The following is a 57,671-nucleotide window of genomic DNA, read 5'->3' as shown; positions in this document are numbered from 1 at the left end:
CCGCAAAAACTGGCCGGCCTGATGTGTTTGTCCGGTTACCTGCCGCTGAGCGACAAAATCGCCGCCGAACGCCACGCCGCCAACCAGCACACGCCGATTTTCCAGGCCCATGGCCGCGCCGACCCGGTGGTGTTGGTCGACCGCGCAGAAAAATCGCGCGACCTGCTGCAGCAACTGGGCTATCAGGTCGAATGGCATGAATACATGATGCAGCATTCAGTCTGCGCGGAAGAAGTCGCAGACATCGGCAATTGGCTACGCCGCGTCCTCGCTTAAACCGGCAAACCGGCTTACCTGCCGGACAAAGGAGCAAAGCCAGCGTGCGTTCGCTCTATTCAAGCTGGCAATCTGTCACTACCCCGCCCAACCTGCAGGGTATTTTTTTGATAATTGCACTTTAGAAACAATAGACATATCATGACGCCATCATTGAAGTAGTTGAATGAGGTGGATATGAATATATTGTCCTGGCCCCGGAATAGGAACAAAAGCGGAATCCTGCTAGGCGTGGCCTTGGCAGCATGCGCATCTTTTACCCACGCAGCCGACGCCGTCAAGCGCGTCGACCAATACCGCCAGCTAGGCTATTCGGTGAAATCAATTACGCCGATTTTCAGCCAGCTGCTAGTACTGCCCTATCCGGCAGGCTTCAAGATCGCATTTGAAAACACCCAAGGCCCGCGCTATATTCGCGAAGCTGTGCTGGACAAAGAGAATGTCGACGAGTGGAGCCAGATGATCACGCTCACCGGCATGAAAGATCTCGCCCTGAAACCGGAGGTCACCCCGAAATCATTCGCAGAAAACATGGCGGCCGGCTTCCAGCGCGCCTGCCCCGCGTCGTTCAGTGCGCAAGGAATCGCCGCCGGAAAGCTCAGCGGCTATGACTCTTTCGTGATGGTGGCCTCATGTGGCACCTCTCCGACCACCGGCGGCAAAACCAGTGAAGCCGCAATAATCGCCGTAATCAAAGGGCAAAGCGACTATTACACGATTCAATGGGCTGAAAGAGCCGCGCCGTCGGCGACGCCGATTGCCGTCGATGTGAATAAATGGACGGAGAAATTCAGGCAGCTGAATCCGATCAAGCTTTGTCCGATTGTGGCTGGCGAGGCTGCGCCGTATCCGAGTTGCGTCAATTAAATTACGGAAATTAGCGGGCCGGGGCAGCGGAATTCGGCCCAATCGTGACGCACGATTTTCCAGAGGTGCTGGCAACTCTCAAGAAATTGGCCGAGCAGCCTTAAAGCAGCACTTCACACTTCCGCATACAATCGTACGGTACATTAGAACGCGATAGCGGCCATTCCCTCTGTATCGTAAGCGGGCGTTCCTGAAAATCAGCGCAGAAATTTCGTTGGCATCATTTACACACTCGCGATATAGCCGAAATTGCATAAATTCTTTTACCCCTGCAATAAAAAGGATTCCATGATCGATACGCCTCAAACCTTTTCCCGTCGCCGCCGCGATGTGCTGCTCACCGCACTGTCCGCTGCCGCCGTCACCGCCCTGCCTGGCCTGGCCCATGCACAGGCCAAAGAAACCAGTCCGACAGACCAGAAATTCAGCGGCATGCTGGCCGATTTTTCGGAAGAAATCCTGCGCCTGTCGCCGACCTCTGCGACCTCACTGGGACTCGATTCGGGCACTCGCTCTGCGCTCAAGTCGCGGCTGCAAGACGGCTCGCCAGCTGGCGATGCCGCATGGGCCAGCCAAGTCAAATCGATGCTGAGCCGGATGGATACGCTGGATCGCGCCAAGCTCGGTCCGGATGCGCAAATCCGCTACGACAGCGTGCATTATGCGGCGACTGAAGGGGTAGACGGTTTGCGGTTTTCCTATGGCGGCGCGGCTAGCGGCTTCTATGGCGGCACCTCTCCATTCCCGGTTACGCAGCAGGATGGCGCGCTGACCGCCGTACCTGAATTTCTCGACTCGCAACACCAGATCGCCAATGCTGCCGACGCCGAAGCCTATCTGGAGCGCGTGGCGGCAATGGCCCGTCTGCTCGATCAGGAAAGTGCGCGTATCGTTGAGCAGGCCGCTAAAGGCATCATGCCGCCGGACTTTATTGTGCACACTGCGCTCAAACAATTGAATGCTTATCGCAAGAAACCGGCAGCGGAGCAGAAACTGGTCACGTCGATCACCCGGCGCACCAGGCAGTTGGATATCGCAGGCGATTGGGAGGCACGCGCGACGGCATTGGTGAACACGAAGGTGTATCCGGCGCTCGAGCGCCAGATCGCCACTTTCGCTAAAGCGACCGGGAAGGCGACCGATGTCGCCGGCGTGTATCGCTTGCCCGATGGCGCGGCGTATTACGAATGGGCGCTGAAACTGGGAACCACCACTACCCGCAGCGCCGATGAAATCCACGCTATCGGCGTCGAACAAAACAAGATGCTGCAGGCGCGTATCGACACCATCCTCAAGGCGCAGGGCATCACGCAGGGTACGGTTGGCGAGCGTTTGCTGGCGCTATCGAGAGATCCCAAACGCTTCTATGCCGATAATGACCAGGGCCGCGAGCAACTGATCGCCTATTGCAATGAGCGGGTTGCGGCCGTGCGCAAGCTGATGCCGCAAATCTCGCATCTGGACCTGAAAGCGCCGCTGGTGATCAAGCGCGTGCCGCCCGATATTGAAGCAGGCGCGCCGCTGGGTTATATGAACTTCGCAGCGCTGGACGGATCGCGGCCGGCGATTTACTACATCAACCTGAAATCGACCACGCTGTGGCCGAAGTCCGAAATCGCCACCCTCACTGCGCATGAAGGCATTCCCGGCCACACCTGGCAAGGAGCGTATCTGGCCGAACACCACGCAGAGATGCCGCTGATTGCTTCGATGATGGGGTTCAACGCCTTTATCGAGGGATGGGCCTTGTATGCCGAACAGCTGGTGGACGAGTTCGGCGTGTACGCGAATGATCCGTTCAGCCAGATCGGTTATCTGCAGGCGCAAATGTTCCGCGCCTGCCGGCTGGTGGTCGATACCGGCTTGCATGCCAAGAAATGGACGCGTCAGCAGGCGATCCAGTTCATGGTTGAAAACAGCGGGCGCGGCGTCGCCGCCATGACCAGCGAAGTCGACCGCTACTGTGTGTCGCCGGGGCAGGCTTGCGGCTACAAGATGGGCCACAACGAAATCCTGCACCAGCGCGAACGGGCGAAGCTGGCGCTGGGCGGCCACTTCGACCTGGCGGGCTTCAATGACGCACTGGTCAAATGCGGCGGCGTACCGTTGACGGTGCTGCCGACAGTGATCGATCGCTACATCGCCAGCGTCAAAGTGACGACATGAAATTCGGCTACACCATTGTCTACGTAACGTCGGTTCCTGATGCGCTGGCGTTTTACAAAGATGCCTTCGGCTTCGAAACGCGCTTTCTGCATGAGTCCGGAGAGTACGGTGAATTGCAGACAGGAGAAACCACGCTGGCGTTTGCATCGCACGCGATGGGAGAAATGAATCTGGGTGGCCATTATCAAAAAGCCGACCCGGCTACAGCGCCGCTTGGCGTCGAGCTGGCGTTCGTGAGCGACGACGTCGGTGCAGCCTATGCAAAAGCCATCGCGGCAGGCGCGGTCGCCATCAAGGAACCTGTCGAAAAACCTTGGGGTCAGGTGGTTGCCTATGTACGCGCTAAAGACGGATCGCTGATCGAACTTTGTTCTCCTGTCAGCGGCTGAGCAATGCATGCAGCGGCGTCTGGCGACGCCGCTGCATCAATTCAGACTACGACAGCAATTGCGGTGTGTAGCCTGCATCCTTGATGGCCTCGGCCAGTTCATCGGCGCTAGCGTTGCTTTGGATCGACACGCTGTGGCCGTCGATCTTGATTTCCACCTTGGCGCTCGCATCGACATCGCTGATGGCTTTGGTGATACGGCCGGCACAGTGGCCGCAAGTCATGTCTTGCACGTTGAATTCAATCATGTATTGCTCCGTGGGTTGGTTCTGCATCTATCTGCAGCCACTATAAACCTTCCCACGGCAGGAAGGTCAAGCCTGAATTCAAGGCACACGAATTGCGCAGCGATTGCCGGTCAGTTGAGGCCGTTCTTGCCCTCGATTTCATTGGCTTTCAAGCCCCCCAGGCGCGCATGCAGGCGGCCGCGGGTAGCTACCGCAAACGCCACCACGACTTCGTCGGCGTTGGGCGCATCGAAGAACTGGCTGGTGACAGTATCGTAGTGCGATGGCACGTACAGGGCATTCTTGTGGGCCAGCGGAATATCCAGTTCCGTGCCGGGTACGCCGCGCTTTCCGGCCGACGGGATCCATGCCTTGCCGCCGCCAATCGCTTCGCGGATCGGCATGACCATGGCGGGCGTCAGGAAGGCATTGCCGTGCTCGTATTCGCCGGCGATGCCGACGATACATGCCTTGCCATAGCTTTCCAGCTGGTCTTGCCCCAGGGCGGCGGCGATGCGACGGCCGAATTCATGTCCCAGAGCGGGAGAATTGGCCAGGATCAGATCCAGGTTTTCGCTGAAACGACCAGCGTAGGGATTATGGATGGCAGCAGCGATGACGATCTTGCGCAACGGCTTGCCATCGGCCAGCACGCCGTTTTCATTGGCCAGCGTATCGTCGATCTGGGTGTACCACTTGCGAATATGATAATTTTCGAAATTTGCTGGTTTGGACATGGTGTGTTCCTGGCAAGTTATCTGGTGAATGGCGCTTTGGACAGGAATCGTAACTTGCCCGGCCCCTCTCCTATATAGCCTGTTGCGTATAAGCGGTAGAGCTTTTGACAGCAAAAAACAGTTAAAAACGCGTACTGCTAAAATGATGCTTGACCTTCCCATCATGGGAAGCATCATCATTAAGACGTCCCCACTCCTGAGTTGAGCCCATCATGAGCAGCAGCATCCCGGCATTGACCGAATTCCAGTTAGCGATAGATGGCATGAGCTGCGCCTCCTGCGTTTCCCATGTCGAAAAGGCCTTGCGCAAAGTCGCCGGCGTACAGGATGTCAGCGTCAACCTGGCGACTGAATTGGCCACCGTGAAGGGCGACAGCGCTACGGCCATCGGCCCGCTAGTGGCGGCAGTGGAAAAAGCCGGCTATCTGGTCAGGCAGCAGGAAGTGACGCTGGATATCGCCGGCATGAGTTGCGCTTCCTGCGTCAGCCGGGTTGAGAAGGCCTTGTTCAAAGTCCCCGGCGTGCAAAACGTAGCGGTCAATCTGGCCAGCGAAAAGGCGACCGTGAATACCGCCGGCACGGTAGCAATCGAACTCCTGATCGCTGCCGTTAAAGCGGCGGGCTATGACGCGTCAATTCCCGCAAGCGAGCCGAAGACAGGCACAGCCGCAAAAACAACATTGCCAAGCTGGTGGCCGGTAGCCGCTGCCGCCGTACTGACGCTGCCGTTGATCCTGCCAATGCTGCTGATGCCGTTTGGCGGCGACCACGCCTTGCCCGGCTGGTGGCAACTGATGCTGGCGACGCCGGTGCAGTTCTGGCTTGGCGCCCGCTTCTATCGGGCCGGCTGGCGCGCGTTGAAGGCTGGCAGCGGCAACATGGATTTGCTGGTCGCGCTCGGCACCAGCGCGGCTTATGGTTTGTCGCTGTATCTGTTGTTAGCCGCTCCCCATGGCGCGATGGCGCATCTGTATTTCGAAGCATCGGCGGCGGTGATCACGCTGGTGCTGCTGGGAAAATGGCTGGAAACCCGCGCCAAGCGCCAGACCGCCGACGCCATCCGGGCCTTGAATGCCTTGCGCCCGGAACGGGCGACGGTGCGGCGCGACGGCGTCGACCATGAGATCGCCATCGCCGCATTGCAGCTAAGCGATGTGGTGGTGGTCCGCGCCGGCGAACGTATCGCGGTGGACGGTGTGGTGCTGGAGGGCCAAAGCCAGGTCGACGAATCCTTGCTGACCGGCGAGAGCCTGCCGGTAGAAAAACAAAATGGCGACAGGGTTACCGCAGGCGCCATCAATGGCAGCGGCCTGTTGCTCGTTACCACCACCGCCATCGGCGCCGAGACCACGCTGGCGCGCATCATCCGCATGGTGGAGCATGCGCAGGCGGCCAAGGCGCCGATCCAGCGCCTGGTCGACCAGGTCAGCGCAGTGTTCGTGCCGGTGGTATTGCTGATTGCCTTGCTGACCTTGCTCGGTTGGGGTTTCAGCACAGGCGACTGGCAACAGGCGTTACTCAATGCAGTGGCGGTGCTGGTGATCGCCTGCCCTTGCGCCTTGGGGCTGGCCACGCCTACCGCGATCATGGCCGGCACCGGCATCGCGGCACGCTACGGCATCCTGATCAAGGATGCTGAAGCGCTGGAAATCGCCCATCGCATCAGCGTCGTCGCTTTCGACAAGACCGGCACCCTGACCATCGGCCGGCCAACGCTGCACAACTATCTTCCGGTGGCCGCGAATGCAGCCGAGGATGCTGCCGATAACGCATCCAACGATCTGCTGGCGCTGGCCGCTGCCGTGCAACGCAATAGCGAACATCCTTTGGCGCGCGCCGTGGTCGCCGCCGCCGACCGGGCAGGTATCAAGCAAACAGCTGACGCGTCCGGCGTGCAGACGGTCGCAGGACGTGGCGTGCAAGCCAGCGTCGGCGACAAGCAATGTTATCTGGGCAGTAGCCGCTGGATGCAGGAACTGGGCGTAGACACTTGCGCTCTGGCGAACGAAGCTAAAAACATGGAGGCCGATGGCCGCACCATTTCCTGGCTGGCTACCGAGCAAGACGGCAAGCGCAGCGTGGCCGGTTTACTGGCCTTCGGCGACGACATCAAACCCACCGCCAAGGCCGCCATCCGGCAATTACAGCAACGCGACATCCGGGTTGCGATGCTGAGCGGCGATAACTGGGGCAGCGCCAATGCGGTCGGCCGCCAGCTCGGCATCAGCGAGATCCATGCAGAGATCCTGCCTGCCGACAAAGCCAAGACAGTGGTCGATCTGAAGGCCAGCGCAACCGTAGTGGCGATGGTTGGCGATGGCATCAACGACGCCCCGGCGCTGGCCGCTGCCGATGTCGGCATCGCCATGTCGACCGGCACCGACGTCGCCATGCAGGCCGCCGGGATAACACTGATGCGTGGCGATCCGGGGCTGGTGGCAGACGCCATTGACATCTCGCGCCGCACCTATAGCAAGATCCGCCAGAACCTGTTCTGGGCCTTTATTTATAACCTGATCGGCATTCCGCTGGCAGCGCTGGGCTATCTGAATCCGGTGCTGGCCGGCGCCGCCATGGCGTTCAGCAGCGTCAGCGTGGTGAGCAACGCCCTGCTGCTGCGCCGCTGGCGGCCAGCTACGCTTTTATCTGCCAAGGAGAATCCAGATGTCCAATAAAGCCATGAATATCGGCGACGCCGCCAGCGCTTCGGGCGTCTCGGCCAAGATGATCCGGCACTACGAAGAAATCGGCCTGATTCCAGCCGCCAGCCGCAGCGATTCCGGTTACCGCACCTATGCCGAGCGCGATATCCATTTGCTGCGCTTTATCCGCCAGGGCCGTTTGCTGGGCTTCTCGATGAAGCAGATCGCCGAGCTGATCGGCCTGTGGCTGGACCAGTCGCGTCCCAGCAGCAAGGTCAAGCAGCTGGCGCTCTCGCACATCGCCGAACTGGACGACAAGATCAAGGAACTGCAGGCGATGAAAGGCACGCTGGAACAACTGGCTTGCCATTGCCATGGCGATGCACGGCCTGAATGCCCGATTCTCGACGGACTTGCCAAGTTGTAGATCAATGCTAGAATCGCATCCATGTTTTCCATCACCCGCCTGAAGAACCTGTTGATCTTGCTGCTGGCGCTAGTACTCCCGTTACAGGGATATGCGGCGGCGGCGATGGTTTTTTGCGGCTCGGAAAATGTAGTTGCATCAAATGTGGTTGCATCGCCAGTTACCGCGAACCATGTCAGCCATGCCGGCATGGCGCATCATCAAGCTGATGCGCAAACTGCCGACCAGCCTGCCCATGACGACCACGATCATGCTTCGCATGACAAGTCTTCAAGCTCCTGCAGTTCTTGCGCAGCGTGCTGCGTTGGCGCGCCGCCGATGCATTCACCCGTAGCGACGGCTCGGCCGCTGCCAATCACCCATCCGCTTCCTTTCCCGCTGTCGGGTTTTGTCGGCTACACGCCGGAAAATCCGGAACGCCCCCCTTCTCTGTTCGCATAACGTCATCATTCAAACGCCTTGCCCCCGCTACAGGGAGGCGAGTTTTGACCGATCGCCGATGCATTAGCTGCGCTCTAAACAACGCTGGCGCATTGCGCTGTCATTGATCCGTTATCGAGGATTTCATGTTCATTTTTTTACGCGGGCGCCTGTTGCCTGCAGCGCTGCTGGCCGCCCTCGCCGGTTGCGCCAGCCTGAGCCAAGACCAGGGCTTTAGCGACGTCGCGGCGCTCGCAAAACCTGGCCTGGGGCTGACGCCGCAAAGAGCCAACTCTGAAACGGAACGCACGGCCAGCCAGAAATTGGTGCGAAAGTTGCTGCAAAAACCCCTGTCGGTTGACGATGCGGTACAGATCGCCTTGCTCAACAATCGCGGCCTGCAGGCCGATTACGAAGAACTGGGGATCGCCGAAGCAAGCTGGGTGCAAGCCGGCCGTTTGCCGAATCCCGGCTTCAGTTTCGGTCGCACCCGCAACGGCGACGACATCAAGATAGATCGCAGCTTTTCCATGGCGGTAATGGGCTTGCTGACCTTGCCTGTGACTTCCCGCATCGAAGCGCAGCAGTTCCAGGTTCGCAAGCTGACGACCGCCAACCGTATCCTGCAAGTCGCTGCCGCTTGCCGCGACGCCTACTACCAGAGCGTGGCGGCGAACCAAAGCGTGCGCTATCAGGAGCAAGTCGAAAGCGCCGCTGCGGCAGGCAGTGAATTGGCGGCGAAGATGGCGCAGGCTGGAAATTTCAACCAGTTGGAACTGGCGCGAGAACAGGCGTTTCATGCCGATGCTGTGGTACAACTGGCGCGCTCGCGGCAATTGGCGGTGGCAGCCAGGGAACAGCTTATCCGCTTGCTGGGCCTCAGCGCAGAACAAGCCGGATTCAAGCTGCCGCAGCAGTTGCCCGAGCTCCCCAGGCAGCGTCCGTCATTGCAGGATAGCGAACAACTGGCAATGACCCAGCGCCTGGATATTGCGGCGTCGAAGCTGGAAGTGGACGGTCTGCAAAAAACGCTGGGATTGAATCGCGCCACACGCTTTATCAACGTGCTGGAACTGGCCTATCTGCACAATTCCGAACCTGGTGCGTCGCGCGAAACCGGCTATCAGGTCAGCCTTGAAATCCCTTTGTTCGACTGGGGCGGCGCCCGTGTAGCCAGGTCGGAATCGATCTATATGCAAGCTGCGCACCGGCTTGCCGAAACCGCCCTGGATGCGCAATCGCAAGTGCGCGTCTCTTACGCCAACTATCAGACCGCTTACGACCTGGCGCGCCATTATCGCGATCAGGTGCTGCCGCTGCGCAAACGCGTCTCGGATGAATATCTGCTGCGCTACAACGGCATGCTGTCGAGCGTGTTCGAACTGCTGGCCGACTCCCGCGAACAAGCCAATGCGGTCAACGCCGCCATCGACGCCAGCCGCGATTTCTGGATGGCGGAGAGCGCCATGCAACTGGCGTTGGGCGGCCCCGTGAGCCCGCCATCAGTCGCCGCCAAACCATCCGTGCAAGGAAAACAGCCATGAGTCATTTATCGAGACGCGCTTTTTTACAAGGTTCCGCCTTGGCAGTCAGCGCAGGCGCGGTCAGCCGCATCGCCGCCGCCAGCCTGCCGGAAGCCGTATTGCAAACCCAGGCCGGTACCCAGCCGCCGCTCGCCCCAGCCAATGGCCGGCCTTATCAGCCGGTAGTCACCCTGAACGGCTGGACGCTGCCATGGCGCATGAACAACGGTGTCAAGGAATTCCATCTGGTGGCGGAGCCGGTGGTGCGCGAGATAGCCCCCGGCATGAAAGCCAATCTGTGGGGCTATAACGGCCAGAGCCCGGGGCCGACGATTGAGGTGGTGGAAGGCGACCGGGTGCGGATTTTCGTTACCAACAAATTGCCCGAACATACCTCGGTCCACTGGCACGGCCAGCGCCTGCCGAACGGCATGGACGGCGTGACGGGCCTGACCCAGCCAGGCATCAAACCCGGCAAGACCTTCGTCTACGAGTTTGTGGCGAGACGCGCCGGCACTTTCATGTATCACCCGCATGCGGATGAAATGGTGCAGATGGCGATGGGCATGATGGGCTTCTGGATCACCCATCCGAAGGATCCGGCGCTGATGCGGGTCGACCGCGATTTCGTGTTCCTGCTGAATGCCTACGACATCGAACCCGGCGCCGCCACGCCGCGCGTCAACGAGATGACCGACTTCAACCTGTGGACCTGGAACAGCCGCGCTTTTCCAGGCATCGATCCGCTGGTGGTGCGGCAGCATGACCGGGTACGGATCCGGGTCGGCAACCTGACCATGACCAACCACCCTATCCATCTTCACGGCCATGAGTTTGTAGTGACCGGCACCGATGGCGGCTGGGTCCCGCCAGCCGCACGCTGGCCGGAGGTGACCACAGATATTGCCGTGGGCCAGATGCGCGCCATCGAATTCGACGCCAACGAGCCGGGCGACTGGGCGTTTCATTGCCATAAATCGCATCACACCATGAATGCGATGGGCCACAGCGTGCCGACCATGATCGGCGTTGACCAGAAGTCGGTACTCAAGAAAATCAACCAGCTGATTCCGGACTATATGGTAATGGGCGACAAAGGCGGCTCTATGGGCGACATGGAAATGCCTATCCCGGACAACACGCTGCCGATGATGGGCGGCCAAGGGCCTTATGGTTCCGTCGAGATGGGCGGCATGTTCAGCACGGTCAAGGTGAGGGCCGGACTGGCGCGCAACGATTACCGCGATCCCGGCTGGTACAAGGCGCCTGCCGGGACTGTCGCCTATGAATGGCAAGGCCCTGCCGCCAGCCTGCCCGATACCGGCCAGCCCCCCGCTTCGGTCGCCAACGCCGGTACGGGCAAGGAGCCCGTCGTCAATGTAGTCAAGCCAGGTATGACAGGCATGTCTGGCATGCATCAGCAGTAACAAGATTCAAATCATTCAATATTCAAGGAGCATCAAATGAAAACTTCCCTCGTTATTTCCTCCCTCCTGTCTGCCCTGCTGGTGGTCGGCAACGCAGCCTACGCCGATGCCGGACATCGCCACAGCGAGGCAGGCCCGGCTCAATTCGGCGAGCCCGGCAAGACAGCCGAAGCGACGCGCACCGTCAAGGTCGACATGAACGACAGCATGCGATTCACACCAGCCAATATCACCGTCAGGGAAGGCGAAACCATCAGGTTCGAGGTCACCAACAGCGGCGGGTTGAAACACGAGATGGTGATGGGAAGCGCAGCGGAACTGGCTGAACACGCTGCCTTGATGCGCAAGATGCCGGAAATGGAACATGCCGACGAAAACCAGGTAACCGTCGCCCCCGGGAAAAGCGCTGAACTGATCTGGAAGTTCAACAGCGCCGGCAAGATCGATTTCGCCTGCCTGGAACCCGGGCATTACGAAGCCGGAATGAAAGAACAGATTGTGGTGACGCCTGCCAAAACCGGTGCGTAATGAACCGAAACGACAAACAACGACGCATCCGGAAAGCCTGTCATTAGATGATGGCAAGCAAAATATTCCGAAATGGTGTCATTTTTGCATTTCGTAACGAGCTGTAAAAAGCCGGTACTTTTTGCTCGCAGTCCCCGAGTATCAATACTTCAGAGCGGCGCTTGATATGCATCCGAGCGCCCGCATATCTAAGTAATCATCTGGGAACAACCCTATGCAATCCCCGTAAAGCGATACTGAATCGCCAGTTTGAAAGGACTCTCACCATGCAATACCTGCAGATAATCGTCATCTTCGCCACACTCCTCATTGGCCTGCCCCTGAGCAGCATGGCGGCCAGCGCCAGCGATCCCACTGATGTGCAAACAACACCGGCTGGCCAGGGCAACTTGCCGATGGTGGCCGGTGAAATCCGTAAAGTCGATCCGGCTACCGGCAAGATCACCATCAAGCACGATGAAATCCCCAATTTCGGCATGCCAGCCATGACCATGCTGTTCAAGGCAGGCGATCCGGCCATGCTGGAACAGTTCAAGGCGGGCGACAAGATCAAGTTTGCGGTCGACAAAGTGGATGGTGCATTGACCATCGTCAGCCTGGAACTCGCTGAAGAATAAGTCCTACGCCGTCACTGATGACGGCTGACTACCCTGACATCCGGCGTCTCGTTAGCCGGATCGACCAATTCCAGCGTGACTACCGGTCCTTTGCGCTGATCATGCAAAAACGTGATCCGGACTTTTTGCGCGGTCTCTATCCCTGCAAAATCCTTGGTCAAGATCCTTGTCACTGTGGGCAACTCTTCCGAACCGAGCGCAAAGGCGTCGCTTTCGTTCTGCTGCTCGGAAGGAATATGACCATTTTTATAAACGCAGGCGATGGCTTGCTCGGTGGCTATACCATTGCTCATCAAGAATGAATCGTTGACCAGAAACAGGGCTGGCGGGATTCTTGAGAGCTCCAGCTGGCTGACATCCGGCCAGTCGTTCTTGGTGATCACTTTGCCGCCGGCATAATATTTGGCGACAAACTGGTCACCCATGCAAGGCAGATGTTCGGTCGCCGCCTCGGCGTGTTGCAAAAGCTGTTGCACGTCGGCCGGTTCAAATTCCACTGAAATCGTATTTATCATGGGCGAATTATCGCATTGCGGGGCGCTACACGGGCCTGCACGTTAAGGTAAAGCTGTAATTTCGTGGCTACCCGAAAGCCCCCAACCAGCTGTAATATCCGTTAGCTTGTCGCCCCATAGCTACGCCTGCGATAAAACCACCCGCAAATCGCTGATTCCCTGCAGCCAATACGGCGTCCTGTATATAATCCTAAATTCGGCAGTTGACCGCTCACTTAGTTTTGGAAAGCCGCATGAGCACTGATTTTCTTTCATTCGATAATATTTACCGCTTAGGTAAGAGCGCTACAGACGCGATTGCACCTGTCCAACTCCCGAATCTAGGATAATGTCCGGCATGGAAAACCCCAATGAATTCGTAGAATGGCTGCGCTCTGTCGCGCCGTATATCCATGCCTTTCGCGGCAAGACCTTTGTGGTCGCCTTTCCGGGCGAACTGGTGACAGCCGGCGCGTTGCCGGTGCTGGCCCAGGATCTGTCGCTATTGCATGCGCTTGGCATCAAAGTGGTCATTGTGCACGGCTCGCGACCGCAGGTGGAAGAACAGCTGACGCTGCGTAATGTAGAAGCGCGCTTCCACAATGGTTTGCGGATTACCGATATCACCGCGCTGGAGTGCGCCAAGGAAGCCGCCGGCGAACTGCGGCTCGATATCGAAGCCGCTTTCAGCCAGGGCTTGCCCAACACGCCGATGGCGCATGCGGCGATTCGTATCATTTCCGGCAACTTCGTCACCGCCCGCCCTCTCGGCGTGATCGACGGCGCCGACCTGCAACTGACCGGCTTAGTGCGCAAGATCGACTACGACACCATCCATCCGATCCTGAATGCCGGCGGCCTGGTGCTGCTATCGCCGCTGGGTTTCTCGCCCACCGGGGAAGCATTCAACCTGACCATGGAAGACGTCGCAGTCTCGGCGGCGATCTCGCTGCGCGCCGAAAAACTGATCTTCATCAGCGAAACGCCGTTGATGAAGGATGCCGGCGAGACTGAAATCCGCGAACTGTCTTCGCACCAGGCGCAAGCCGTGCTGGATAGCGGCTGCCTGCCGGCCGACTCTGCCTTCTATCTGCAACACGCCATCAAGGCCTGTAACGCCGGCGTGCCACGGGCCCACGTGGTGCCGTTCGCCACCGACGGCTCGGTCTTGCTGGAACTGTTCACCCACGATGGCGTGGGCACCATGATTTCCTATGAAAACCTGGAAAGCCTGCGCGAAGCCACGATTGAAGACGTCGGCGGCATCCTCAAACTGATCGAGCCGCTGGAAGCGGACGGCACGCTGGTCAAGCGCGGCCGCGAACTGATCGAGCGCGAGATCCATTACTTCTCGGTGATCGAGCATGACGGCGTGATCTTCGGCTGCGCCGCGCTGTATCCTTTCCCTTCGGAAAAAATGGCGGAAATGGCTTGCCTCACCGTCAATCCGGAAGTCCAGGCGCAAGGCGACGGCGAACGTATCCTCAAACATATGGAAAGCCGCGCACGCGCCGCCGGCTTCAGCAAACTGTTCGTGCTGACCACCCGTACTTCGCACTGGTTCCTGCGGCGCGGCTTCGTCCACGCTACCGTGGACGATTTGCCGAAAGATCGCCAGCACATGTATAACTGGCAACGAAAATCGCTGGTATTGATCAAGAACCTATAAAATCACGCCTGACCCCGGTCGGACTACCTCCGTACCCTTATTTATAAGCGCCCCGACAAGACGGGGCGCGCAACACTGACAAGGAAAAACCATGGCACGCACCATTCATTGCATCAAACTGGACAAAGAAGCCGAAGGCCTCGACTTCCCTCCGTACCCGGGCGAACTGGGCAAGCGCATCTATGAAAGCGTTTCCAAAGAAGCCTGGGCCGGCTGGCTCAAACACCAGACCATGCTGGTCAACGAAAACCGCCTGAACCTGGCTGACGTTCGCGCCCGTAAATACCTGGCGGCGCAAATGGAAAAGCATTTCTTCGGCGACGGCGCCGACGCTGCGACCGGCTACGTGCCCCCAACCGAATAAACCGGCAGCGCAGGACAACCTCCCTTCCCTCTCATCTGCTACAAACAGGCACAGCTTGTTTGTAGCAGAGGCAGCATCTCCCGCCTTCCCTCATTCAGATTTCAGATTCAAGCCTCCTGCTTTGCTTCGGTTCCGCTCACACTGGAACAATGCTGCTCACCACGCCATTCACACTGACCTTCACCGCAGACTTATTCGGCGCCATGTCGGCGATGACGCTGTACGACGTTACCGTGCCGTTGCTCCAGGCGCAGCTGACCTTGTAGCCGCCCCTAGCGCGCAAGCCTGTAAACGAACCCGAAGGCTGCCAGGCTGCGGGACATGCGGGCAGCAATACAATGACGCCCTCATGGCTTTGCAGCAGCATCTCGGTCATCGCCCCCGGCATGCCGAGGTCGCCGTCGATCTGGAAGGTTTCCGGCATCATGGCGGTGAACAGATTGGGCATAGTGCTGTCCTTCAGGCTGCCCCGGATCATGGTCAGTGCATTCTCTGCATCTGCCAGGCGTGCGAACAAGGCGCAACGCCAGGTCCAGGTCCACGACTCGACGCTGTCGCCGCTGATGTTTGCCAGCGATACATTACCGGACGCAGTGCCCAGCGGTAGGCCGCAACGCGCCAGCAGCGCGACCTTGGCGGCTTGCGCAAATGACGGCGTGGCGGCAGGCGTAATCTGGCGGCCCGGATACACGGCGATCAGATGCGAGGTGTGCCGGTGCGTCAGGCTGAGCCCTTTGCTTTGCATCAGGGCGGGGCTGGATTCATAGTCTTCCTGGAACTCCTGCAACTGTCCTTTGGCGCCGATCAGGTTGGGTGCGAGCTTGGCCTGCATCGATTTCACCGTAGCCAACAAGCCGCTGTCGCCAGAGGGAGCCAAGCCTGCGGCGGTCAAAGCTGCTGTAGCGCTTTGGTAGTTCTGGAACACATCCCACACCAGTTCCTGGCCGAACATCACGCCATCCTCCGCCGGCCCCTGTTCAGGCGAGCCGGCGTTTGTGCTGGGAACCACATACAGATTGCTGGCGTTCAGCTTGAGCTGCCCGGTCCAGAATTGCGCCACCTCTTTCAGCATTGGGTAAGCCGTCGTCTGCAGGTAGTTCATGTCCTGGCTGAAGGCATAGTGTTCCCACATGTGTTGCATGTACCAGGCATTGACGGGGGTATAGTAATTCCAGCTGCTGCCGCCGAAGATGCTTTGGCTGGTGCGCGCGGTCCAGCCTGTGCTGCCAGGGAAATTCGCCTGCGTTGCGACGCGCATGGCCGGTGCTTGCGCCACGATGAAATCGGACATGGGCAGATGGCAGTCCGGCAAGGCGGTCGACTCCGCCGACCAGTAACACATCTGGATGTTGATATCGTTGTGGTAATCGCTGGCCCATGGCGGGCTGTTGGAGTTGTTCCACAAGCCTTGCAGGTTGGCCGGCAAGCCACCCTTTCTTGAACAGCTGGCGAGCAGATAACGGCCGAGATGGAAGCGCGACTGCTCCAGTGTAGGATCGGTGCTGCCGGCGGCGCTCTGGTAAGCGCTCAGGCGCACATCGGTCGGCAAGCTGGTCAATGCGGCCGTGCTGCTGCCCCAGTTGGCATCCACCGCTGTCATCAACGGCTGGAAATCCGAATAGTGCGAGGCATACATCGTGGCGAACGATTGGGCCGCAGCTGCGCTCAGCGTCGTGTTCACTACGCTAAGCGGATCGCTGCTGCTGCGCCAGCCGGCGCTATAGCTTGGTGCGTAATTGGTGCGCGCGTCCAGCAACAGCAGAATACTGTCGCAGCCGCTGAATTTGATATTTGTACCACTTTGCGTAGCGCTGCCATTGGTGCGGATCAAACGCGCCTTGGCCGCGTACTTGAGGCCGTTGTTAGCCAGGCTGCTGCTGAACGAGAGACTTTCTTCGTTAGCGGAAACCAGTGCGGTGACGGCATCGCCGGCTTGTGCGGACGTTAGTTGCAGCAGGCCGGACAAACCGCCCGGTGTTTCCGATCGCAGCTGCATGACGATCACATTGTCTACCTTGCTGGCAAAAGTTTCACGGATGAAGTAATTGCCGCCGTACAGGTAGCTGGTGGTCTGCAAGCCGTTTTGCAGATTCAGACGGCGTTGGTATTCGCAAGTGACAGCCTTGCCCGCCGTGGTGAATCCAGAGCCGTTCAGCACAATTTCTGCAACCTGGAAATGTCCCGTCCTGGGATCGCCGGATCCTGCATCGGCCGGGCACTTGGAAGTATCAAAGCTGAAGCGCCAGTAGCGATAGCCGGTGGAGCCGCTTAGCGCAAAGGTTTGCTGCAAGCCGCGCGAGGCGAATGGCGCGACCGATTTGCTATCCAGCTGGGTCCAGTTCAAGGCGTCGTTGGAACCCGCCAGCGTCCAGATCTGCGGGTCCCGTGCGGGAACGTCGTTGGCGCTGGTCAGGGCATAGCTCGACATAACCTGCGCCGCGCCCAGATCCATCTGCCATTGCACAATCTCGCCCGGATTCACGAAGACGCACCATTTGGTATTCGCCTTGCCGTCGACCGAACTGTCGATGCGCTGGCTGCTGGAGCTGCTCAACGCCCCCATTCCGTGGCCGGATGGCGAGAAGGCATAGAGCATTTGGGCCGACGGATTTTGCAGCAGGCTGACGCCGTTTAATCCTATTTCAGCAATCTGGAAATGGCCGTCGCTGAGCGCTGCTGCCGAGACGCTGAAATCGATCTTGTAATAGCTGTAGGCTGTGGCGTTTGAAAACGTGTAGCTATTGGTTTGACCCCGGCTGGCAAACGGCGTCGCGGTGAAATTCTGGCTATCGAGCACAGTCCAGCTGCTGCCGTTATTGGAACCGGACACCACCCATTTCAGCGGATCTCGCGCGGGAACATCGTTGGCAGAGGTCAGCGTATAAGTGGCAACCACGGCCGCGCCGGAGAGCGCTGCCTGCCAAGTGACCAGGTTCGGCGGACTGACGATGCACCACTTGGTACTGAGATTGCCGTCAACCGTCGACAAGATCCCTTCGCCTGAACTGGAAGCGCCGACGCTGACGTTCGGTGAAGTGATCGCAGGTGGCGCGCTGGCGCCCATGTTCAGCGACAGGCTGCCGAAGTTCTGGTAGGCGCCGAAGCCGGATATATCGTAGGCCATGCCATCGAAATTATTGACCCCCGCCCATAAGCTTTGTTCATTGAATTCCATCTGTTCCAGCAATACGCCGCCCGCCAGCATGGCGCCTTCGCGACCATTGCCGATCGGCAGCCAGGTCCTGGCCCAGTCGTCGCCGGCAGTCTGGTAAAACAGGTTCTGGCTGGTGATGCCCGCCACTGGCGCGGTTCTGGCGATACCGGGCAAGTCGGCTTTACTACTGGCTCTGGGAGCGGCAGATGCCACTGCCGCGGTCGGACTGTCAGTGCTGCCGCCACCACAGGCGGCCACCAGCGGCGATGCCGCCAAAGCGGTCATCTGGCCCAGTAACTTGCGCCGCGCAGGGCTGGCCGGTACGCCTCTTTCCGCCTTGATTGTTCCGGCGACAGCAGGAAGAAATTCCGTATCTTTGCTTTTCGTCATGACGCTCGTCTCCAATGTTGTAGTAGCCCCGAGATGAAGTGATTTGAACACCTGCTCGTCCATGCCCGGGCTTGAGGCTGGACGCCATAAAAAAGAGGCAACCGCGACATGGCTGCGGCGACTGCCTCAAGCTCGGAGATCCGGCAAGATCGGCGAGACGAACAAGATCTTGTTTAGAACGTATGGCTGATCCCGGCATACCCGCCGTTTTGCGCATGACCAGGCAAAGGATTGTCGAACTCGGTGCCGAAATTGGCGTTGCCCTTGTTGCGCACCGTGCCAACCGCTGCGTACAGCAAGGTCCGTTTTGACAGGTTGTAGTTGGCGCCGGCCATGAACAGGCTGGCGCTGCCGGCATCATGGTTGAGCTTGGCGTGGAAGGCGCCGCCGATCAGGGTCAGGGCTGGCGTCAACATGTAGTTGACGCCGATCCAGTAGTGATTCAGCTTGTCCGGATCGGTAGGCGCAGCGGTGTCGGGCGCAGAAATATTTTCGTAGCCCGCATACAGTTTCAGCTTGTCGATCGTATAGGTGCCGCCGACAATCAAATCCTTGGACGCCGTGTAGACGTTGGTATAGCGGCCATTGACGTCTCGAATCACGTCATAAATGCCGCGCAGCTCAAGACCGCCATTGGTATATACCAGGGAGATGCCATCGCTGCGGCCATTCTTGGTGGAACCGGCCTGCTCGCCCAGGCTGGTCTGGGCAGTGGCGTTGAAACCACTCCAGGTCGGCGTCTGGTATTCGATGACATTGTTGGCGCCGGGCCAGTTGCGGCCCTTGACCAGGCTGGCGGTGCCCATGAATTGCTGGCCGGTCGGATCAAGGTACCAGACATCGTTGACGATGAACAAATTCTTGCCAAACTTGATCGAACCGGCGCCGCCATTCAAGCCGACATAAGAACGGCGATTGAACAAGGCGCTGCCGTTGGTGACGCCCTTGGTCGCATCGAACCCGGATTCCAGCAGGAAGAAGGCACTCAGTCCGCCGCCCAGGTCTTCAGTGCCTTTGAAGCCGATCATGCTGGTGCCCCACTGGTTGCCGGACGCCGCCAGCTTGCTTCCGGTCTGCCCGGTCAGATTGCCGTTGACGTCTTTCAAGGCAACGCTGCTTTGGTAATCGACGCCGGCATCGACCCGGCCGTAGATAGTGACGCTGGTCTGCGCCTGCGCCTGGCTGCAGGCGGCGCCGATCAGTACGGTCGCGGCTGCCGCCTGCAGGCAGTGCAATGTTGTTGTTTTCATGTTGAGTCCCCTTTATGGTTAAATTTTGTCCGACCGCCCTCCTCTCAGCACCGGAGATAGATTCGAACCTTCGCTAGAAGCCTTTTGTACGTAATACGCGCGCAGCAGGTCGCAACCGGTAGCGGCGCTGTCGACGCCGACTACCGGCAGCACCCGTGACGGGAGTCTGCTGTGTCTGTTATTGCACTGGATTGCCGGGCCATCGCCTGTCGGCAGCGGCCCGTGATGAAGTTAGTGCCGCGTCAAGATCAGTCGTAAAGCACGGCAGCGATCTTGGGGTCGCTGATGTTGCTCTTGTCGTACCAGTAGAAGCCGGTATCGATCACCTTGGGCAGCTTCTCGCCCTTAAGCGCCTTGACCGCCGCTTCCACCGTCTTGTAGCCGATGCCGACCGGATTCTGGGTGATGGCGCCAGCCATGCTGCCGTCGCGGATTGCGTCTTTTTGCTGCTTGCCTGAGTCGTAACCGATGATCACCAGTTTGCGCTTCATTTCCTTGACGCCGTTCAGCACGCCGATCGCCGAACCCTCATTGGTGCCGAAGGCGCCCTTCAGATGCGGATAGGCTTGCAGGATAGACTTGGTGATCTCGGTCGATTTCAGCTGGTCGCCGGCGCCGTACTGGACGGTAACGATCTTGATCTTGGGATAAGCCTTCATGCGCTCGACGAAACCGTCGCGGCGGTCGATGCCTGTGCGGCTGGTCTGGTCATGAGCCACGACCGCCACTTCGCCTTCCTTGCCGATCAGCTCCGCCATCTTGTCAGCCGCCAGCGCTGCCGCCGCTTTGTTGTCGGTGGCGGCAGTGGTCACAGGAATGTCGCTGTCGACACCCGAGTCAAAGGCGACGACAGGAATGTGTGCGGCCTGCGCCTTCTTCAACAGCGGCAAGGCGGCCTTGCTATCCAGCGCGGCGAAGCCGATGGCCTTGGGTTTCTTGGCCAGCGCGGCAGACAACATATCGATCTGCTTGTCGACCATCGCTTCGGTTTCCGGACCCTCGAACGACACCTTCACATTGAAATCCTTGGCGGCCTGCTCGGCGCCAGCCTTCACTGCTTGCCAGAATTGATGCTGGAAACCTTTCGAAATCAGGGGGATATAGACTTCGTCCGCCACTGCGGTGGCGCTGAACCCGAGTGCAAGCGCCAGGCCGATGGCAATGTTCACTGCTCTTCTCTTTATCATTTCAAGTCTCCTCTATGGTTATAAACAACGGGCGCGCTGCGCTTGCCCGGAACTTCTTGTGCACGTACAAAATCTTTGCTTTTCCACTTTCCTCACTGACGCCGGCGGCGCAGGATATCCATGTAGACCGCCAGGATGATGATGACTCCGGTCACCACGGTTTGCCATTCCTGCGCCACCGACATCATGCGCAAGCCGTTGATCAGCACGCTCATGATGAACGCGCCGATGATGGTGCCGAGGATAGTGCCGGTGCCGCCTGACAGCGACGTACCGCCGATCACCACCGCGGCGATTGCGTCCAGTTCATAGCCCTGGCCCAGCGCCGGCTGCGCAGAGTTCAAGCGCGATGCGATCAACAGCCCGGCAATGCCGCAGATGGCGCCGCTGAAGGTATAGATTGCCACTTTCCAGAAATCGACATTGACGCCCGACAGCCGCAGCGCTTCTTCATTGCTGCCGAGCGCAAAGGTATAGCGACCGAAGATGGTCTTGTTGAGGATCACGCCTGCGGCGATCGCCACCAGGAACAGGATCAATACGGCGTTTGGAATCGGCAGCGCAGGAATCAGGTTGCCGATCAGGGAATCCTGCGAAATGGCCGAGAAGCCCGGCGTATCGTTGAAGTAGATCGGCTTGGTACCGGAAATCACCAGCGACAAGCCTTTGAGCAGCATCATCATGCCCAGCGTGGCGATGAAGGGAGGAATCTTGAGCTTAGCCACCAGCACGCCGGAAACCCAGCCGCACAGCGCGCCGAAGAAGATGGCAGCGGCGATGCCAATATAGATTGGTAATCCCATATAGGTCAGGAAGACGCCAGCCATGACCGCGCAGAAAGTCATCAGCGTGCCGACCGACAGATCGATGCCGGCGGTGATGATGACAAAAGTGCAGGCAATCGCCAGCACGCCGTTGACCGCAGTCGACTGCAAGATACTGACCAGATTGTCGATTTCGAGGAAATTGGAAGATGCAAAACTGAAAAACACCATCAGCGTCAGCAGGCTGGCGAAGGCCAGCAATTTCTGTCGCGTGGCGGGGTGGAAGATTCGGGCCTTGATCGCCGCGAACGCGCCTTGGCCCGGCTGCTGTGCTTGCGACGCGGGATTCTGAATATTTGCCATGCTGGTTCTCATTGTATGTAAGTGATTCGGGGTCATGCGGCTTGCACCACGCGTGTGTCGTCGCGCTGGGTCGCCAGCTGCATGATTTTTTCCTGCGAGGCTTCGGCGGCCGACAGTTCGCCGGTGATGCGGCCCTCGCACATAACCAGGATGCGATGGCTCATGCGCAGCACTTCCGGCAGTTCCGAAGAAATCATGACGATCGCCTTGCCTTGCTCCGCCAGTGTGTTCAGCAGCTTGTAGATTTCGCTCTTGGCGCCGATGTCGATGCCACGTGTTGGCTCATCGAAGAACAGGATGTCGCAGTCGCGCAGCAGCCATTTAGCGATCACAATCTTTTGCTGGTTGCCGCCGGATAGCAGGCGCACCGGCTGGTCGACCGAGGGCGTCTTGATGCTGAGCTGGCGCACGTAGCCTTGGGCGGTATCACGAATGGCGGCCTGGTCCAGGAACAATCCCTGCGTCAGGAACCGGTTCATGCTGGACATGGCGACATTCGTCTTGACGTCCAGTCCGGTGGCCAGGCCAAAGTGCTTGCGGTCTTCCGACAGATAGCCGATCCCGTGCGCAACAGCGTCCTTGGGCGACCTGATCGATACCTTGGCGCCATGCACCAGTATCTCGCCGGCGTCGATGCGGTCGGCGCCGAAGACGGCGCGCGCAACCTCAGTGCGACCCGCGCCCATCAAGCCGGCAAAGCCCAGGATCTCGCCCTTGCGCAGGCTGAAGCTGACATCTTTGATAAACGCGCCCCGCTGCAGGCCTTTGACTTGCAGCACGATCTCATTACCGGACGTATCCGGCGCTTGCGCTCCGCTGTTGTCGAGCTGACGGCCGACCATCATGCCGATGACGGTTTCCATGGAGGTAGTCGCGGTGGGCACGGTGGCGATGTACTGGCCGTCGCGCATGACCGTGACGCGATTGGAAATTTGCCGCAGCTCGTCCATCTTGTGCGAGATGTAGATGATGCCGACGCCGTGCGACTGCAACTGCCGGATGATGCGGAACAGGTCTTCGATTTCAGCGTTGTTGAGCGCCGCGGTCGGTTCGTCCATGATCAGCACGCGCGAATCGAAGGACAAGGCCTTGGCGATTTCCACCATCTGCTGCTTGGCCACGGTCAATTCGCTGACCAGCGTGGCAGGATCGAGATCAAGACGCATGCGCTCGAAGATGTCGCGGGTTTTACGATTCAGGGCGTCTTCATCAAGGAACATGCCGAAGCGGCCGCGCGGTTCGCGGCCGATGAAAATATTTTGCGCCGCGGTCAGGTGGTTCATCAGGTTCAGTTCCTGATGGATGATGCCGATGCCCAGCGCCTGCGCCGCGCGCGGCGTGGGAATCTCCACCAGTTGCCCGGCGATGCGGATCTCTCCGCTATCCTTCGGATACACGCCCGCCAGCACCTTCATCAGCGTTGACTTGCCGGCCCCGTTCTCACCCATCAGGGCGTGCACTTCGCCGGGATACAGGTCGAAGCGGCAGTTATCCAGCGCGAGCACGCCGGGGAAGCGTTTGGTGACGTTTTCCAGGGACATGATGTAGTCCGGAGGACTTGCCTCGGACTGCCGATCTTCACCTGGATTTTTTGATTGCTGCATATCTGCTCTCATGATGCACGAACGGCTGCAAAGCCGGTCACGTTAAATCAATCTGCCGGACGGCGAACCAAACCACCCGCTGCGCCTTGTCAATCCACTTCAGCTCACTTCAGGTCAGGGCCCGGTCCAGGTGGCTATAACCGCCATCCACATACACCCACTGCCCGGTTGTGTGCGAAGCGCGCGGCGAAAGCAGGAACACGGCCGTATCGGCAATCTCCTCGGCCGTGGTCAGACGTTTTCCGAGCGGGATCTTGCTGGTGATGGCGGCCAGCTTTTCCTCCGGATGATCAAAGCTGGCGATCCAGCTGCGGTACAGCGGCGTCATCACTTCCGCCGGGATCAATGCATTCACGCGCACGCCGTCATTCGCCAACGCGGCTGCCCACTCGCGTGTCAGGGAAAGCTGGCCGCCCTTGGCGGCGCAATAGCCGCTGGTATTGCCCTGGCCTGTGACTGCTGTTTTTGAAGATATGTTAACGATGGCGCCGCGGCTGGCTTTCAGGTGCGGTACGCAGTAGTGCGCCATGGTGTAGTAGTGGATCAGGTTTTTTTCCAGCGATTCGACGAAGGCAACCCGACCGGCATCGAGGCCGATGTTGTCGTTGATGCCGGCGTTGTTCACCAGGCCGTCGAGACGGCCGAATTCTGCGACCGTTTGTTCGACCGCCAGCCGGCATTTATCCTCGTCCGTCAAGTCGAGCTGGATGATGCGCGCCTGGCCTTGCAGCGCCAGCAGCGCAGTCTTGAATTCCGGTGTCGGCTGGCTTTTTCCCAAGATGACCGGAATCGCGCCTTCGGCTGCCAGCTGCAACGATATCGCGCCGCCGATACCCGCGCCGCCGCCGGTAACGATCACCACTTTTCCTGCTAGATATAGATCCACCTTGCCATCTCCATTCTTATAATTATTTTTTCACTTATTCTTTATTCACTTAGAGGCTGTTGCAAACACAGCTGGCTAGGCGCGCCGACGAAGACAGTACGAGTAGTACGGCTAGGAGGTGCAACAACGCCAGATGTGTTTGCAACAGCCTCTTACTCTTTATAGTCCAAGCGCCGGCAAATTCCCACCGGCGCTCTTGCTCAGCCACGGAACTGGTATTTATCCAGCGATTCCGGCTTCATCGTAATCGAAAATCCCGGCGCTGCAGGCGGCATGTAGTTGGCGTCGCGGATAACGCAGGGATCGACAAAATGCTCATGCAGATGGTCGACGTATTCGGTCACCCGCCCTTCCTTGCTACCCGAAATACAGACATAGTCGATCATCGACAGATGTTGCACATACTCGCACAAGCCAACGCCGCCGGCATGCGGGCATACCGGCAATTTATATTTGGCCGCCATCAGCAGCACGGCAAGAATTTCATTGACGCCGCCCAGGCGGCAGGAATCGATTTGCACCACGTCGATGGCCCCGCGCATGATGAACTGCTTGAAGATGATGCGGTTCTGGCACATTTCGCCGGTGGCGATCTTGACTGCGCCGATGCCTTCACGGATCTTGCGGTGCCCTTCGACGTCGTCGGGACTGGTCGGTTCTTCAATGAACCAGGGCTTGGCGAACGCCAGCTGCTTGACCCACGCGATCGCTTGATCGACCTCCCACACCTGGTTGGCGTCGATCATCAACTGTCTGTCCGGGCCGATCACTTCGCGGGCGATGGTAACCCGACGAATATCATCGGCCAGATCACGGCCGACCTTGAGCTTGATATGGTTGAAACCACTATCGACGGCTTCCTGGCACAAGCGCCGCAGCTTGGCATCTTCATAACCCAGCCAGCCGGCAGAAGTGGTGTAGCAAGGATAGCCATCCTGCTGCAGCGAGCGGATGCGTTCCGCCTTTCCCGGCGCCTGGGCACGCAGCAATGCCAACGCTTCTTCGGGCGTAATGCAATCGGTCAGGTAACGGAAATCAATAGCCCGCACCAGTTCCTCTGGCGACATGTCGGTCACCAGCTGCCACAAAGGCTTGGCTTCGGCCTTGGCCCACAGGTCCCAGACCGCATTCACCACGGCGCCGGTGGCCAGGTGGATGGCGCCCTTGTCGGGGCCGATCCAGCGCAATTGGCTGTCGGAGGTAATGTGACGCCAGAAGCGACCCATGTCTTCGCTGATCCAGGCCAGATCCAGGCCGACCACCAGATGCTCCATGGCCTTGATCGCGGCGCAGCAAATCTCGTTGCCGCGGCCGATGGTGAAGGTCAACCCGTGGCCTTCCAGGCCCGGCCGATCGGTTTCCAGAACCACGTAGGCCGCGGAATAATCGGGATCCGGATTCATGGCGTCCGACCCGTCCAGCATCTGCGAGGTAGGGAAACGTACATCCAGTACGCGTATCGAGCGAATTGTCGTCATCGTGGTTCTCTTTTTATCCTGGTCAAATTGAGATGGTGCGTTGGCGCTGCTCTCCCAGACCGTCGATGCCGAGCCGCATCACTTGACCAGCGTGCAGATAGACTGGCGGCTTCTGGCCGAGGCCAACGCCCGGCGGCGTACCTGTGGAAATCACATCGCCCGGCTGCAGGCTCATGAAGCGACTCAGGTAGCTGACCAGCGCCGGCACCCGGAACACCATGGTGGAGGTATTGCCGTTCTGATAGCGGTGTCCATCCACTTCCAGCCACAGGTTGAGGGCATGCGGGTCAGCTATCTCGTCTGCGGTCACCAGCCATGGACCGAGCGGGCCGAAGGTATCGCAGCCCTTGCCCTTGTCCCAGGTGCCGCCCAGCTCCAGCTGGTACTGGCGTTCAGAGACATCGTTGATCACGCAATAACCTGCCACATGCTTAAGTGCGTCCGCTTCTTCTATGTAGCGGCCGCCGGTGCCGATCACCACGCCCAGCTCCACTTCCCAGTCTGTCTTCAGCGAGCCGCGCGGAATTTCGACGTCATCATCCGGTCCGCAAATAGCGCTGGTCCATTTATTGAACACCACCGGCTCCGCCGGTACTTCCATGCCCGATTCAGCCGCGTGGTCGGAATAATTCAAGCCTATGCATATGAATTTGCCTACCGCGCCCACACACGGTCCGAGGCGCAAGCTTTGCTGCGGCGTACCGCTTACCAGCGGCAAGCTGTTCAGATCAAGCCCCCGCAATTTATCCAGTTCCTGCGTCGTCAGGTAATGCCCGGCGATGTCCGTCACCACACCCGACAAATCGCGCACGCGCCCCTGCGGGTCCAGCACGCCCGGCTTTTCCTGGCCCTTCGGGCCGTATCTCAACAACTTCATGGCATCGCTTTCATATTCAACAATCGGGATTAAACAATCGGAATTAATTGGACCAGCCGCCATCGATGAGATGGATGGCGCCAGTGGTAAAAGATGACTCATCGGATGCCAGGTACACCGCCAGGGCCGCGATTTCTTCGGCCTTGCCCACTCGCCCCATTGGCTGGCGGGCGACAAAGGCGGCCTGGATTTCTGCGATCGGCTTGCCCTGTAACTGGGATTGTTCCTTGATGCGTGCTTCCAGCGAGGGAGATTCCACCGTGCCCGGACAGATAGCATTGCAACGAATGCCTTGGGCGACGAAATCGGCGGCGACGGCCTTGGTCATGCCGATGACAGCGGCTTTCGTTACGCCATAAGCGAAGCGGTTCGGCACGCCTTTGACGCTGGAGGCGGCGGACGCCATGTTGATGATGGAGCCGCCGCCTTGCGCCAGCATGGTTGGCAACAGCGCCTGGATCAGGCGGTACATGGCGGTCACATTCAGATCCCAGGAAAATTGCCAGTCCCGTTCGCTGCAATCGAGAATGCTGCCGTGATGGACGTAACCCGCACAATTGAACAGCACATTAAAAGGCGCCTCCGACTGCGCCAGTGCGGCCACAGCCTTGGCGTCGGTGACATCGAGATGCTGCGTGGCGAGATCCCCGCCGTCTGCGCGCGCCAGCGCCGCAGTTTCTGCCAGGACGACAGGATTGACATCCGTCGCCAGCACCTGCGCACCTTCCCGGGCAAACATCAGGGCGCTGGCGCGTCCTATGCCCTGGCCTGCGGCGGTCACCAGAATGCGCTTTCCATGTAATCTCATTGAAACTGCCTCCTTGTTATTGTTCTCCCCAATCCAGATGTTTTCCGTTTGAAGATGGTTTATTGGTCCATTGGTTGGACCAATAATAGAACTTAAATTTTAGCTTTGCAATCAAAAAATGAAGACAGAAGCCGGAACAGCAACGAGTTATCAGGTCCGTGCCGCACAAAAAATCTCGCACAGGAAGATGCTACGCCCCGCGTTTTTTACGCAAATCAGCAAATAGATCTTTTTCCATTGGCTGCTGTGGCAAAATAAACAAGGCTTATCTTGTCTGGGGGCATCCCCCTCCGCTGGCGCATCTGCCACAAACCGGATTCCGATTCACACTTCAGTCTTTAACGTATATTTGTCTACCTACTTCTCCACAGATCGGATATTTCATGCATCTATTCCGTAAGCGTCCCTGGTCAAACCGTTTGTTGTCGTACTTGCTGGCGGCGGCCTGCGGCATCGGCTTTATCGGCATTACAGAAGCGGCAACCGCCGCGTTGCCCTTGCCTGCCGGCGTGACCCAAGGTCCGTCCGCTGAAGGCATTACCGAATACGCGTTCGCCAACGGCTTCAAAGTCTTGCTGTTTCCCGATTCGTCCAAGCCAACCGTGACCGTCAACATGACCTATCTGGTCGGTTCGCGTTTCGAGAATTACGGCGAAACCGGCATGGCGCATTTGCTGGAACACCTGATGTTCAAAGGCACGCCGGACCATCCTTCGATTCCCAAGGATTTCAGCCAGCGCGGCATGTCGTTCAACGGCACCACCAATGTCGACCGCACCAATTACTATGAAATCTTCCAGGCCGGCGACGACAACCTGAAGTGGGCGATCAACATGGAAGCCGATCGCATGCTGCATTCCTTCATTGCCCGCAAAGACCTGGACAGTGAAATGACCGTGGTCCGCAACGAATACGAACAGGGTGAAAACTCACCGTTCGGCGTGCTGATCAAGCGCCTGCAAGGGGTTGCCTACGATTGGCACAACTACGGCAAGCCGACCATCGGCAATCGCAGCGATATCGAAAACGTCAAGATCGAAAACCTGCAAGCCTTTTATCGCACCTACTACCAGCCGGACAACGCCGTGCTGCTGATCGCAGGTAAATTCGACCCGGCCACCACGCTGGCATGGGTCAATCAGGCTTTCGGCAAGCTGCCTAAACCAACCCGCAAGATGCGTGAATTCTGGACCGTGGAACCGACCCAGGATGGCGAACGCAGCGTCACCGTGCGACGTCAGGGCGACGTCCAGATTGTGGCGGTGGCCTATAAGATTCCGAGCGAACTGCATCCGGACAGCGATGCGCTGTCGTATGCCGGCACGATCCTGGCGGATACGCCTAACGGCCGCCTGCACAAATCGCTGGTGGAAACCGGCAAAGCCACGGCCGTGTTCAACTATGAAATGACCGGCTATGCGCCGGGCCTGGAAATCATCGCCGCCGTGGTCAAGAAGGGCGAACCGATTGAACCGGTGCGGCAAGCGCTGATCGACGGCGTCGAACAGTTCGCCAAGACGCCGCCTACTCCCGAAGAAATGGAAAGGGTGCGTCTGGCCAATGCCAATGCCTTCGAAAAACTGCTGAACGATCACCAGCGCGTGGGCGTTGCCATGTCGGGCACGATTGCGCTGGGCGACTGGCGTTTGCTGTTCCTCGGCCGCGACCGTTCCAACAAGGTTACCTCGGCGCAGGTTGCGGCCGTTGCGGCGCATTACTTCACCCGCGACAACCGCACCGTCGGCATGTTCCTGCCGGAAGACCAGCCGCTGCGCGCCGATGTTCCTGCCGCACCCGCCCTTGCCGACGTACTGAAGGAATACAAGCCAGCACAGGCGATTGCCGACGGCGAAGCTTTCGATCCGTCGCAAGCCAATATCGACGCCCGCACCCAGCGCTCGCAGATCGGCGGACTGAAAGTGGCGCTGCTGCCGAAAAAGACCCGTGGTGAAACCGTCTCGGTCAAAATCGACTTGAAGTGGGGCGATGAAAAGAGCCTGTTCGGCAAGAAGACGGCATCCGAGCTGATGGACGCCATGCTGATGCGCGGCACCACCGCATTGACCCGCGAACAACTGGCCGATGAATTTTCCAAGCTGAAGATCAGCGGCGGCTTGACGCAATTCCAGACCACCCGCGCTAATCTGCCGGCCGCATTGAAACTGGTCGCCAGCGTACTCAAGCAACCGCGTCTCGATCCGGCCGAATTTGAACGGATGCGCAAAGAATCGCTGGTTGACCTGGAAGCTTCGCGCAACGAGCCAAACACGCTGGCGGCGGAAGCCATCGCCCAGCATTTTAATAAGTACCCGCAAGGCCATTGGCTGGCGGCGCAAACCACCGACCAGCAAATCGCCAGCATCAAGGCCGAATCGCTGGCTGACGTCAGCGCTTTCCATCACGACTTTTACGGTGCGTCGCAAGGCGAGCTGGCGATCGTCGGCGATTTCGACGTTGCGGCGGTGACCAAGGTAGTGCAGGACGAATTCGGCAGCTGGAAAAGCGCAGCGCCCTACCAGCGTCTGATCCGCCAGAACTTCGACGTGGCGCCTTTCCAGCAGGTGATCAATTCACCGGACAAGGAAAACGGCTTTTATGTCGCCCGGGAGAATCTGGACATGCGCGATGACGACGCCGATTATCCAGCCATGATGGTCGCCAACTACCTGTTCGGCGGCGGCAGCCTGAAATCACGCCTGGTGGATCGGGTGCGCCAGAAAGAAGGCCTGTCCTATGGCATCGGCTCCTCAGTCGACATCAGCGCCATCAGCCGCGCCGCCAGGTTCTCGGTACAAGCCATCTCCGCCCCGCAAAATCTTGAAAAAGTCGACCTGGCAGTCAAGGAAGAACTGGCGCGCGCATTGAAAGAAGGTTTCAGCGCCGATGAACTGGCCCGTGCCAAATCCGGCATCCTACAAGAGAACCAGCGCGCCCGTTCCCAAGACAACGCACTCAGCGCCGGCTGGGCCAGGTACCTGGATCTGGACCGCACCTTCGCCTGGAGCAAACAGATCGAAGACAAGATCAGCGCCCTGACCGTCGAGCAAGTCAACGAAGCATTCCGCAAACACATCGACCCAAGCAAGCTCAGCGTAGTGATTGCACGCGACGAAGCAAAAGCAAACACCGCCGTAGCCGCAAAACCCTAAGAAACAGCCACCAGGCAAAAGCCGCTGCCGCGTTCGCAATGAAACAAGCGAACACGGCAGCGGCTTTTTTCTTTTGTTGTTGACGTTGTATTAGCTTTTGCGGTTGCAGTTGCTTTTGAAGTTACAGTTACAGTTTCAGTTGCTTTTGCTTTTGCTTTTGCTTTTGCTTTTGCTTTTGCTTTTGCTTTTGCTTTTGCTTTTGCTTTTGCTTTTGCTTTTGCTTTTGCTTTTGCTTTTGCTTTTGCTTTTGCTTTTGCTTTTGCTTTTGCTTTTGCTTTTGCTTTTGCTTTTGCTTTTGCTTTTGCTTTTGAAGTTGTCGTTGCTTTTGAACTACCCCGCATTGAGAACTTGCCAAAAGAGGTGCGTGCCGGTCGGGAATTGTGGGGCACATGTCTGAGCGCAGCGAGTTTGTGCCCCACCCGACTGGCACGCGCTTCTTTTGGGGACCTGACCGAAGGGAAGGCAAGGGCTTTGCGGTCGCCTTTTCTTTGCTTACTTTCTTTTGGCGAAGCAAAAGAAAGTGAGTAGCTGCCGGGCTATCCCCGGCTTGCATCCACGGAGTAGCAACCGTTTCAAGTAACGACGACCGAACATCCAAATGCCAACGCACGTACTCCGTGGCCCGTTAAAAGGGGTCAGAGTAATTTTCGCAAAAAACCGCGAAAAAAAACTCTAGCCGAGCGCCTCTGACCCCATTTAACTACTACTTCGGATGTAGCAGCGAGCGGCGACGCGCGTAGCCAAAATACACCAAGAACCCAATCGCCAACCAGCAAAGGAAAGCAATCCAAGTCACAGCCTGCAAATGAAACATCAAAAACACACAAAACCCAATCGCCGCCAGCGGCACAAACGGCACCCCCGGGCAACGAAACGCCCGCGGCAAATCCGGCCGCGTCTTACGCAACACCAGCACCGCCACGGCAATCAGCGAAAACGCCATCAAGGTCCCGATATTGATCAGCTCAGCCAGGATATTCAAGGGAATCAACGCCGCGATAAACGCAAACATCACGCCTACCAGCCAAGTGGTAAAGAACGGCGTAGCAAAGCGCGGATGAATGCTGGACAGCTTCTTCGGCAGCAAACCATCGCGTGACATCGCAAACAAGATCCGCGTCTGGCCATAAGTCATCACCAGGATCACCGTAGTCATGCCGATGATCGCCCCAAGATCGACAAAGCCGGCAACCCAATTCTCACCCGCATATTGCAACGCCAGCGACACCGGATGATCAACCCCAGCAAATTTCTGGAACGGCACGATACCGGTCATGATCGCAGCCACCACCACATACAGCAGCGCACAAATCCCCAGTGAAGCGATAATCCCGATCGGCAGGTTGCGCGCCGGATTCTTCACCTCTTCGGCAGCCGAGGTCACCGCATCGAAACCGATAAAGGCAAAGAACACGATCGCCGCAGCGTTGAACACGCCGTTGTAGCCGAACGGCAGGTACGGCTGCCAGTTGGTCGGCTGCACATGGCCGAAGCCGACCGCGATGAACAGCACCACCACGGCGATCTTGATGAATACCATGATGTTGTTGGCGCGCGCAGATTCGCGGATCCCGATCGATAGCAAGGCGGTAATCACCAGCAGGATGCAGAATGCCGGCAAATTGAACCAGGTGGTCACACCCGGCACTGCGCCCGGCGCTGCCGTTAGTACCGCAGGCAAACCGATACCGAAGCCGGATAGCAACGATTGCATGTAGCCCGACCAGCCGACCGACACCGCCGAGGTCGCGAGGCCGTATTCCAGCATCAGGTCCCAGCCGATGATCCAGGCCACCAGTTCGCCCATCGTGGCGTAGCTATAGGTATAGATCGAGCCGGACACCGGCACGGTGGAAGAAAATTCTGCGTAGCACAGCGCGGCGAAACCGCAAGCGATGGCAGCCAATATGAACGACAGCGAAAGCCCCGGCCCCGCCAGCAAGGCGCCGCTGCCGGTCAGGACGAAAATGCCGGTGCCGACAATGGCGCCGACACCCAGCAAGGTCAGGTCCATGGCGCCGAGCGTGCGTTGCAAACCGGTATCGCTGCGGCTGGAATGGATCATCTGATCCAGATCTTTGGTACGAAATAAACTCATGCAACAACTTCCTTTGAAAAAACAATGGCGCGGCCTCAAGCCAGCGCTTGGACAACCGGCAATAGCAGCGCTTCTCCCGCAGCAAACAGGGGGAATAATGAAAAAGGCAAGAATTATACTTGCTGCCGCGATCCGCCTCGAAAAACCATCCGCTGCTGCTGCTGCGTCGTTACGCTGCAAACGCACATTTTCACTTCGGACTGCAAAACCGCAACCAGTCCACTTATCAAAAGAACAGCCTGAACAATTTCCATTAAAGCCAATGTAATCAATACATTGAAGAAATATTTAACAAACCAGAATGAGACCACCAATTTATTAAAGCAATACCAGTTAGATACATATTGACATCCACTTTTCCTGCTTCTACAGTGCCCTTAATTCAGTATTTCCATATGGAAATACTGAAGATGATGGATGAGATGTTGTCTGCCTTCGGCAATCTGGCGCAGCGGCATTTGCAACGGCTTCGATTCTTGGTTCGCAACGCGTAACAGTCTCGATATGCCTTCCGGCAGCCAAGGCTGCTGACCAACCTTCTCAGGAGAGAACATTGAAACTGAAACTCATACAGGGCCTTATGCTCGCCCTGGCCTGCGGCGCCGTAACGACTGGCAGCGCTGACGCCAGTCCATTGATTGCGAGCGCACAGGCTGCGACGACGGTAACCTGCTACACCGCGTGGAGCGCCAGCGTAGCCTATACCGGCGGCGCCACCGTCAGCTACAACGGCGTCAATTACAAAGCGAACTGGTGGACCCAGGGGAATAATCCTTCGACCAGCAACGGCGGCTCGGGCACCGGCCAGCCATGGACCATCGTCGCCAACTGCGGCGGCACAGTTACTCCTCCTCCGCCTCCTCCGCCACCTCCTCCTCCTCCTCCAGGTGGCGGCACCACGCCGGCCGGCTTCGTTTTCAGTCCATACAAAGACGGCAGCATCAACCTGAACTGGAATACCTATGCTATGAGTACCGCCGTCAACGGCAGTGCCCAGACGGTACTGAGCGCCATGCCAGCCAAACTCACCACCCTGACCTGGGCCTTTGCGACCGGCGCCTGCGGTAGTGAAAACTGGGGCGGCGTATCGGCATCGGCCTTCGCTGCAGCCAATGTGCAAGCGTTCGTCAACGCCGGCAAGAAATACATTGTCTCCACCGGCGGCGCATCGGGCTCGTTCACTTGCACCAACGATGCCGACTTCACGAAATTTATCCAGACCTATTATTCGGCAAACCTGGTGGGCATAGACTTCGATATAGAAGCCGGTCAGACTGCTGCGGATATCAACAACCTCGTGCTGCGGGTGAAAAACGCACAGGCGGCTTATCCGAACCTGCGCTTTAGCTTCACGATAGCGACGCTGGGCGGTAATGTCTCGCCAAGCCTCGGTTACTACGGCGTGCAGGTGATGCAGTCGATCCAGGCCTATGGCCTGACCAACTACACCATCAACCTGATGGCGATGGATTACGGCAGCCCGGCCGGCGGCAATTGCATCACCAACAGCAGCGGCGCTTGCGACATGGGCGCTTCGGCGGTGCAATCGGCGGTCAACCTGCATAACCAGAACGGCGTGCCGTACAAGCAGATTGAAGTCACTCCGATGATCGGCGGCAACGACTCGGCTAATGAAACTTTCTCGATCGCCGATGTGGCGACGCTGGTGAATTTCGCCCAGGCCAACGGCCTGGCCGGGATCCATTTCTGGTCCTTCGATCGCGACAATGACTGCGCACCGGGTTCTGCTTCGCCAACCTGCAACACTTACGGTTCGGCCGGCACCTTGGGTTTCACCAATACTTTCATCTCAAGACTGGGGCTGTAAGCGAAAGCACGCAGCCTGAAGTAAAAGCCAGCCGGCTCTTCGGAGCCGGCTTTTTTTTGAGCGACGCAAATCGAATGTTACTATTTGCTCAATACACACCATTTTCGCATTGCGTCAAAACGAATCACGATGAACATTCTGCACACAGGAATCGCCTTTCTTGCCGCCGTCATGCTGTCCGGCTGCGCCTCCACATGGGTCCATCCAAACAAGCCGTCAACCGAACTTTACCCGGACGAGTTCGCCTGCAAACAGGAAGCCATGCGGATTTATCCGATCGTTGTGGCGAGCCAGTTCAACCCGGGCATGCAAACGCCGGGAAATACCTATTGCAGGAAAAATGATAATGGCGATACCAGGTGCACGACCTATCCTGGCATGTATGTGCCGCCGAGCTATTCGCAATACGATATCAACAACAGCGAGAGAGACGCCATGGTCAAATCCTGCCTGTATTCGCGCGGCTGGCATCTGGAGTAACCGGCAGGCGAAAAATTATCTTGGCGGCAGCAAGTCCGCCGCCACCTTGTCCAGCAAGGCCGCATTGCGGTCTGCAGACAGTTGCCAGAACATCGCTCCGCCCAGCCCCTTCTGTTTCAAATACCTGATTTTATAATCCAGCGATTCGGGATCGTCGTAGCTGACAAATTCACCTGTATCCGGGTTGAACAAATAAGGCACTTTGGCGGCGTCGTTCCAGTAACGGGTGAAGCCGTTACGGTTGACCAGCGTGCTGTCGATATCGGTATAGTCCAGCTCGCCATCCTCTATACTGCCCCGCCCTTTGCCATCGCAGTCCTGATGCTGGCCATGCAGCGTTGCGCCGCATTTCTTCCAGCTATAGCCGTAGAAAGGCATGCCCAGAACCAGTTTTCCGGCGGGAATCCCTTCTTGCAAAGCCATCTCCACGGTGCTGCTGACATTGAATTTCGGATTGGCTTCGGGCCGCGCCAGCGCCGGATCGTTATATAGCGGCGCAACGTGACCGGCAAATTTGTTCCATGTACCGCTGAAGTCATAGGTCATGATATTGACCCAATCCACGATCGTTGCGACCTTGGGCATCTCCGTGTTCTGGAAAAAAGCCCGGTTGTTACCTATCGCAGCAGTCAACAGATAACTGCGGTGCTCCTGCTTGCCGGCATTGTCGAGCTGATCGCGCAAGGCTTGCAGCAAGAGCGTGTAGTTCTGCCTGTCCTCCGGCCGCATGGCGTTGCCGGCATCGCCGCCGGCGACCGGAAATTCCCAGTCGATGTCGACGCCGTCAAAACCATTCTTGCGAATAAAATCCAGCGCGCTGGCGGCGAATTTCTTGCGTGCTTGCGGCGTCAGGGCGACATTGGAAAAGTCCTTTGAACCGGCCCATCCGCCAACGGAAATCAAGGTCTTGAACGCAGGGTTTCTCTGCTTCAGGGCACGCAGCACGACAAAATCGCGCGGCCCTTGCTCGGCGCTGATTGCCTGGTCGGCAGCCACTTCACCATCCTTGATGACCGCGAAGGCGTAGTTCAGGTGGGTGATTTTAGCTGGATCGATATCTGCTGCGGAATACTGGCGCTGTGACGGCAGATAGTAGGCGACAACCTTATATCCCGGCTTGGCGCTTGCGCCCTCCGCATTGGCCAACAACGGCAGCAGCGCCGCCATCAACATCGTCAATCGAATCAGTTTCATCGTGCGTCCACCTGCTCAGGTAATGTTAAAAATCGCAATTCGACGCCAATGCAGGCGTCATCGCAGGTACGGTATCGACCTGATGCGTGCCGGCCTTGCGATAAGCGCTGACTGCCGCATCGACCTGCACCGGCGACAGCAGCTGGTCCTTGGCGTGCAGCACCCAGGCCACATCCTGCTGATAGCGGCGCAGCGCCTTGGTATCGGGCAGCACGCCACTCGGCGAAAACCACAGGTTGAAATTGATCGACATCGGCTGCGCCGGATAATTGCGGCCGCCGTGCTCGTCGAGTTGCACGCCATCCAGGAAATAGCGGATTTTCCCGGCGGCGACTTGCATCTGCACGGTGTGCCAACCGCCCAAGGCGCGCTGTTCTTCATGTACCTGGTTGAAGGCGTTCCAGGGTTCCATCTGCACGGTTTGCCAGGACACGCTATACAAACGGCTATGCGGATTACCCCAGCCGCCGTTGGGCAGATACTCCCAGTCAAGTTCGCTATATTGCGGATCAAAATCATGCTTCAGCGGGCTGGAGGCATAGAAAGCCTCGACCACCAGATCACCGCCGGGGCCTTCCACGGGAACATCGCTGAAACGAATGCGGGCAGCGTAGGTGCCCTCGAAATATTTACGCTGATGGCAGAGCTGCGCCTGGAACGTACCTTGCGCCGTACCGTCAGTACGTGCGTTCAAGCGCAGCAGGCGTTCGCCACTGGTTTCCGGATCATCCACGATGCTGATCGTGTCCGGTCCCCACTGGCCATGTTCTATGCCTGGATGGCCTTGCTGGTCGCGGATTTTCCAGCCGCCGGCCAGCAGCGCCTTGGCGTCTGCGTAATGGAAATCATCAAAGAAGATCCCTGTGCCAGCGGCCTTGGCGCTGCCCGCAGCCGACATGGCGGCGAGCGCCAGCAGGCTATGCTGAAGACGCTTCATCGTCAGCTCGCGACCGCTTGCGCGGCGTCTGCGGCGGCTTTTTCATGACGCCCGATCGGCACGATGCGCGACAGCAGCAACACCGGTATCGCCGATATCAGCACCCACAGGAAAAAGTGCTGGTAGCCAAGCGCCGCCTGGACCGAACCGCTGACGATCTTGAACAGCACATAACCCAGCTGCATGATGCCGGTGCCGAGTGCATAGTGCGCCATCTGGTACTTGCCGACCGCGACTTCCTGCATGATGAACAGGATCAGGCCGACGAAGCCGAAGCCGTAGCCGAACATCTCCAGGCTCAGCGCAGCGCCGATTACGCCCAGGTTGGTGGGCATGGCGGTGCTCAGGAAAAAATAGGCGAGATTGGGCAGGTTCATGGCCAGGATCAGGAAGAACATGCTGCGCTTCAAACCACGCCAGGCAGTGAAGTAACCACCCAACAGGCTGCCACCGATGAAGGCCACGGTAGCCAGCGTGCCATACACGGCGCCGACTTCCGCCGTCGCCAGTCCCAGGCCGCCTTCCGCCCGCGCAGCGCGCAGAAACAGAGGGCCGATAGTGGTAATCTGCCCTTCCCCGGCGCGAAACAGGATGATGAACAGGATCGCCAGCCAGATGCCTGGTTTCTGGAAGAAATCGATAATCACCTCACGCAAGGTCAGCCAGACGTCCCTCATCACACCCTTGCCACCGGCCGGACGCTCCGGATTCCGGCCAACCGGAAGGGCCCAGAGATGATAGGCAGCGAGCAGCAGCATGCTCAGCGCCAGCATGCCGAATATCAGGCTCCAGGCTTGCGCCACCGGCATATGTTTTTCAAAATAACCGGCCAGCACCACCAGCCCGCCCAACGAAAAGAAGCGCGCGACATTGTAGAAGCCGCCCTGCCAGCCGGCATAGGTAGCCTGCTCGGTCGAACTGAGACTGGCGATGTACAAGCCGTCGGCGGCGATATCATGCGTTGCAGAAGAGATCGCCACCAGCGCCAGCAAGGCGATGCTGACTGCGAAATAATTCGGCCAATGCAAGGCCAGCGCTACCAGCCCGAGACTGGCCCCGCCGAAAAACTGGAACAGCAGGACGATTGCTTTCTTGCTGCGCGCAGCTTCCAGGAACGGACTCCAGAGCGGCTTGAAGACCCAGACAAAACCCAGCATCCCGGTCCACAGGGCAATCTGGTCGTTGGCCATGCCCATGCTTTTGTACATCAGGCCGGCGATGGTCGCCACCACGAAATACGGCAGGCCCTCGGCGAAATACAGGGACGGCACCCAGAGTGCGGGATGATGCTCGGGCTTTTCTTCAATGCGCATGTCAACAGCCGCCTTGTATAAGATGATCGGTTCTGCGTTGCCGAGGTCGTAAGCCATTCTGGTCTCTGGTGGATACTTGGTGATTATTGCGAGGATTGCGAGGATTGCAAATCGCTGCTGACCATCGCCGCCAGCGGGATCTTGCCATGCGCTTCCAATGTCCCCGCCAGCCAGTCGCCGACCGCATCCAGGGCAGCTACGGAAAAACCGTAGGTAATCAGCGCCGGAGCTGCGATATCCAGCGTCTGGAACGGATTCCACAACGCCAGATGGAGGTCGGGACGCCAGCTTTGCCGCGCCCTCGCGCCATAGCGCAAGCGGGTGGTCGACGCCAGGATTACAGTGCGACCGTCATCCGGCAAAGCGGCCCAGTCAAACGCCTCTGCATCGTCGAAAGTAACGAGGTCGACATCGTAGCGTCGCGCCAGCAAGTCGGCGACTGCGCTGGCAGGCAGGCCCGCTTCGGCGACGCCGTCGCCCGACGCATCGGCGCAAGCCACCAGGCGCACCTTTGCGCCATCGGCCAGGCGTTGTGGATTACCGGTAACGGTCAAGCCGCGCCGCCAGGCATCGACCATCAGCCGCTGGTCGGCAGGCTCGGTCAGATAGCCGAAAGCAGCGCAAGGATAAGTGACAGCGAGACTGTCGAGGCGCACCAGGCGGGCTTCTATATTGCTGCTGTCAAGATTGCTGCCCTGCTCCGCCGTACTCAATGCCGCCGTCAGCGCCGTCAAGGTTTCTTCCTGTGTGCTGCGGTTACCCAGCGCCATCACCATGTCAGCGCCGGCAGCCAGTGCTTGCACGGCGGCTTTGCCGACGCCGTAGCGGCCGGCAATGGCATGCATGTCCATGCCATCGGTGATGATGACGCCACGGTAATCCCATTCTGTACGCAACAGATCGGTCAGGATCTTGCGCGACAAGGTGGCTGGATGTTCCGCATCCAGCGCCGGATAGACGATGTGCGCACTCATCATGGCCGGCGCCCGCCGCGCCGCCTTGAACGGCGCCAGCTCCAGCGCATCCAGCGCGCTGCGCGGCTTATCGACGGTAGGCAGGTCGCGATGGGAATCGACATGGGTATCGCCGTGACCGGGAAAATGCTTGACGCAGCAGGCCACGCCTTCCGACAAGCTGCCTTCCATCCATGCCAGCGCCAGCTCGGTAGCGCGTTGCGGATCGGAACCGAAGGAGCGCTCGCCGATCACCGGATTGGCCGGATTGTTGTTCAAGTCCAGCACCGGTGCAAAATTCCAGTTAAAACCGAGCGACCTGATGCCACGCGCCACTGCCGCGCCGACCGTGTGCGCCAACGCCACGTCATTGCTTGCCCCCAGAGACATTGCCGCCGGCGGTGACGGCAGCCAGGTTGCGCGCACTACCGCGCCACCTTCCTGGTCGATGCCGATCAGCGCGTGCGGTCCCATCACCGCACGCAAATCGGCAGTCAGCTTGCTCAGCTGTTCGGCATTGACCATGTTCTGACGGAACAGGCACACTGCGCGGATATGGTTATCGCGTAGAAACTGCGCAGTCTCCGCATCCAGCACCGTGCCCGGCATGCGAATCATGATCAACTGCCCGGCGATCTGGCGCGTGGTGGTGTGCTCTAGCTTGCTACTCATCTTGCTGCTCCATCTATCCGGCGCAATAGCCCGCGCCGGCATCAATCAGTTAGTCTTGGTCACTTTGCTGAGGTGACGCGGCTTGTCGGGATCCAGTCCACGCGCAATCGACAGGTTGGCGGCCATCACATAGAAGGCTTGAATGGCGACAATCGGATCCAGATCCGGCGTCGACCCAACCGGCAATGTCAGGTCGCGCTCGCTCACATCGGCCGGCGCCGCCAGCAACACGCGTGCGCCACGGCCGCGCATTTCTTCCGCCAGCTTGAGCAGGCTGGCCTGGGTCGGTCCGCGGGTTGCAAAAATCAACAAGGGATAACCTTCGTCAATCAACGCCATCGGGCCATGCTTGATCTCGGCGCCGCTAAACGCTTCTGCTTGCAGCACCGAAGTTTCCTTGAACTTGAGGGCCGCTTCCAGCGCCACCGGAAAGCTGGCGCCGCGTCCTACCACCATGATTCTGGAGGCTGGCGCCAATACTTCAATCGCTGCTGACCAATCCACTTCGGTGGCCGCGCGCAGTGCCGCCGGCAAGGCTTCGATCTGCGCCAGAAATTCGGCGTCGTCCTGCCAATGCGCCACCAGTCGTGCTGCGGCCACCAGGCTGGTGATGAAACTCTTGGTCGCCGCCACGCTCAATTCTGGCCCTGCGTGCAGCGGCAATGTCCATTCGGCGCTGCCGGCCAGCGGCGAAGCAGCATCGTTCACCAGCGCCACCGTCGTTGCGCCGCCTTCGCGGAAATAACGAATCGGTTCGATCACGTCCGGGCTTTGGCCGGATTGGGAAATGGCAATCGCCAGCGCATCGCGGGTCACCAGCGGCGACCGGTACAGCGTCACCAGCGACATCGGCAGCGAGGCCACGATGCGGCCAAGACGCGCCATGATCAGGTAGGCGCAATAACTGGCGGCATGATCGGAACTGCCGCGTGCGACAGTCAGCACGTTGCCCGGTTGCGCTGCGCGCAGGCGAGCGCCGAGTGCTGCATAGCTGTCGCCGTCTCGTGTCAGTTGTAAAGCTACATGCTCGGCAGCCGAACACGCTTCCTGCAACATCAGCGAACTAAACTTCTCTGTGACCAATCTGTTCTCCCTCTACATATACCGCGGTTAAATTAAGTTGCCGGTCCAGCACCACCAGGTCGGCGTGACAGCCATGCACCAGACGGCCTCGCTCCGGCAAGCCAAGATGATCGGCGGCATACGTCGAGACGCGGTGCGACGCATCCGCCAGATCAAGGCCGAGGCCGACCAGGTTGCGCAAGGCCTGGTCCATGGTCAGCGTGCTGCCGGCCAAGGTACCGTCGGCCAGCCTGACGCCGCCCATGCATTTGTGCACATGCTGACGGCCCAGCATGTAGTCGCCGTCCGGCATGCCGGTGGCGGCGGTTGAGTCGGTCACGCAGTACAACCTGGGAATAGCGCGCAATGCTGCCTTGATCGCCCCCGAATGCACATGCAGCAAATCGGGAATCAGTTCCGAGTAGCGCGCATGCGCCAGCGCCGCGCCAACCATGCCGGGCGCGCGCGCCTGGAAGCCGGTCATGGCGTTGAACAAATGGGTGAAGCCGGAAGCGCCGTGCTGCAACGCCTGGACGCCGTCTTCATAACTGCCCAGGGTATGGCCGATCTGCACCCGCATGCCGGATTCACTCAGCATGCGCACCACTTCCAGATGGCCTTCCATCTCGGGCGCTACCGTAATCAGTTTGATCGGCGCCAGCACACTCAGGCGCGCCACTTCCTGCAAGGTGGCGGCATGTGCAAAATCGGGCTGCGCGCCAAGCTTGCCGGGATTGATGTACGGACCTTCCAGATGCACGCCAAGCACCCGCGCAGTACCTGCGCGACGCGTGCGGCAGGCGTGGCCGCAGGCTTCCAGCGCCTGTTCCAGATCGCTCAGCGGCGAAGTCATGGTCGTCGCCAGCATGCTGGTGGTGCCATGCTGCGCATGAATCGCAGCGATGACATCGACAGCGTCGCCGCCATCCATGATGTCTTTGCCGCCGCCGCCATGCACGTGCAAATCGATGAAACCCGGCAAGATGTAAGGATCGCTGTTATCTTCGGGATCGACCGGCATGCCGTCAATCGCATTGATGCGACCATCGAAATGCAGGATGCCGCTGATCCAGCCCTGCGGCGTCAGGATATTGCCTCTGAGTGTAGCGCTGCGTTGTTCGCTGCCCGGCTGACTGCTTCCGGTCATCGCCGCAACTCCGCAACGAAGTCATAGTAGTCGCTGCGGCAATAGGAATGCGAGAGCTCGATCGCCGCGCCGCTTTCCAGATAGCCGACGCGCGTGATGTGCAGCATCGCTGCGCCGGTCTTGATGTCCGCCAGCTTGGCCTGGTCGGCGCTGGCGTTGATGGCGCGGATATGCTGCAAGGCCCGCACCGGCGCTACGCCGAGCGTCTCCAGATGCACATACAAGGAATCGGTCACCGCTTTCGGATCCGGCAGATACAAGGCCGGGATGGTGGTGGTTTCGATCGCCATCACCACGTCATCTGCAGTCCGCAAGCGCTTCAGCCGCGACACTACGGTATTGGGTGACAAACCCAGCGCCAGGATTTCTTCCGCCACCGCGATGCCGGTTTCGCGCAGCAGCCATTGCGATCCCGGGCGAAAGCCGCGTTGCCGCAACTCTTCGCTGAAGTTGGTCAGGCGCGACAGCGGCTGTTCCAACTTAGGCGTGATGTAGGTGCCGGAACCGCGCTTTCTAATGAGCATGCCGCGGTCGCACAAAACGTCGATGGCTTTGCGTGCGGTCACCCGGGATATCTCAAGCGATTCCGCCAAGATGCGCTCGGAAGGCAGCGCTTCGTCAGGTTGCCAGACGCCGCCATTGATTTGCTCGGACAGCCGGTTGACCAGTTGCAGATATAAAGGCGTGTCGCTGGCGGCATCCGGTTTGAGTTTTTCTATTTGAGCTAGCATGTTTGATATCCTTTTAAGCGCTGATCGATCAGGCGTAAAGCACCCGCTGCCGCATCGGCATGCGGTTTGACTACCAGCGCCAGCAACGGCTCCGGCAGGTACGGCTGTATGTGCGCAGCGATGCCGCCACACAGTGCTATCGGGAGCTCTCCGCCCGGATCAAGCGCGGCGGCGATCTTGGCTACTTCCCGGCCGCCGTCGAGCATCAACTGGCGTGCCGCAGGATCGCTTTCGGCATGCTGGATGACCAACGGCGCTACTTGCGCGTAAGCGGTCTGGCTGGCGCTTGCCAGCCAGGCGAACATGCTATCGCGATGGCTGTCGAAATGAACGTTGCGCGCCTGGTTGCTACGATCGCAGAAATACATCAGTGCGCGTGAAAAATCGCTGCCTGGCGCACGACCGTCCAGCACTTGCTGAGCGTGGGTAATGGCGCGCATGCCGAGCCAGGCGCCGCCGGCTTCGTCGCTGGCTGGAAAACCCCAACCGCCCACTTCACGCCGTTGGCCATCAGTCGTCAATACTTCGCCGACGCTACCGGTGCCGATGGCGATGATGACGCCTGGCTGGCCCTGGTGCGCGCCGACCAATGTGGTAAAGGCGTCGGTCTCGATCACAGCATCTCCGAAGCCAGGATTCCTGGCGGAAAAATCAGCTGCCCATTGCCTGTTGTTCACTCCCGCCAGGCCAAGTCCAATCGCCATTTTATCGAGTGCCGGACGTACCAGCCCCGCCGTCGAAAATGCGCCATGCAGCGCATCCAGCACCGCGGACCAGGCTTGTTCAACGCCGTGCATCAGTCCCGAAGGACCGCCGCTTCCGGTCGCCAGCAATACACCATCGTTGCGCGCAAGGCGTACGCGGGTGCCGGTGCCACCGCCATCGACGCCAATCAGGTATTCAATCATGTTGTTGCATCCATCGCTTTCATCTGCCACTGGCATTGTTTTTATTAGCGGAAACAAACTGGATTCACTGTATGAGGACAGAAAGCGGCTGTCAACCGCATTCAAATTACTTGCGGGACAGAGGCGGCCAGCCCGGCTTTAAGAGCCAGCGCACGGCGAATTACGCTATCCGGGCGACTCTGTCCCCAACTAATCAGAAGGGCAGATAAATCATAACTTACCTTGTTAACAACTAACTATTCCATGAACTGCTCGTTACCGACGACGCCGATCTTGGTGACACCCAGGCGTTGTGCCGATGCCATCACGGCAGCGACCGACTTGTACTCCACCAGTTTGTTCGGACGCAGGTGCACTTCATCGATATTGCCGCCAGCGACGACTTGCTTCAGCTTGCCTTCCAGCTCGGCCCGGCTCGCCATCGGCGTGCCGTTCCACATCACCGTGCCGGTTGGATCGATATCCACCGTATCGACCACTGGCAAGGCCAGTGGCGGCGGCGGATTACCGGTCGGCATGTTCAGCTTGATCGCGTGATTCTGGATCGGAATCGTGATGATCAGCATGATGATCAGCACCAGCATGACGTCAATCAGCGGCGTCATGTTCATTTCCATCATCGGTTCCGGATCATTGGCGTTGCCGCCGGATGAGCCTACATTCATACCCATTTGATGCTCCTCATGTTTGAGACTTCCTGAATGTTCAGTTGAGGGACAGTGCATTCACCGCTCTTCAGCGCTTCATAAACTGTCCCGCAATTGATCAGTTGCGTGCAGGCGGTTCGGTAATGAACCCGATCTTGGCGATCCCTGCCCGCTGCGCAGTCAGGATCACCTTGCCGATGTATTCATACTTGGTTTGCTGGTCGCCGCGGATATGCAGCTCCGGTTGTGGCACGATAACCGCCACTTCCTTCAGTTTCGCCAGCAACGTCGTGGTGTTCGGCACCAGCTGCTCGTTCCAGAACATGTCGCCTTGCTTATTGACCGCCAGATTGATGTTCTCCGGCTTGGTCTTGTAAGGTTCGTCGAATTCGTTCGGCAACTTCACTGGAATCGTATGGGTCACCACCGGGATCGTAATCAGGAAGATGATCAGCAAGACCAGCATGACGTCGACCAGCGGCGTCGTGTTGATCGTGCCGATCACTTCGTCTTCGTCCCCATCAGAGCCGAGTGACATCGCCATGATTAGCCAACCTTTTTATTGATATGCGAAACCTGGACCGCCGAGCTCGAGGACATCACGCCGCTCAACAGCACCGAGTGCAGGTCGGCGCTGAACGAACGGATTTCTTCCATTGCGCTCTTGTTGCGGCGAACCAGCCAGTTGTAACCCAACACCGCAGGCACAGCCACTGCCAGACCGATTGCGGTCATGATCAGCGCTTCACCCACTGGACCGGCAACTTTGTCGATCGATGCCTGGCCGGCGATACCGATCGCTGTCAGCGCGTGGTAAATACCCCAGACGGTACCGAACAGACCGACGAACGGTGCAGTTGAACCGACGGTTGCCAGGAAGGCCAGGCCGTCTTGCAGGCGGCTTTGTACTTTCTCAACCGAGCGCTGGATCGACATGGTGACCCAGGTGTTCAGGTCGATTTGTTCCAGCAGGGCGCCGTCGTGGTGTTCGGTCGAATTCAAACCGTTTTGCGCGATGAAGCGGTAAGCGCTGTTTGGCTTGAGGCCGTCAACACCGGCAGCAACCGTAGCGGCTTTCCAGAATGTCTTTTTAGCGTTGCTGGCTTGACCCATCAACTTCACTTGCTCGAGCAGCTTGGTGATGATGATGTACCAGCTACCCATCGACATCAGCACCAGGATGATCAGGGTGCCGCGGGCAACGAAGTCGCCGCCTTTCCACAGGGCGTCCAGGCCGTATGGGTTATTGACTGTTTCGTGATCGGCAGGAGCCGGTGGCGGAACGGGGGTATCTACCAGCGATGCTGCTGCAGCGTCTGCAGCTTTAGGTGCATCGGCGGCCGGCGCGGAGGTAGCGGCAGCAGGTGCAGATGCTGCGGCAGGAGTTTGGGCGATTGCTGCCAGCGGCGAGATCGTCATTGCAGAGATCATCAGGGCTGCAGCCAGGGCGGAAGGCAAGGAAAATAAGCGGTTACGGGTGATAGACATGCTTGTGCTCCAAAATTAGAAAGTAGATTGCCGCAATCGCGACGTGGTAAATGGTTCGTCTATATCTGCGCTGACGTGAACCTACTCAAGTTTCCAGACATATTGCATTTTGGTGGTGGACTGCACCGCTTTGCCGTCCGACATGGCTGGCGAGAAATGACACAGGCTCCAGGCTTTCACCGTGGCTCTGTCCAACTCCTTGAAGCCGCTGCTCTTTTCAACAGAAGAATCAAGCACATTGCCGTCGGCGCCGATGGTCAGCTTGACCGTGACCATGCCTTCTTCTTCATTACGCAATGAAGTGCGCGGGTACTCCGGTTTCTCGCAATTTCCTGCAATCTTGGCGCTGGTATGCGCTGGACCTGCTTCGCCGTTGGTAGCAGGCTGCGCCACCGATGTCGGCAAATCATTGGTCGGCGGCTTGACGTTGGTCACCGCGGCAATCACGTTGTCTGTTGGCGGCGGCGTTACCTTGACCTCGGGTGGAGGTACGAACGGCGGTGGCGGCGCGACCGATTTTGGCGGTGGCGGCACAACCTGTTTCGGTGGTGGCGGCGGTGGCGGCGGTTTGATCTCTTCGATAATCTTGGTTTCAACCGGTTGCTGGATCACTTCCACAACCTTGCGCGCCAATCCAGTAAGAAGTGCGTAAATCAGAAGAACATGCAGAACAACAACCACGCTGATGCCAACTACATTCTTGGAGGGATTTTTCCCATCCTGCGTGAAATCCATACAACGACTCCTGTTTGTTTGCCTGACTACGGGCAATCTCGGTATTGACAACGACACTGGCGCAACATGTCGTCTGTCGGCGTCCTGAACTTATATTGGTTTCCGGCGATTTCAATGGATCGTAGCTGACCTGACCGGTAAAAAAACCGGAGAGCGCTTTCATCAAAGCCAAGCGGGTGCATGCATATCTGGTTGTCCACGCTCTCTCGGCAAATCAACGTCAACTCTTACTTCAACCGCACACAATTTCAGTTTCATCCGGCATGTCGCTTTGGACGGCGGCATGTCGGTATTGCCTTGCTAGAACTTCAGATGGGCATTGAGATAGAACTGACGGCCGTTCTTGTAGAACGCGCGCGGCTGGTCTTCGCTCAATGCGTAGTACTTCAGGGTTGGGTTGTTCAGGTTCTGCGCATCCAGCGTGAAGGCCAGCTGTTCGCTGTACTTGAAGCCGAGAGACATTGCCAGGGTGCCGACGCCGGCTTGATAGAACGCAGTGCTGCGATCCAGGCCGCTGTAGAAGGCGCTACGGTAGTTATACGAGATGCGGGCATTGAAGCGCTCATCTTCGAAATAAGCCGTCAGGTTGGCGGTACGTTTCGATGCGCCAACCAAAGGACCGTTGTTCGCGTCATAGGCATTGATAAAGGTGGCGTTGGTGGCAAAACCGAAGTACTTCCCGAGCGGCATTTCATACGCCAGTTCGACACCGGTTACCGTACCACTGGTGTTGACCGGCACGGTCAGCACATAGTCGGCCATGTAGTTGGCAGGATGATCAGGCGTGCTGGTGACATAGCTTCTGGTGACGCTGCCGAGGCCTACGTAGCTGGTCAGGTTCATGTTGAAAACACTCGCCGAAACCAGGGAACGAGGAGCAAAGTACCACTCGATCGACGTATCGAAGTTGTTCGACGTGATCGGCTTCAGATTCGGATTGCCGCCGCTGCCCGAGCCGATGGAACCGAATTGCGCCGGTGGCGACAACGACACCTGGCCAGCCAGCGCCGAGTAATCCGGACGCGTCATGGTCTTCGACAGTGCGAAACGGGCAATCACGTCTTTGCTCAATTCAAATTTCAGATTGGCGCTAGGCAGTACATCGACGTAGGTGTTGTTGTCTTGCTGGCGGACGAACGGACCGAAAGCCGAAGTCGTGATCGCTCCCGGCGCGGTGGCTGGCGCCGCGACGTTGGAGAGAACGTTCTCTTGCGTCTGCACTACACGCACGCCGACATTACCGCTCCAGTGATTGCCTTCAAGATTGCCTTGCAGGTAACCGGCGGCATTCTTTTCCTTCACCGAAAACTCGGAATTCCAATCTTCACGTGAGACCGGATCGCGGTTGGTGAACGCATTGAAGGCTGCCAGCTGGCCCGGCGTGTAATACCAGACATTGGTCGGGAAACCGCTACCCAGGCCGCTGCCGAAGTTCGACGGGAAATTTTGGTAGCCTTGCGGGAAATTGGCTGGATTGCTTGCGTCAGCTGTCGGTCCCTGGCCGATCACGCCATCGGAACTGCGTTTATGGTCGTTATACCGTGCGCCGAACTGCACCGACGACAATGCACCCCAGCCGGCAGTGTATTCACCATCGATCTGAGCCCAGTTTTCCTTATCCTTGACGTCGACGTTCTGGTCGCCAAAGATCCAGCCGAAGGCGGTTGTGCCGGTGTTAGGGCTGGAGTTATTGGTAGCACCCAGGTTCCAGTTGGCAGCAGTGCCGATACCGTTCAGCTGGTAACCGGCGCCGGCGCCGACGCCGACATTCCATTCCGCGACGTTTTGCGTAGGAGTTTTGCCTTCACCCGTCGACGTACCTAGCTTGGTGGTGAAATTCAGCGAATCACTTGCGCGCCACTTGGTGCCGATCTCGACAAAATTCGAACTTGCGCTCTCATCTGGACGTGAAATCTGGTCATACACGCCGTAGTTGGTGCCGGCGACAGGAGCAAAAGTCGCCGATGTCAGCGTGTTGTTCTTGACTGTATAGCCAGGATTCGGCGACTGGCCGGCACCGGCGTTGATAACTTGCGCGCCCCAGAATTCATAGCTGCGGTTGTAGTTGGCGGCCTTCATTTCCGAAGTGAAGCCATTGATATCGAAAGAGAAATCGTTGCTGACCTTGAACTGGGCATCGATCAAACCGCCGGTACGTTTGCGTTGCTGCTCAAACAGGGCGGAGTTGATCAGGTTAGGTGCATAGACGCCGGCCAGGTCAGGATGCGCAGTGGCGATTTTGCTGCCAGGAGCGATCTGTGTGTAGCCGAGGATTTCCTGGCCCTGGCGTTCCAGATGGCGCTCTTCCGAAAATGCCTGCACCAGGATGCCGAAGGTATTCGCTTCGTTTTTCCAGTTGATCAGCGCACTTATTTGCGGGTCGGTCTTGCCAGGCAAATCTGCATATACCGCGCCGAGGGTTGCTTCAGCCGTGAATTGTTTCTTGAACTCCAGCGGCTTGCGGGTAATGATGTCAACCGAACCGGCGACGCCGCCTTCAACCAGGCTGGCTTCCGAGCTCTTGTGGACCACCACCGAACCGACCAGCTCTGAAGGCAGCATGGTGTAGCTGACGCTACGGCCGACCTGGCCCGACTGGTCCAGCACGAACCAGTCGCCGGATGCCACGTTGTGACCATTGATCAGCGTTTGCGTCAGGCTGGGGCTGGTGCCGCGCATACTGACCCGGTCGGCTTCATCGAAACCGCCTTCTGTTGCGCCGGCATTGCCGATGGTGACGCCAGGTACGCGCGACAGCGAGTCGGCCACGTTCTTGTCCGGCATCTTGCCGATGTCTTCCGCTGTGATGACTTCCACGTGGGAATCGGCATTACGTTTTTGAGTCAGGGATTTTTGCAACGAACCACGGATGCCGCTGATGGTGACCTGTTCAATCTGGCCGCTCTTGTCAGTGCTCTTGCTGTCAGCCTTTGGGGCTGTGTCATCTGCCTGCTGCGCATAAACCGGCATGGCTGCTGCTGCCATCACCAGTAGTGCAACCGCAGATGCTATTGGTGTTAAATTTTTGTTCACTTACTGTTCTCCCCATCGATTGCGGCCTCGCCTATCCCAGACAGGCCATTTTTCATTTACTTCTCCGCGCTGCGGCCTGACGTTGCGTCAAACCAGCAAAGGGAGAACCTTTTTTTCGATACAGTCGCCAATACAACAAGACCTGCCCAACAAGACGCCGCATGTCACTGCAAGTGCTACAACTCACCCGGTCAGTCCTTCTCCAAAGACCTTCCGGGAAAGATGCTGTGCGTACTCTGCCCCGCACATCACCCCAACCTGCCTTGCGTCCAAGCTCCAAAATTTCATGTAGAAACGTTGCGCTGGGGACACTCTATGGATCGAAAAAGTGGCTGTCAATAGGCATCTAACTGGTATTACATAAATAAATTATTGGTATCCAAATGCACAATTCATATATCTATATATACCGTTGTTTACATTCACTATTTCGCAAACTACACGGCTGTTGTTTAGTGGACTGGACTGGTCGCTTTTTTTGAAAACCTGATCTGAAAAAATGCAGATTTCATGAAAAATAAAAATTACTGGATCTTTTATTGAACTTCTTATGAATTGACGCAACGCCGCATGAAAAGGCCTGTATTTGCGCTTAAATTTCATAATTTTTGTCTATGAAAATTGAGTTTTTTAGAGGATAAAACAGAGACTCAAATTTCAATAATAAAAAGGCATTTAATCGAGCGCAGAATTGCGAGTGATGATTTTTTTTAGAAATTTTTTATAAAAAAATTTAAGTCGTCACATGAGTCGAACAAGATCATTCAAATCGCTAAACAACGCTGCATCGCAGCATTATTTAGATTATTGAACAAATGACCAAGACCAGTTTGTATTGGTAGTTTTTTAGTAATACCACTTTGGTGCACAAAGCACGAAAATGGTGAATCGGATTTATCACTGTTACGACTGCGGAACTATCGACCAGACAGTAATTTGACTGGTAAGGAAGGATGGGCGCTATGTCGCCCTGGTGACCGCACGATCACCCCAGATCGCACAACGGCATCTCTGGACGACGACGCTAGCAGATCAGTTTGGTGCGTTGCACGATGCGCATGCCGCCAATAGACGGCAGCGATTATGGGCAATCCGGCGCAAAAGGATGGCTTGCATAACCTGCAAACGACTTCCCCCGGACTATCCCTGCAGAAAAAAGCCCTGGGCGCATAACGCTCCGGGGCTCATTGAACAAGAAGATTTTCTTGTCAGGACTTTGTTCAGAAATCGATCAGGAAACCGGCGCCGATCGACTTTTGTGAATAGTTGTAATCGATCAGGCTCTCACCGTAACCCGAAAACAGCTGCACATAGCCTTTCAGATTGGTCGTGACGGGAAACGCCAGGCTGGCCTGGACCGCGCCATGTCCGGTCTGGAAATTGTGGCGCGCCAGCAGCGAATACTCATAGCCGTCCTGACGGTAGGTGGCGCGCAGGTCGCCGTGCCCCATATAGTCAACGATGTCGATATTGTCGTTATCGGCCTTGGCGTTATCGAGGCGCTTCCAGATCCTGGCTGCCAGCGCCAGCTTGCCGTATTCCGCTCCCAACTCCGCATAGAAACGGTTCCAGCTGCGCGACAAAGTGGATGACTGGCCGTTGGACTGATGCATCAGCGCGAGATTGAGATAGCGGAAATTGAAATCGCCGATCTTTGCCGTCAAGGGCAGCGTCGCAATCAGCTCCGGCTGGTAATTGGTTTCGCGGAACGGACTGGAGTTGGCCCGGTTATAGGCCTGCCAAAAACTCTGCTGCGTGTAGGCCAGCCACAAATCGACCGGACTGCCTGCGATATTTTCCAACATCTTCATCTTGAAACTGAGCTGATAGGTCAGCTCGGTTTTTTGAAGGTTGAGTCCATTCGGCGTGTCCGGGTTGAACGGCGCCTGGTTAGTCGAGGTACTGTAATTGGCCAGCAATACATAGTTATCCAAATAAGACTTGAGGGCAAACACGCCGCGCTTGGCGTTGGGGTCCAGCTCCCAGCTCTGCACTGTGTGTGAAATCTGGTCTGCCCCCTGCTCTGTCGTGGTCTTGCCGGTTGCAACCGTCGGCGCCGGGAAGGCTGGCGCGACAGATACCGTTGCTGCGCCAGCGGGGGTGGCCGGGACTGCCGCATCCGCAGCGGCGCTGGCCAAGGCGTCATAACATCCCAGGCGCGCACTGGCGTCAGCCAGCGCCGAGCAGTGCGCCAGTTGCTGTTCAAGCTCGGCTGCGTGCAACAGCGCCGGCGACATGCAGCAGCAAGAAAGAAGGAAGATTTTTACGTTTCTTTTCATGGAGGAATTATGGAAAAAGCAAAATGAGGCGGGCTGGTCCGGAGCGGCAGGAAAAATCAAAAAGGTTTCCATTATCGCCAACTTCCGATACGCCGCCCAAAGAACATGGCAAGCACCAAGGAAAATCGCCAGTAATTCTTGCATGCTATCTTGATTTGATTGCCTAAAGCACCTATATTAGAGCCTAAGGCAACTTACTGGATTTCCTATGACTATCGAACGACTTGATGATCGCGCCACCAAAGTCCGGTATTTCAACCGCTTCTACACCGACAAGATCGGCGTGCTTCACGAGCATTTACTGGACAGCGCGTTTTCACTCACCGAGCTTCGCATCCTGTATGAGCTGGCACATCGCCCGACATTGACAGCAGCGGACCTGGCCCGCGAGTTGAGCCTCAATCCTGGCTACCTGAGCCGCGTGATATCCGGTTTCGAAAAAAATGGCCTGCTCGAACGCGCACGTTCGGAAACCGATGGCCGCGTTGCCCAGCTACACCTGACCGAGCTCGGACGCGCTACCTACGCACCGCTGGATGAAGCGTCGCAACGAGAAGTCGCGGCAATGCTGGAACGCCTGTCACTGCCTGAGCAGCAGCAGCTGGTGGACGCCATGCGCCAGATAGAGAGCCTGCTGGGCCAGCGCGACTCATCCTATCTGCTGCGCGATCCCCGTCCGGGCGACATGGGTTGGGTAGTGCATCGCCATGGCGTGCTGTACGCGCAGGACTATGGTTGGAATGTGGACTTCGAGGCGCTGGTGGCCGATATCGTCGCCAAGTACATACGCGATTTCGACAGCAGCGCGGAACGTTGCTGGATCGCCGAGAAAGATGGCAAGGTGGTCGGCTCGGTGTTTGTGGTGCGCCACGACGAAACCACCGCCAAACTGCGCTTGCTGTACGTCGAACCAAGCGCGCGCGGAATGGGAATCGGCCGGCGGCTGGTCCAGGAATGCCTGCGCTTCGCGAAGTTCGCCGGCTACCAGCGCATGCTTCTGTGGACCAACAGCGTCCTGACAGGCGCCCGCGATATCTACGCGAAGGAAGGCTTTGAAAAAATCGCGGAGGATGCCCACCACAGCTTCGGCAAGGATCTGATCGGCGAGACCTGGGCCCGCGATTTGCGAATCTTGTCTGCGCCCGCCGGCTAGATCAACAGGACTACGGCCGCGACACAGCGTCGATGCCGAGGACGCTGGCATCCTCGGCACCGTGTCCAGCGGCAATCAGCTGGTCCATTCTGGCGGCGACCGCCGGCAATGCCGCCATCGGCCGCTTGCCGACAGTCTCCAGCATCAGCCGCACATCCTTGCGCGCCATCACCAGTTCGAAGCTTGGATTGAAATTGCCCTTGGCCATATTCACCCCGCGGCCCGCCACCATGCCATTCAAGTCAAGCATGCCAAGCAGCTTGATAGCGTCTTCGCCACTCACATCGCTCGCCTGCGCCAGGGTAAGAACATCCGCCATGACCGCCGACAGGCCGATGATCACGGCATTGCCAAACAGCTTGTTGGCGGCAGCAAGATCGGCGCGTTCGCCCACGTATTCGAGGCGTCCCGTCATCTTGGCGAGATCCGCCTGGACCGCGTCGAAGAGCGCTTTCGGCCCCGCAACCATCATCGAACCCTGGGCATTGCGTGCAGCCGGCGGCCCCATGAAAACGGGGCAATGGAGATACTTCACTCCAGCGGCATGCAGACGCTCGGCACGTGCGGCGGTCAATGCCGGCAATGTCGTGGTGTGATCAATGATGATGGCGTCAGCAGGCAGGACATCGCGTATCGCCGCAATCACCTCCTCGACCACGGCGTCGTCTTTCAGCACGATATGTACTCTTGATGCAGTTCGCACTGCTTCGGCAGGCGTCGCTGCCGACGTCACGCCGAACTGGATGAGGGATTGGACTTTGTCGCTGGAGCGATTCCATGCAGTGACTGTGTCACCGCGTTTTGCGGCAGCTTCCGCGAATGCGCTTCCAAGTAAGCCGGTACCGAGAAAAGCGATATTTGCCATGATCGTATTCCTATTAAATTGAGCCAGAACAACAGAGTGTCGAAATATAACACCGGATCAATTCAGAGGCATGCGACCGCCTGTTTTGCGATGGGCTGGTACTTGAAAAGCGTACGACTTCTTGTCAGACGATCGTTAGTCGTCCAATTCAAACGCGACCAGCGTAGCCGCATACTCGATCGTTTTTTTATAGTCAGGCATGCTGGGATGCGTACTATTGGCTAAGGCCGTCAAACTATTGTGGAACACCTTCTGATTGGTCGCGGGATCTCCCGCCTTGACGTTGACCAGATAATCGCGCGCGTCATGGACTGCAAGAAGCACGGAGAAGCGCACATCCTCGCCGTACAGCGCCAGCGTCGCGCATCTCAGGATTTTATCGATGCTCTGGTTGAGATAGGTATCGTTGATGAGCGTTTCCATTTCAAATCCCCCAAAAAAACACTGCTCATCAAAATCATCCTAGAGATCACACTGCGTTGTCCAATGTTAAACGGGGGATTTGACAATCCTTTTCAAATTTGTTAAATCAAAAGAAATATTTAGTGAGCGGCAGCATCATTCTGTCCCCTTTTCAGCCACTATTCACTGCAAAACTTGCGATAAAACAGCTTGAAACCACGAAGGGGCTTCCCGAATCGGCAGGATCGGGAACTACGGCAGTCGCTTTATTGCTTGGGCGCAGGCACAACAAAGGGCTTGGCTGGTTCCCACACCCAGCTGGCAACAAATCTGGCACCCTGAGGACCAGCCTTGGTTACATGCACCCCGCCAGCCGGGATCTGAAAACTATCCCCTGCCTTAATCGTTTTCGATGCCTGGCCCTCCATCATCAGCACCAGTTCTCCCTCAAGCACATACACCACTTCAGGCCCGGTTTGTATGCGGCGTTCCTTGATGGTATTGGGCGCCATTTCGCCTGTTCCCAAGCCAAGCTGATAAGGAGTTTTCGATAAATTGATCCTTTGCAGGACGCGTGTTGGCTGGTTCGCTGCAGAAGCGGCTTCTGTTGCAATCACAGAGCCGGATGCCGCGGCAGCCGCGATAGGCACAGCAACAAGCATAGCAATAAAATATTCAGTTTTCATGGGCGGAAAGTAGTAGCAAGCAGTAGCAGATCAATGCCTGCGAAGAAATGCTTCGCAGGCATTGATGAAACGGGTAAAGTTAATCGTGGAACAAAGGATGTTACTCAGCTTGCGCCTTGCTTTGAGGCAGCGTCTTACCATCCAGGCGAGTCAATATTTGATACGCAGCCGTCACCCGATCGGAAATCGGATAGTTCTTATTTGCCAGTATCACGATGCCCAGTTTCTTGGCGGGATAAAGGCGACATAGCCTGCAAAACCATTTGTCGAGCCGGTTTTGTTAATCAAGACATTCTCTTGCGGCGGCAGAGGTGGATTCAATCCGGTTGCCGGATTACTCTGGGTAACCATCGTGTCGGCATTACCTGCCAGCAGTCGTTGAGTTCTACCGGATAGGCGTATTGCTCCCATATCAGGTCTTGCGTGATTTCCCCTGACTTGTAATACCCCGTGTGGGTATCCGTTATCGCCTTCTGCAATTTTTGATCAAGCTTGATCGTCTGCATGTTGGCATCGATAAACCGGATCATATCGATCGTGCTGGATTTAATTCCATAAGCTTCGGATCCCAAAATCCCTTTGTTCATCCTGATCGGCGCATCTTTTTTTGTATAACCTTGCGCATAATCCTTCAACCTATCCGTCGGCACATTGATATAGCTATGCTTCATGCCAAGCTCGGGAAACAATTTCTTTTCAATCGCATCGTCAAAAGATACATGCATGCTCTTGGCGGTAATCATGCCGAGCATGCCGATGCTGACATTCGAGTAGGAGCGCTGGGTGCCGGCGGCATAGGCCGGCTTCCACAATTTCAGGTAGTCCAGCAACTGATCCGTGTTGCCAATCTCGTCCGGCACCTGCACAGGAAAGCCGCCTGGCGTATGGGTCCCCAGATTGATCAAACTGACTTTACCAAATTTACTGTCGCGCAAATAAGGGAAGTATTTGGCAGGACTGTCAGATAGCGAAAGATTGCCGTTGAGCTGAGCATAAGTAGCCAGGGTAGCGGTAAATGTCTTGCTCAGCGAGCCGATTTCAAACAGTGTTTCACTGGTTATCGGATGCTGGGTTTCTTTCGATGCCACGCCATAGTTGTAGAAGTAGTTTTTCCCGTCGACAGTCACCGCAACGGCGATGCCGGGGACATTGTTTTTCTCAATCAGCGGCTGAATAGCTGCATCTACGATACCGCGGACCGAAGACGGATCGACCTTGTCTGCCGCATAGGAAGATGCTGCAAGGAAACACATTGAGACTGAAAGTAGTTTGATGATGTTCATGTTTTTTTGACGCATGGTTGGAGAAACCTCAGATCGAAATTGTTGACGACACCAGCCGTTGGTTATTTCTAGGCACGATAGTGATTAGAAAAGTCGCTAGATTGGGAACAGCCACATAAGAAATAGTTTCATCTCATAACCGACGCTGCATACAGAAACGTGCGTAGGATGCCAATATCCGGCCATTCACCTTAGAGATGGCGAGGCTGTAATATCCGCTTTTTCAGAGCTAGCGGCAATCTGGATTTCTTTGGCTTAGACAATAGAAAATCTTATGCACGATGCGATAAAAAGCAAATTGCAAGGTAAAAAGGTACAAACCTAAATGTCAACGGCAAGCCTTGCTACAGTCAAAGGGAATGTCGGGTTATTTTTACCCGGATTTTATTGATCGAATATTTATATCCGGGTATTATTGACTAAGCTGGTCCACTCAACCTCCTCAGAGTGGATATCCTCCTGACAAAAACCGATAGTGGAACAACAAACATGGCTGCAATTGATTTGAACGTCGGCGCTACTGCGCCTGTCACTGATGAAGTAGACCTGGTTGATCTTGCCGTCACCGGCACGGTTCCGCAGGATCTAAATGGCATATTGCTACGCAATGGCCCCAACCCACTGAGTGGTCGTTTCGACGGAAATGATGTGTTGTCCTGGTGGCCGGAAGCCGCAATGTTGCACGCCATCTCATTTCAAGACGGCCGGGCAACGGGTTATTGCAACCGCTGGCTCCGCACCCAGCGATGGGCGCATGCGCACAATCCGGATGCCGTGCCGTCTCTGCTTGATACGAATCCGAACGTCAACGTTCTGTATCACGCCGGCGAAATACTGGCGCTGTCGGAAGGAGGTGCGCCACTTGCCGTTACGGCCAAGCTCGAAACTCTGGGAACGACGCGTCGTCACCTGGGGCAGGCAGACGGCATGACAGCCCACCCAAAAGTCGATCCACGGACAGGCGAACTCATGCTCTTCCGGGCGGATTGGAAAAAGCCCTGGTTACGCTACGGTGTAACAGATGCGAATGGTGTACAAAGCGTCGACATTGAAATCGAACTGGCATCGCCATCAATGATGCACGACATGGCGATT

Annotated in this window: 49 protein-coding genes and 2 pseudogenes (2 of these 51 only partly in view); 19 read left to right on the top strand and 32 right to left on the bottom strand. The window is 57.7% G+C overall.

The annotated features are described in order from the left end of the window. From LT85_RS08100 to LT85_RS08085, 4 genes are all read left to right on the top strand, one after another. On the top strand, window positions 1-276 hold the 3' end of the coding sequence (locus LT85_RS08100) for an alpha/beta hydrolase (RefSeq protein ID WP_038487273.1). Its footprint begins 393 nt before the window's first position; only the last 276 of its 669 coding nucleotides appear in the window; its start codon lies beyond the left edge, outside the window; the stop codon is at window positions 274-276. A 237-nt stretch (window positions 277-513) separates the two neighbouring features. Further along, a complete protein-coding gene (locus LT85_RS08095; protein WP_156117469.1) occupies window positions 514-1,143 on the top strand; it encodes a hypothetical protein in 630 nt (209 codons plus the stop codon). Window positions 1,144-1,431: 288 nt separating this feature from the next. Further along, window positions 1,432-3,309 (top strand): DUF885 domain-containing protein, encoded by a 1,878-nt coding sequence (locus LT85_RS08090; RefSeq protein WP_038487271.1) that lies wholly within the window; start codon window positions 1,432-1,434, stop codon window positions 3,307-3,309. Further along, window positions 3,306-3,698, top strand: a complete 393-nt coding sequence (locus LT85_RS08085; RefSeq protein WP_038487269.1) for a VOC family protein — start codon at window positions 3,306-3,308, stop codon at window positions 3,696-3,698. Before LT85_RS08090 ends, LT85_RS08085 begins: the two co-directional genes overlap by 4 nt. 46 nt (window positions 3,699-3,744) lie before the next feature. Here LT85_RS08085 and LT85_RS08080 read toward each other — a convergent pair whose 3' ends face one another. After that, window positions 3,745-3,945 carry a heavy-metal-associated domain-containing protein gene (locus LT85_RS08080; RefSeq protein WP_038495476.1) on the bottom strand — a complete coding sequence of 67 codons (201 nt, stop codon included), beginning with the start codon at window positions 3,943-3,945 and terminating at the stop codon, window positions 3,745-3,747. Window positions 3,946-4,055: 110 nt separating this feature from the next. Next, the gene (locus LT85_RS08075) at window positions 4,056-4,661 is read right to left on the bottom strand and encodes an amino acid synthesis family protein (RefSeq protein WP_038487268.1); all 606 of its coding nucleotides are present in this window, start codon (window positions 4,659-4,661) and stop codon (window positions 4,056-4,058) included. 212 nt (window positions 4,662-4,873) lie between these two features. On the opposite strand from LT85_RS08075, the gene LT85_RS08070 reads away from it, so the two are divergent. From LT85_RS08070 to LT85_RS08040, 7 genes are all read left to right on the top strand, one after another. After that, a complete protein-coding gene (locus LT85_RS08070) occupies window positions 4,874-7,336 on the top strand; it encodes a heavy metal translocating P-type ATPase (RefSeq protein WP_052134886.1) in 2,463 nt (820 codons plus the stop codon). A 4-nt stretch (window positions 7,337-7,340) separates the two neighbouring features. Beyond that, window positions 7,341-7,730 carry a Cu(I)-responsive transcriptional regulator gene (cueR, locus tag LT85_RS08065; protein WP_038495471.1) on the top strand — a complete coding sequence of 130 codons (390 nt, stop codon included), beginning with the start codon at window positions 7,341-7,343 and terminating at the stop codon, window positions 7,728-7,730. 21 nt (window positions 7,731-7,751) lie between these two features. Then, window positions 7,752-8,171, top strand: coding sequence for a hypothetical protein (locus LT85_RS08060; protein WP_038487266.1), 420 nt, complete (start codon window positions 7,752-7,754; stop codon window positions 8,169-8,171). Window positions 8,172-8,296: 125 nt separating this feature from the next. Beyond that, complete coding sequence (locus tag LT85_RS08055; RefSeq protein ID WP_038487264.1) at window positions 8,297-9,694, top strand: TolC family protein; 1,398 nt, start codon at window positions 8,297-8,299, stop codon at window positions 9,692-9,694. Further along, window positions 9,691-11,100 carry a multicopper oxidase family protein gene (locus tag LT85_RS08050; protein ID WP_038487262.1) on the top strand — a complete coding sequence of 470 codons (1,410 nt, stop codon included), beginning with the start codon at window positions 9,691-9,693 and terminating at the stop codon, window positions 11,098-11,100. The genes LT85_RS08055 and LT85_RS08050 overlap by 4 nt, the downstream gene beginning before the upstream one ends. 36 nt (window positions 11,101-11,136) lie before the next feature. Beyond that, the gene (locus tag LT85_RS08045; RefSeq protein WP_038487260.1) at window positions 11,137-11,628 is read left to right on the top strand and encodes a cupredoxin domain-containing protein; all 492 of its coding nucleotides are present in this window, start codon (window positions 11,137-11,139) and stop codon (window positions 11,626-11,628) included. A 266-nt stretch (window positions 11,629-11,894) separates the two neighbouring features. Then, entirely contained in the window at window positions 11,895-12,245 is a 351-nt protein-coding gene (locus LT85_RS08040) for a copper-binding protein (RefSeq protein WP_038487258.1), read from the top strand. A gap of 11 nt (window positions 12,246-12,256) precedes the next feature. On the opposite strand, the gene LT85_RS08035 is transcribed toward LT85_RS08040, so the two are convergent. Beyond that, entirely contained in the window at window positions 12,257-12,760 is a 504-nt protein-coding gene (locus LT85_RS08035) for a hypothetical protein (protein ID WP_038487257.1), read from the bottom strand. A gap of 337 nt (window positions 12,761-13,097) precedes the next feature. On the opposite strand from LT85_RS08035, the gene argA reads away from it, so the two are divergent. Beyond that, the gene (argA, locus tag LT85_RS08030; protein WP_038495468.1) at window positions 13,098-14,408 is read left to right on the top strand and encodes an amino-acid N-acetyltransferase; all 1,311 of its coding nucleotides are present in this window, start codon (window positions 13,098-13,100) and stop codon (window positions 14,406-14,408) included. A 91-nt stretch (window positions 14,409-14,499) separates the two neighbouring features. Next, window positions 14,500-14,772 carry an oxidative damage protection protein gene (locus LT85_RS08025; protein WP_038487255.1) on the top strand — a complete coding sequence of 91 codons (273 nt, stop codon included), beginning with the start codon at window positions 14,500-14,502 and terminating at the stop codon, window positions 14,770-14,772. 136 nt (window positions 14,773-14,908) lie between these two features. Here LT85_RS08025 and LT85_RS08020 read toward each other — a convergent pair whose 3' ends face one another. The 9 genes from LT85_RS08020 to LT85_RS07980 form a co-directional block, all read right to left on the bottom strand. Then, entirely contained in the window at window positions 14,909-18,316 is a 3,408-nt protein-coding gene (locus LT85_RS08020) for a glycosyl hydrolase family 95 catalytic domain-containing protein (protein ID WP_172656957.1), read from the bottom strand. A 173-nt stretch (window positions 18,317-18,489) separates the two neighbouring features. After that, window positions 18,490-19,566 carry a porin gene (locus LT85_RS08015; protein ID WP_052134884.1) on the bottom strand — a complete coding sequence of 359 codons (1,077 nt, stop codon included), beginning with the start codon at window positions 19,564-19,566 and terminating at the stop codon, window positions 18,490-18,492. A gap of 248 nt (window positions 19,567-19,814) precedes the next feature. Then, on the bottom strand, window positions 19,815-20,753 hold the full coding sequence (locus LT85_RS08010) for an ABC transporter substrate-binding protein (protein ID WP_038487252.1): 939 nt from the start codon (window positions 20,751-20,753) through the stop codon (window positions 19,815-19,817). A gap of 92 nt (window positions 20,754-20,845) precedes the next feature. Beyond that, on the bottom strand, window positions 20,846-21,880 hold the full coding sequence (locus LT85_RS08005; protein ID WP_052134882.1) for an ABC transporter permease: 1,035 nt from the start codon (window positions 21,878-21,880) through the stop codon (window positions 20,846-20,848). Between the two features lie 32 nt (window positions 21,881-21,912). Beyond that, window positions 21,913-23,421 carry a sugar ABC transporter ATP-binding protein gene (locus tag LT85_RS08000; protein WP_156117653.1) on the bottom strand — a complete coding sequence of 503 codons (1,509 nt, stop codon included), beginning with the start codon at window positions 23,419-23,421 and terminating at the stop codon, window positions 21,913-21,915. A gap of 172 nt (window positions 23,422-23,593) precedes the next feature. After that, window positions 23,594-24,370 (bottom strand): SDR family oxidoreductase, encoded by a 777-nt coding sequence (locus LT85_RS07995; protein ID WP_038487248.1) that lies wholly within the window; start codon window positions 24,368-24,370, stop codon window positions 23,594-23,596. Window positions 24,371-24,570: 200 nt separating this feature from the next. Beyond that, window positions 24,571-25,848, bottom strand: a complete 1,278-nt coding sequence (locus LT85_RS07990; protein WP_038487246.1) for an L-fuconate dehydratase — start codon at window positions 25,846-25,848, stop codon at window positions 24,571-24,573. A gap of 22 nt (window positions 25,849-25,870) precedes the next feature. Beyond that, complete coding sequence (locus LT85_RS07985; RefSeq protein WP_038487244.1) at window positions 25,871-26,725, bottom strand: fumarylacetoacetate hydrolase family protein; 855 nt, start codon at window positions 26,723-26,725, stop codon at window positions 25,871-25,873. Between the two features lie 43 nt (window positions 26,726-26,768). Continuing rightward, window positions 26,769-27,533, bottom strand: coding sequence for an SDR family oxidoreductase (locus LT85_RS07980; RefSeq protein WP_038487242.1), 765 nt, complete (start codon window positions 27,531-27,533; stop codon window positions 26,769-26,771). Between the two features lie 383 nt (window positions 27,534-27,916). Between LT85_RS07980 and LT85_RS07975 the strand changes: the two genes are divergently transcribed. After that, complete coding sequence (locus tag LT85_RS07975; protein WP_052134879.1) at window positions 27,917-30,682, top strand: M16 family metallopeptidase; 2,766 nt, start codon at window positions 27,917-27,919, stop codon at window positions 30,680-30,682. Here LT85_RS07975 and LT85_RS26480 read toward each other — a convergent pair. After that, window positions 30,679-31,023: a hypothetical protein gene (locus tag LT85_RS26480; protein WP_156117468.1), complete on the bottom strand. Its 345-nt coding sequence runs from the start codon at window positions 31,021-31,023 to the stop codon at window positions 30,679-30,681. The genes LT85_RS07975 and LT85_RS26480 overlap by 4 nt on opposite strands. A 362-nt stretch (window positions 31,024-31,385) precedes the next feature. Continuing rightward, window positions 31,386-32,780 carry an amino acid permease gene (locus LT85_RS07965; RefSeq protein ID WP_038487238.1) on the bottom strand — a complete coding sequence of 465 codons (1,395 nt, stop codon included), beginning with the start codon at window positions 32,778-32,780 and terminating at the stop codon, window positions 31,386-31,388. Between LT85_RS07965 and LT85_RS26475 the strand changes: the two genes are divergently transcribed. The 3 genes from LT85_RS26475 (at window position 32,779) to LT85_RS07955 (ending at window position 35,088) form a co-directional block, all read left to right on the top strand. After that, on the top strand, window positions 32,779-33,048 hold the full coding sequence (locus LT85_RS26475; RefSeq protein WP_156117467.1) for a hypothetical protein: 270 nt from the start codon (window positions 32,779-32,781) through the stop codon (window positions 33,046-33,048). The two genes, LT85_RS07965 and LT85_RS26475, sit on opposite strands and share 2 nt — an antisense overlap. 285 nt (window positions 33,049-33,333) lie before the next feature. Beyond that, window positions 33,334-34,608 carry a carbohydrate-binding protein gene (locus LT85_RS27300; RefSeq protein ID WP_038487236.1) on the top strand — a complete coding sequence of 425 codons (1,275 nt, stop codon included), beginning with the start codon at window positions 33,334-33,336 and terminating at the stop codon, window positions 34,606-34,608. A 129-nt stretch (window positions 34,609-34,737) separates the two neighbouring features. Next, on the top strand, window positions 34,738-35,088 hold the full coding sequence (locus tag LT85_RS07955) for a hypothetical protein (RefSeq protein ID WP_038487235.1): 351 nt from the start codon (window positions 34,738-34,740) through the stop codon (window positions 35,086-35,088). Window positions 35,089-35,103: 15 nt separating this feature from the next. On the opposite strand, the gene LT85_RS07950 is transcribed toward LT85_RS07955, so the two are convergent. The 14 genes from LT85_RS07950 to LT85_RS07885 all read right to left on the bottom strand — a co-directional run bounded on the left by LT85_RS07950 (window position 35,104) and on the right by LT85_RS07885 (window position 52,187). After that, entirely contained in the window at window positions 35,104-36,282 is a 1,179-nt protein-coding gene (locus tag LT85_RS07950) for a glycoside hydrolase family 18 protein (protein ID WP_038487233.1), read from the bottom strand. Between the two features lie 25 nt (window positions 36,283-36,307). After that, window positions 36,308-37,219, bottom strand: coding sequence for a glycoside hydrolase family 16 protein (locus LT85_RS07945; RefSeq protein ID WP_052134878.1), 912 nt, complete (start codon window positions 37,217-37,219; stop codon window positions 36,308-36,310). 2 nt (window positions 37,220-37,221) lie between these two features. After that, on the bottom strand, window positions 37,222-38,532 hold the full coding sequence (locus LT85_RS07940) for an MFS transporter (protein WP_038495453.1): 1,311 nt from the start codon (window positions 38,530-38,532) through the stop codon (window positions 37,222-37,224). An 83-nt stretch (window positions 38,533-38,615) separates the two neighbouring features. Next, window positions 38,616-40,157: a beta-N-acetylhexosaminidase gene (gene nagZ, locus LT85_RS07935; RefSeq protein ID WP_052134875.1), complete on the bottom strand. Its 1,542-nt coding sequence runs from the start codon at window positions 40,155-40,157 to the stop codon at window positions 38,616-38,618. 45 nt (window positions 40,158-40,202) lie between these two features. After that, entirely contained in the window at window positions 40,203-41,213 is a 1,011-nt protein-coding gene (locus LT85_RS07930) for an SIS domain-containing protein (protein ID WP_172657028.1), read from the bottom strand. A 7-nt stretch (window positions 41,214-41,220) separates the two neighbouring features. After that, complete coding sequence (nagA, locus tag LT85_RS07925) at window positions 41,221-42,366, bottom strand: N-acetylglucosamine-6-phosphate deacetylase (protein ID WP_052134873.1); 1,146 nt, start codon at window positions 42,364-42,366, stop codon at window positions 41,221-41,223. Further along, entirely contained in the window at window positions 42,363-43,097 is a 735-nt protein-coding gene (locus LT85_RS07920; protein WP_038487231.1) for a GntR family transcriptional regulator, read from the bottom strand. Before LT85_RS07920 ends, nagA begins: the two co-directional genes overlap by 4 nt. After that, on the bottom strand, window positions 43,091-44,005 hold the full coding sequence (locus tag LT85_RS07915) for a BadF/BadG/BcrA/BcrD ATPase family protein (RefSeq protein ID WP_038487229.1): 915 nt from the start codon (window positions 44,003-44,005) through the stop codon (window positions 43,091-43,093). Before LT85_RS07915 ends, LT85_RS07920 begins: the two co-directional genes overlap by 7 nt. A gap of 236 nt (window positions 44,006-44,241) precedes the next feature. Next, the gene (locus LT85_RS07910) at window positions 44,242-44,676 is read right to left on the bottom strand and encodes an ExbD/TolR family protein (RefSeq protein WP_156117466.1); all 435 of its coding nucleotides are present in this window, start codon (window positions 44,674-44,676) and stop codon (window positions 44,242-44,244) included. Window positions 44,677-44,770: 94 nt separating this feature from the next. After that, window positions 44,771-45,196: an ExbD/TolR family protein gene (locus tag LT85_RS07905; protein WP_038486804.1), complete on the bottom strand. Its 426-nt coding sequence runs from the start codon at window positions 45,194-45,196 to the stop codon at window positions 44,771-44,773. A gap of 2 nt (window positions 45,197-45,198) precedes the next feature. Next, window positions 45,199-46,140 carry a MotA/TolQ/ExbB proton channel family protein gene (locus tag LT85_RS07900; RefSeq protein WP_052134872.1) on the bottom strand — a complete coding sequence of 314 codons (942 nt, stop codon included), beginning with the start codon at window positions 46,138-46,140 and terminating at the stop codon, window positions 45,199-45,201. An 81-nt stretch (window positions 46,141-46,221) separates the two neighbouring features. Next, window positions 46,222-46,875: an energy transducer TonB gene (locus LT85_RS07895; protein ID WP_038487227.1), complete on the bottom strand. Its 654-nt coding sequence runs from the start codon at window positions 46,873-46,875 to the stop codon at window positions 46,222-46,224. 300 nt (window positions 46,876-47,175) lie between these two features. Next, window positions 47,176-49,908: a TonB-dependent receptor gene (locus tag LT85_RS07890; protein WP_038487225.1), complete on the bottom strand. Its 2,733-nt coding sequence runs from the start codon at window positions 49,906-49,908 to the stop codon at window positions 47,176-47,178. 1,220 nt (window positions 49,909-51,128) lie between these two features. Continuing rightward, complete coding sequence (locus LT85_RS07885; protein ID WP_253273691.1) at window positions 51,129-52,187, bottom strand: phospholipase A; 1,059 nt, start codon at window positions 52,185-52,187, stop codon at window positions 51,129-51,131. Window positions 52,188-52,395: 208 nt separating this feature from the next. Here LT85_RS07885 and LT85_RS07875 point away from each other — a divergent pair, with 208 nt between their 5' ends. Next, window positions 52,396-53,340: a bifunctional helix-turn-helix transcriptional regulator/GNAT family N-acetyltransferase gene (locus LT85_RS07875; RefSeq protein WP_038487219.1), complete on the top strand. Its 945-nt coding sequence runs from the start codon at window positions 52,396-52,398 to the stop codon at window positions 53,338-53,340. Window positions 53,341-53,350: 10 nt separating this feature from the next. Here the strand turns inward: LT85_RS07875 and LT85_RS07870 are convergent, their stop codons facing one another. The 4 genes and pseudogenes from LT85_RS07870 to ampC form a co-directional block, all read right to left on the bottom strand. Next, the gene (locus LT85_RS07870) at window positions 53,351-54,205 is read right to left on the bottom strand and encodes an NAD(P)-dependent oxidoreductase (protein ID WP_038487217.1); all 855 of its coding nucleotides are present in this window, start codon (window positions 54,203-54,205) and stop codon (window positions 53,351-53,353) included. 135 nt (window positions 54,206-54,340) lie between these two features. Further along, window positions 54,341-54,628 (bottom strand): hypothetical protein, encoded by a 288-nt coding sequence (locus LT85_RS07865; RefSeq protein WP_038487215.1) that lies wholly within the window; start codon window positions 54,626-54,628, stop codon window positions 54,341-54,343. 245 nt (window positions 54,629-54,873) lie between these two features. Further along, window positions 54,874-55,293, bottom strand: coding sequence for a cupin domain-containing protein (locus LT85_RS07860; RefSeq protein WP_038487213.1), 420 nt, complete (start codon window positions 55,291-55,293; stop codon window positions 54,874-54,876). Window positions 55,294-55,393: 100 nt separating this feature from the next. Continuing rightward, window positions 55,394-56,591, bottom strand: a pseudogene (ampC, locus tag LT85_RS07855) (class C beta-lactamase). A 474-nt stretch (window positions 56,592-57,065) separates the two neighbouring features. On the opposite strand from ampC, the pseudogene LT85_RS07850 reads away from it, so the two are divergent. Further along, window positions 57,066-57,671 (top strand): annotated as a pseudogene (locus tag LT85_RS07850) (carotenoid oxygenase family protein); it runs 773 nt beyond the window's last position.

Origin of the sequence: Collimonas arenae (genome assembly GCF_000786695.1) — a bacterium.
GTDB classification, from domain to species: domain Bacteria; phylum Pseudomonadota; class Gammaproteobacteria; order Burkholderiales; family Burkholderiaceae_D; genus Collimonas; species Collimonas arenae_A.
The sequence above is the reverse complement of the archived record's forward strand: the minus strand, read 5'-3'. Positions and strand labels throughout refer to the sequence as shown.

Bases quoted from the DNA above. Each gene is read 5' to 3' on its own strand.
- LT85_RS08090 (WP_038487271.1), top strand. From the start codon at position 1,432: ATGATCGATACGCCTCAAACCTTTTCCCGTCGCCGCCGCGATGTGCTG.
- LT85_RS08085 (WP_038487269.1), top strand. From the start codon at position 3,306: ATGAAATTCGGCTACACCATTGTCTACGTAACGTCGGTTCCTGATGCG.
- LT85_RS08080 (WP_038495476.1), bottom strand. From the start codon at position 3,945: ATGATTGAATTCAACGTGCAAGACATGACTTGCGGCCACTGTGCCGGC.
- LT85_RS08075 (WP_038487268.1), bottom strand. From the start codon at position 4,661: ATGTCCAAACCAGCAAATTTCGAAAATTATCATATTCGCAAGTGGTAC.
- LT85_RS08070 (WP_052134886.1), top strand. From the start codon at position 4,874: ATGAGCAGCAGCATCCCGGCATTGACCGAATTCCAGTTAGCGATAGAT.
- cueR (WP_038495471.1), top strand. From the start codon at position 7,341: ATGAATATCGGCGACGCCGCCAGCGCTTCGGGCGTCTCGGCCAAGATG.
- LT85_RS08060 (WP_038487266.1), top strand. From the start codon at position 7,752: ATGTTTTCCATCACCCGCCTGAAGAACCTGTTGATCTTGCTGCTGGCG.
- LT85_RS08055 (WP_038487264.1), top strand. From the start codon at position 8,297: ATGTTCATTTTTTTACGCGGGCGCCTGTTGCCTGCAGCGCTGCTGGCC.
- LT85_RS08050 (WP_038487262.1), top strand. From the start codon at position 9,691: ATGAGTCATTTATCGAGACGCGCTTTTTTACAAGGTTCCGCCTTGGCA.
- LT85_RS08045 (WP_038487260.1), top strand. From the start codon at position 11,137: ATGAAAACTTCCCTCGTTATTTCCTCCCTCCTGTCTGCCCTGCTGGTG.
- LT85_RS08040 (WP_038487258.1), top strand. From the start codon at position 11,895: ATGCAATACCTGCAGATAATCGTCATCTTCGCCACACTCCTCATTGGC.
- LT85_RS08035 (WP_038487257.1), bottom strand. From the start codon at position 12,760: ATGATAAATACGATTTCAGTGGAATTTGAACCGGCCGACGTGCAACAG.
- argA (WP_038495468.1), top strand. From the start codon at position 13,098: ATGGAAAACCCCAATGAATTCGTAGAATGGCTGCGCTCTGTCGCGCCG.
- LT85_RS08025 (WP_038487255.1), top strand. From the start codon at position 14,500: ATGGCACGCACCATTCATTGCATCAAACTGGACAAAGAAGCCGAAGGC.
- LT85_RS08020 (WP_172656957.1), bottom strand. From the start codon at position 18,316: ATGACGAAAAGCAAAGATACGGAATTTCTTCCTGCTGTCGCCGGAACA.
- LT85_RS08015 (WP_052134884.1), bottom strand. From the start codon at position 19,566: ATGAAAACAACAACATTGCACTGCCTGCAGGCGGCAGCCGCGACCGTA.
- LT85_RS08010 (WP_038487252.1), bottom strand. From the start codon at position 20,753: ATGATAAAGAGAAGAGCAGTGAACATTGCCATCGGCCTGGCGCTTGCA.
- LT85_RS08005 (WP_052134882.1), bottom strand. From the start codon at position 21,880: ATGGCAAATATTCAGAATCCCGCGTCGCAAGCACAGCAGCCGGGCCAA.
- LT85_RS08000 (WP_156117653.1), bottom strand. From the start codon at position 23,421: ATGTCCCTGGAAAACGTCACCAAACGCTTCCCCGGCGTGCTCGCGCTG.
- LT85_RS07990 (WP_038487246.1), bottom strand. From the start codon at position 25,848: ATGACGACAATTCGCTCGATACGCGTACTGGATGTACGTTTCCCTACC.
- LT85_RS07985 (WP_038487244.1), bottom strand. From the start codon at position 26,725: ATGAAGTTGTTGAGATACGGCCCGAAGGGCCAGGAAAAGCCGGGCGTG.
- LT85_RS07980 (WP_038487242.1), bottom strand. From the start codon at position 27,533: ATGAGATTACATGGAAAGCGCATTCTGGTGACCGCCGCAGGCCAGGGC.
- LT85_RS07975 (WP_052134879.1), top strand. From the start codon at position 27,917: ATGCATCTATTCCGTAAGCGTCCCTGGTCAAACCGTTTGTTGTCGTAC.
- LT85_RS26480 (WP_156117468.1), bottom strand. From the start codon at position 31,023: ATGCGGGGTAGTTCAAAAGCAACGACAACTTCAAAAGCAAAAGCAAAA.
- LT85_RS26475 (WP_156117467.1), top strand. From the start codon at position 32,779: ATGCAACAACTTCCTTTGAAAAAACAATGGCGCGGCCTCAAGCCAGCG.
- LT85_RS07965 (WP_038487238.1), bottom strand. From the start codon at position 32,780: ATGAGTTTATTTCGTACCAAAGATCTGGATCAGATGATCCATTCCAGC.
- LT85_RS07955 (WP_038487235.1), top strand. From the start codon at position 34,738: ATGAACATTCTGCACACAGGAATCGCCTTTCTTGCCGCCGTCATGCTG.
- LT85_RS07950 (WP_038487233.1), bottom strand. From the start codon at position 36,282: ATGAAACTGATTCGATTGACGATGTTGATGGCGGCGCTGCTGCCGTTG.
- LT85_RS07945 (WP_052134878.1), bottom strand. From the start codon at position 37,219: ATGAAGCGTCTTCAGCATAGCCTGCTGGCGCTCGCCGCCATGTCGGCT.
- LT85_RS07940 (WP_038495453.1), bottom strand. From the start codon at position 38,532: ATGCGCATTGAAGAAAAGCCCGAGCATCATCCCGCACTCTGGGTGCCG.
- nagZ (WP_052134875.1), bottom strand. From the start codon at position 40,157: ATGAGTAGCAAGCTAGAGCACACCACCACGCGCCAGATCGCCGGGCAG.
- LT85_RS07930 (WP_172657028.1), bottom strand. From the start codon at position 41,213: ATGTTGCAGGAAGCGTGTTCGGCTGCCGAGCATGTAGCTTTACAACTG.
- nagA (WP_052134873.1), bottom strand. From the start codon at position 42,366: ATGACCGGAAGCAGTCAGCCGGGCAGCGAACAACGCAGCGCTACACTC.
- LT85_RS07920 (WP_038487231.1), bottom strand. From the start codon at position 43,097: ATGCTAGCTCAAATAGAAAAACTCAAACCGGATGCCGCCAGCGACACG.
- LT85_RS07915 (WP_038487229.1), bottom strand. From the start codon at position 44,005: ATGATTGAATACCTGATTGGCGTCGATGGCGGTGGCACCGGCACCCGC.
- LT85_RS07910 (WP_156117466.1), bottom strand. From the start codon at position 44,676: ATGGGTATGAATGTAGGCTCATCCGGCGGCAACGCCAATGATCCGGAA.
- LT85_RS07905 (WP_038486804.1), bottom strand. From the start codon at position 45,196: ATGGCGATGTCACTCGGCTCTGATGGGGACGAAGACGAAGTGATCGGC.
- LT85_RS07900 (WP_052134872.1), bottom strand. From the start codon at position 46,140: ATGTCTATCACCCGTAACCGCTTATTTTCCTTGCCTTCCGCCCTGGCT.
- LT85_RS07895 (WP_038487227.1), bottom strand. From the start codon at position 46,875: ATGGATTTCACGCAGGATGGGAAAAATCCCTCCAAGAATGTAGTTGGC.
- LT85_RS07885 (WP_253273691.1), bottom strand. From the start codon at position 52,187: ATGAAAAGAAACGTAAAAATCTTCCTTCTTTCTTGCTGCTGCATGTCG.
- LT85_RS07875 (WP_038487219.1), top strand. From the start codon at position 52,396: ATGACTATCGAACGACTTGATGATCGCGCCACCAAAGTCCGGTATTTC.
- LT85_RS07870 (WP_038487217.1), bottom strand. From the start codon at position 54,205: ATGGCAAATATCGCTTTTCTCGGTACCGGCTTACTTGGAAGCGCATTC.
- LT85_RS07865 (WP_038487215.1), bottom strand. From the start codon at position 54,628: ATGGAAACGCTCATCAACGATACCTATCTCAACCAGAGCATCGATAAA.
- LT85_RS07860 (WP_038487213.1), bottom strand. From the start codon at position 55,293: ATGAAAACTGAATATTTTATTGCTATGCTTGTTGCTGTGCCTATCGCG.